Below are 41,827 nucleotides of genomic sequence, written 5' to 3'. Positions count from 1 at the left end.
CAACGGGCGCCTCGAACACCTCCGCGGCTCGGCCCTGGGCTTCCGCAACCTGACTCACTACATCACACGGTCACTGCTCGAAGCCGGCGGCTTCAGACCACTCCTACACCCTCGATTGCGATGAGCCCGTTAAATCCGAAAGAGCTTTCATCATTGTGCCACTTGCCGGGGCGGTGCTGATTGACCTCGTGGCGCTTCCCTGGATCGTTTGGTGTATGAACTGGGTCGCGTGAGGTTCGGAGCCCAGCCACATTGTTGGCTGGGCTCCGCAGCGCCTAGCGCTTCTTCATGAGCGTGCCGAAGACGCTGCGCACGACTTCCTTCACGGCGCTCTGAGCCGCGCGGGAGCCGAGGACCTCCTCGACGACCGACTTCTCGCGGCGCGACGACGTGCGAGTGGTCGTGGACTGGCGGTTCCGGGCCTTCTCGGCCGCGGCGCGCTCCTTCTCCTCGCGCGCCCGTTCCTTTTCCTCGCGCGCCCGTTCCTTCTCCTCCCTGGCGCGCTCCTTCTCGGCCGCCTCACGCTCCTCCTCGGCGCGCTCGGCCTCGGCCGCGGCGTTCATCTTCGCGGTCAGGATCTCGTGCGCCGACTCCGGGTCGACCGCCGTGCCATACTTCGCGAGCAACGGCGAGGCGTTGACCGTCGACTCGATCTGCGCGGCAGGGGTCGGGTCCATCGAGCCCTGCGGTGCGCGCATCCGGGTCCAGGCGACGGGGGAGGGCGCGCCCTTTTCGTTCATGACGGTGACGATCGCCTCTCCGGTCGCGAGCTGTGTGAGCACCTGCTCCAGGTCGTATCCCGAGTTCGGGTAGGTGCGCACCGTCGCCCGCAGCGACTTCGCATCGTTCGGCGTGTGCGCGCGCAACTGGTGTTGCACGCGTGAGCCGAGCTGCGCGAGCACGTCGTCGGGCACATCCTTCGGCGTCTGCGTGACGAAGAAGATGCCGACCCCCTTCGAACGGATGAGCCGCACCGTCTGCACGATCTGCGAGACGAACTCCTTCGACGCATCCGCGAAGAGCAGGTGCGCCTCGTCGAAGAAGAACACGAGCTTCGGTTTGTCGAGGTCGCCGACCTCTGGCAGCGCCGAGAACAGGTCGGCAAGCAGCCACATGAGGAACGTCGAGAAGAGTTGCGGCTGCTGCGCGACGCCGGGCAGCTCGAGCAGCGAGACGATGCCGCGACCATCCGCGGCGGTGCGGAGGAACTCGGCTGTGTCGATCTCGGGTTCGCCGAAGAACACATCGGCGCCGTTTGCCGCAAAGTTCGTGAGCTCGCGCAGAATCACGCCCGCGGTCTGCTTCGAGACGCCGCCAATGCCCTCGAGCTCGCTCTTGCCGAGGTCGGAGGTGAGGTACTGCAGTAGCGAGCGCACGTCGTCGAGGTTGACGAGGGGCAGGCCCTGCTGGTCGGCGAAGTGGAAGACGAGCCCGAGGCTCGACTCCTGCGTTTCGTTGAGGCCAAGCACCTTCGCGAGCATGAGCGGGCCGAAGCTCGAGACCGTGGCGCGGATCGGCACACCGGTGCCGCGACCGCCGAGGCTGTAGAACTCGCTCGGGAACGCGGTGGGCTGCCAATCCTGCCCGATCGACTTCGTGCGGGCGAGCAGGCCGTCGCTGGCCGTACCCTCGGTTGCGACACCAGAGAGATCACCCTTGATGTCCGCCGCGAACACCGGCACACCTGCCGCCGAGAGCTGCTCAAGCATGACCTGCAGCGTCTTGGTCTTGCCGGTGCCAGTGGCGCCCGCCACGAGACCGTGGCGGTTGGTCATGGCGAGCGGGATGCGCACGGGCACGGCCGCATCAACCTCGCCGTTGACGAGCGCGCCAAGCTCAAGGGCGGGCGCGTCGAACGAGTAGCCCGAGCGAATCGCCTCGACGTCGCCCTCGGCGAGTGGCCCGCCGGCCGCGCCAGGCTTGGCGGCGGCGGGCTCCTTTTGTGCCTCAGGTTCGGGCGACTCGGCCGCTGCGTCCGGCGCTGGGGTTGTGGCCGGCTCGTCGGATGCGGCATCAGCCGTCTCGCCCGCGGACGGCTCAGCGGTTGCGGCCTCGGACGACTCTTCTGGTGCGGGCGCCGCCGCGTCGATGGCAGCGGACTCGGCGGCCTGCTTGGCGGCCGCCTCGGCGGCGGCAAGTTCGGCCTGGGCCTTTTCGACGGCCTCGCGGGCAGCTGCTACGGGATCAACGGAGTCATTCGACATGCGGACAGACTACGCACGCACGCGGCTCCGGTGGCTGAGACGGTCAAGCAGGTCGGCGTCGGCCGCGGCGCGCCGACGTGGCAGCGACAGGGCGACGGGAACGGTGACCGCGGCGGTCACGATGACGAGCAGCGCCCAGATCCAGAACGCGTCGTAGAAGAGCCAGGTGAGGCCAAGTAGGCGAGCACCCCAGGTCGCGACGACCCACCAGAGCAGGGCGGTGATGCCGCCGAGCGCGGGCAGGAGGGCGCTGCCAACCGCATCCTTCGGCTTCGCGAAGGAGTAGCTGATGAGCCCGATAACGATGCCGAAGATGCCGGCGAAGAAGACCTCCATCGCTATGCGACGAATCCGACGCGGCGCTGTGCCTCTTCACCGATCTCGACGAAGGCGATCTTCTCAGCGTTCACGAGGAACACGCGGTCGCGGTCGTCGGTGAAGCGCGCGATGCCGTTGTCACTCGCCACTGCGTCGGTGAGCGCCTGCTCAACTTCGGCCGCGGTCTGGTTGGTCTCGAACGCGAGTTCGCGGGGGGAGTGCAGAATGCCAATGCGCAGTTCCACGTCTATGCCTTTCGTTATGCCTCGTCGCCTGATCGATACGGCGTGTGGGCCTAGCCTACTTGCCGCTCTCACCACATCCGCTCGGCGTTCGCCGGTGGCGTGCAATCGGTACTTGGCGAGTCATGTCGGTGGATGCGGATAGCGTGGAGCGAACAGTCGGAAGGGGCAGAGATGCAGCAAAATGCACGCGAAGCGCAGGGGCTGGCAACGGCGCTCGATGAGAGCCAGCTCGGGGTACTCTCGGCGGCAGAGAATCAATCGCTCAGCGTGCTTGGTGCGCCGGGCTCTGGTCGCACCGCCACGTTGGTCGAACTCGTAGCACAGCGAGTCGAGGCCGGTCTTCGCCCCGACGAGGTGCTCGTGCTCGCGGCGAACCGCCGCAGCGCCGAGCTGTTGCGCGAGCGCCTACAGCGCCGCCTCGCTCGAGCAACCCGCGGGGCGACGCTCGGTCGTACCCCGGCCTCGATCGCGATGGAGATCATCGCCGACGCTCGGGTGCGCTCGGGCGGGCCGCGGCCGGTGCTGCTCACCGGCTCGGCACAGGACGACATCCTCTCGGAACTCATCGAGGGCTACCTCGACGGCACGATGGAACGGCTCGGCAAGCGGCTTCCGTGGCCCGAATGGTTCACCGCCGACACCATGGCGCTGGCGGGATTCCGGGGCGAACTGCGCGACCTGATCACCGCGCTCACCGAGCGGGGCATGAGCTCCGACGACCTCGCCGCGCTCGCGCTCGAACCGGGAACCGCTGTGCCCAGTGGGCAGCGTCACCGTGTGCTCTGGGCCGGGGCGGCCGGGCTCATTCGCGACTATGAGAACTCGCGCTTTGACCGCTCGATCTCGGGGGCCGACGAGCGCGAGGCGTTCGACACGGCGAGCGCGCTCATGCTCGCCACACAGTTGTTGTCTCGGCGCGCGCTCGGCCGAAGCGGCATCGACGTGTTCGACGGGGTGCGGCTTGTGTGTGTTGACGACGCGCAGGAACTCACCGAATCGGCCCGCGCGCTCGTCGCGCAGTTCGAGCGTCAGGGCGCCCGTGTCATCTCCTTCGGCGACCCCGATATCGCGACCGGCAGCTTTCACGCCGGTCACGCAGCATTCGCGGTCAACTGGCGCGACGAGGGCGACTCGGCGCCGGCCACCGTCACACTGCAGCAGCAGTATCGACACGACGAGGTGCTCCGCGGAGTTGTATCGCGCGCCGTGAATGGCCTGCCCCCGCTCGGGCCGAGCGAGCGACGACGATCGGGCCCCAAGGTCGATGGGGGCGAAGACGGCCGCGCGGAACACGCGGTGCTTGAGTCGGCGAACCACGAGACCGACCTCATTGCGGGCTACCTGCGGCACGCCCACCTCATTGACGGCGTGCCATGGAGCGACATGGCGGTGATCGCGCGCAACTCGACGCGACTCGAGGCCCTGAGCCGCGGGCTCGATCGGGCCGGCGTCGCGGCACAGGACTCCGCGCCAATTCCGGCCGCGAACGACGCGACCGTCCGGGCGATTCTCACGATGGCCGCGGGCATCGTGCGCGGTGAATTTACCGAGGCGGAGCTGTTCTCGATCCTCGCGTCGCCGCTGTATCGCGTCGACTCCCTCCTGATTCGTCGCCTGCGCCGAGCCTGTTACCTTGCCGACCTAGGTATCGGCGAGTCGGCCGGGTCGGGGCGAGGCGGCGGCGAGGTGCTGGCCAGCCACGTCAACGCTGTGCTTCGGGGCGGGGCGGATGCGTCGGCGCAGGCCGCGATCGACTCGCTCGCCGCTTCGGCGGCGGCTCACGCTGCCCGGTCGGTCACGAACCTACTCGAGTCGTTCGGGCGCATGCACACGGCCCACGCCGCGGGTGCGACGATCGACGCCGTGCTCTTCGAAGCCTGGACGGATGCGCGTCGAGAGCAGCGCTGGCGCGACACCGCGCTCGGTGTGGGTGAGGACGCGGTCGCGATGAATCGGCGGCTCGACGCCGTGGTGGCGCTGTTCGACCGCGCCAAGCGCGTGGTCGAGCGCGAACCCACGGTCTCGCTCGACGGGTTTCTCGCCGACTGGCAACGCGACTCGGTCGTCGACGACTCACTCGCGCGTCGCGGCGCGGTCGATGCCGTCACGCTGACGACGCCGGCCGGCGCCATAGGGCGCACCTGGCGCGTTGTCGTAGTGGCGAGCGTCAACGAGGGGGCCTGGCCGAATCTGCGAGTGCGCGACTCCCTTCTCGGTGCGGGTCGGCTCACCGAGGCACAAACCCCGGCCGAAACACCGACCCACCTCGACCGACGCGCCGTCGTGCTCGCGGACGAACAGCGGCTGCTTGCCGCGGCAGTTTCGAGGACAACCGAGCGGCTCCTGCTCACCGCGGTGCGCGACGACGAGAACGCACCCTCGCAATTTGTGTATCGCCTCGACCTGCCTGAACTCGCGCCCGACTTCGCCTTCACCGGCATCGAGGGGCTCGAGTACGCGCACCTCAGCCTTGACCAGCTCGCGGCCCGCCTCCGTCGCGAGGCAGCCCGCTGCGCACCGGTGGCGCGCGCCGAGCGCGTCGCGGCGCTCGCCCAACTGGCCCGGCACGGCGTCGAGGCGGCCGATCCGGCGAACTGGTTCGGCATCCATGGTCGCTCCTCGACCGCGCCACTCGTCACGCCCGACGATCACACGCTGCAGTTAACCCTGTACCCGTCGGGCATTCAGTCGTTCAAGGAGTGTTCCGTGAACTGGTTCGTCGACCAACACGCGGGCGGCGCCTCGAATCTCGCCATGTCGCTCGGCACGATCCTCCACAGCGCCGCCGAGCACGAGGCCGACTTCGCGACCATCGAGTCCATGGTCGAGTTCGCGCTGCAGCAACTCGATCAGCTCGAGTTCGATGCACCTTGGCTGCGCACCTCCAACCGGCAGATCGTCCGCGACGCGACCATCTCGCTGTGGGACTACCTCAAGCGTGAGGGTGTCACACCGCTTGCGGGTGAGCGCGCGATGCTACTCGAACTCGATCAGGCTGCCCGCGACGACCACGGCGTCGATGTCGACGTGCAGGTGCGGGGACGAATCGACCGCATCGAAGAGCATCGCGACAGCGGCATCCGCATCGTCGATTTCAAGACCGGCACGAGCGCGCAGACGAAGGCCGACGAGAACGACCAGCTACGCGCCTACCAGGTCGCTGCGCTGCGGGGCGGCATTAGTGAGTTTGAGCTCGGAGGTATTGCACTTGAGGGCGCGGCACTCGTGTATCCCAGGGTTCCCAGCGGCCGGGGGGCGGCGAAGGTGCCGTGGAAGGTCGTGCTGCAGGAGCGACCGAGCGAGACGGACGTCGACGCGGCGATCGACGAGTTCGTGACCGTTGCCATTCAGCAGGCCGCGTACCAGCTCGACGGCGACGAGCCCGATGTGGCTGCTCCCGCGCAATATCTCTATGAACCCGAGGGGCACTGCCTGAGTGGCTCGCGCTCCTGCCTAATTCACGCCATCGGAGAGGTCACCGAATGAGTCCGATCACGTTCGAACAGCTCGCCGAGCTCACCACCAAGCCCGGCGCCACCGTCTACCCGATCACCGAAGAGCAGCGGCAGATCGTCGATTCGCCGCTCGCGCCGACGATCGTCACGGCAGGGGCGGGCAGCGGCAAGACCCACACGATGATGCTGCGCATCCTCTGGCTTGTCGCGAACCGCGGCGTCGCACCGTCCGAGGTGCTCGGGCTCACCTTCACCCGCAAGGCCGCCGGCGAGCTTCGCGAGCGCGTCGAGGCGGGGCTCGAACGGCTGCGGCTCGCCGGGCACATCGACGTCGACGAGTTCAACCTGCCGCAGGTGTCGACCTATAACTCGTACGCGAGCGACATCTACAAGCAGTACGCCCTGCTCGTGGGCCGTGAGCCCGATGCCCTGCTGCTTGACGAGCCGAGCGCGTTTTCGCTGATGCGCTCGGTGGTGCTCGCCTCCGAAGATGCCGGGCTCGAAGGCCTCGGCACGACTTCGGTCGGCTCGGTCGCAGCCAGCGCGCTGAAGATCGCACGCGCAATGCGCGAGAACGGTCGCACCGCGGCAGAGGTGGCGGACTATGCGGCCGAGGTCGCGACGCGCGCCGACGAGATCGAAGGGCGCTCCGCGAAACCCTTCACCCAAGCGTTGCGCACCACGAACCTCCAGCTTGAGCGTCTCGACCAGCTCGCCATCTATGCCCGTCTCGCAGAGGTGTACGAGGCCCGCAAGGTCGAACTCGGCGCGATCGAGTTCACCGACCAGGTGGCCTACGCCGCGCAGATCATTGCCCTCGATCCGGCGATCGCCGAAGAAGTGCGGGGCGCAACACGCCAGGTGATCCTCGACGAATACCAAGACACCTCGGTCGGCCAGACACGGCTCTTCGCCGAGTTGTTCGGTCGGCAGGCGGTCATGGCGGTCGGCGACCCCAAGCAGTCGATCTACGCCTGGCGGGGCGCAAGTGCGGCAAACATGAAGCGCTTCGCGGCCGACTTTGCGAACGGCAGCGAATACCACCAGTTCACGCTGACGACCTCGTGGCGTAACGACCGCGAGATCCTGCGGGTGGCGAACACGATCGCTGCGCCGCTGCCGGCAACCGAACGGGGCGAAGAACTCAAGGCTGCGGCGTCGGCGGGCGAAGGCGAGGTGCACGTTCGGCACTTCCTCACTGAACCCGACGAGGCCAAGCACGTCGCCCAATGGTTCGCGAGCAAACTCGAACAGGTCCCGGACGCGACCGGCGCGGTGCTGGTGCGCGCCCGCAGCAGCATGGCCGCCTACGCGCAGGCACTCCACGACGCGGGCGTGCCACACCAGGTGATTGGCCTCGGCGGCCTCGTGCGCACCCCCGAGGTGGTCGACCTCACTTCGCTGCTGCGTGCCGCCGCCGACGAGTACGCGGGCTCAGAACTACTGCGCCTGCTTCTCGGCGCCCGCTTCGAGCTCGGCCTCGCCGACGTACACCAGCTCAGCGAGCTCGCCGGGGCACTCACGCGCCTCGGCGCCGACGGCCGCAAGCTGGACGAGAAGCGCAGTCGCGCCGTGCGCGACGACATCCGTGACACCGAGTCGGGCACCTCACTCGCCGAGGCACTCGAGTTCGTTCGCACCGCGACCTCCGAAACCGTACGCCGATTTGTTCCCGAGCTGACCGAGGAGGGCGAGCGTCGACTCCGCGACGCCGGCACGCTCATCAGCCGGGTGCGTGGTGCCATGGACCTCCCGCTCGTCGACTGGGTGACTACGACGATCTCGTTGTCACGGCTTCGCGTCGAAACCGCGGCGAATCCCCGCAACGCGGTTGCCGTAGCGAACCTTGACGCCTTTGTCGACGCCGTCGTGCGATACGCCTCGGCGGTGCCCGAGGCCGACGTGCACGAGTTCCTCGACTGGCTCGAACTCACGTTCCGCGACGACCAGCTCGCCGAGTACGCGCCCGCCCCACCGAAGGAGGGAATCGTGCAGCTCACGACGATTCACTCGGCGAAGGGCCTCGAGTGGGACTACGTCGCACTCGGCAACCTTGCGAAGGGCAAGTTGCCGGGGCCGCAGGGAGCAAATCAGCTCGTCGGCAGCGGACAACTGCCGAACGCGCTCCGCGAAGACCGAGCAGACCTGCCCTACCTGCCACTGAGCAAGATCGAAACGGGCGAAGACCTGAAAGAGCAGTTCAAGGCCGTGCTCATGCACGATCGCGACGGGGCGGGCAACGAACGCGAGCGGTCGTTCGTCACACAGAAGTTCCTCCAGCTGATTCGCGAGGACCGCCGGCTCGCCTACGTTGCCATGACGCGGGCGAAGCACGGCTTGCTGCTGACGAGTGCGCGCTGGAAGCCGGGACTGAAGAACTCGTCGACCCCGTCGATGTTCCAACTCGAGCTACGAGACCCGCTGCCGCTCGAACACACGCAGTTCGATGCGCCCTGGGCCCGCGTCGACGACCAGCCCGTGGTCTTCACCCTTGCGCAACTCGACGCAGAAAAGGATGACGATCTCAAAGCCATCAAAGACGCGCTGTCGACGAACCCCCTCGAGGGCGACGCCCTGCCGCAGGCGTGGCCGCCCGCCCCGATGGCACGCGACGACCTTGCAACCACCGCCGAAATCGCGAACCAAGTCGGTGCTGCGGCCGAGTCCGCCACGGTCGAGTCGCCGTACGATGAGCTCATTCAGCTCCTCGTCGCCGAACGTGAACAGGCGAACACGCCACCCGAGCTGCGCCTTCCGGCGCGGTTTGGCGCGTCCCTCCTGCACGACCTGTTCGATGACCCGTCGACGATCGCCCGCAACGCGGCGCGGCCAATGCCGAGCCGTCCGTATCGGGCCACGCTCGTCGGCAACCTCTTCCACAGCTGGGTTGAAAGCCTCTATGAGGACGTCGCTGGCGGGGGAGCCGCACTCGAGGGCGCCGATCTCCACGATGCCGACTTCACCTCCGCAAGTCTGACGCAGCTCGACGACGACGATCGGCAGCGGCTTGAACAGTTGCAGTCGACGTTCCTCGCGAGCCGGTTCACGGCCGGCGGCCGCCGCCCGAGCGCGGTTGAGCTCCCGGTCGACGCGCCGCTCGGCGAGTTCACGGTCGTCAACAAGATCGATGCGGTCTACCGCGATGCCGACGGCACGATCGAAATCGTCGACTGGAAGACAGGACGCGCCCCGCGTACCGCGGAGGAACGCCGTGGGCGCGAGTACCAGCTCATGAGCTACGCCCACGCCTACGCGGCAAGCTTCGACGAGCCGATCGAGCGCATCCGGGCGACGCTCTATTACGTGACCGACGATCTCGAGATCAGCGTGACCGAACTCCTCAGCGTCGACGAGCTCGTCGCGCTCCTCCGCGAAGCGCAGGGGAGGGTTGCCCAGAAGAGCTAGAGCTCGTCGCGCTCCGACGAGGTCGACGGCGCTTCCCCGGCCGGGAGGTCGTCGTCGAACTCGTCGCCGAGATCCTCGGGCGCGCTCTCGGTCTCAGCACGACGCCGTTGGAACTGCTGGGCCCGAGAGCGGTCGCCCGCATCCGCGAGTAACCGCTGCACCTCTTCGAGGTCGAGCACCGGCAGCGTGGCGTGCCGCAGCTCCGATTCGTCGAGGCTGCGCACGCGCGTGACGAGGCCGTCGAGCAGCTGCTCGGCGTCGGCGACCACCTCGGGGTTGCGGTGTTCGACGCCGAAGAGCAGCCAGCGCGCGAGCTCAAGCTCGGCGTAAAGCAGAGCCCGCTGGCGGAGCTGTCGGTCGACCGAGGCGCCACGCGCATCCGTGTATTCGTCGAGCAGGGCTCGCATCACCGCACCGTCGAGCGTCTGCACCCAGCGGATGTCCGCAGCCGGGTCGCCGATGCGAAGGTCGCTCCAGCCGAGCACGCCCGAGACCGTTGCACCGGTGACCAAGAACGACGAGCGCTCGAGTGAACCGTGGATCACGCTCGGCGAAAACTCCCACAGCTGGGGATCGTCGACGGCGCTGCCCCAGCGGTCGGCGAGGGCTCCAGGAAGGCGACCCGTCGCATCCGACCGGCGGATGAGCGTCTCGGTCGACTCGCGCACATCGGCGGCCGACCACTGCTGCAGGCCGGCGTCGACGAGCGTCTGCTTCGGTAGCCCGTGGATCGCCGCGATGGCGCGCCCGATCTCGGGCACGAGCTCTGAGTCAAAGTCCAGCGGGGTGCGGTCGGCCGGCGAGCCCTTCACGAACGAGTACACCGCGAACGGCGGCTCGCTGCGAAGCCCGCCACCGAGCTGGCGAGGCACGTCAAAGGGCAGCCGGGCTCGCACGCCAGGCGTCAGTGCGACCAGTGCCGCGCTGCGGCTGCGCAATTCCTGGGCCGCCGACGGCGAGGCCGCGCGACGGACGAGCAGATTGCCGTGGTCGCGGGTGCGCAGCAGCGCGGAGTCGTAGTCGTGGGTGTCGTCGTAGCCCCAGTCTGCTGCTTCGGTGACGCAGAGATTCTCGATGGCCGCAGTCGCGAGGCCGGCAAGCTGGAGGAACTGACCACTCATAGCCGAAAGCCTAGGGGGAGGGGATCCAGGAGCCGCGTTGCCACACCGACCTAGGATGGGCTGCATCATGAACGAGTTTGTCGATCGCCTTGCCCTGTCCCGCGCAGCCCACGATCGTGACGACGCCCATCGCAGCGACGCGACTCTGCTCGAGCACCCGGATGTACGCATCCTCGTTCAGCGCCGGGACGCGACCCTCGTCGGTGAAACCGAACAAGGTCGCGCGCTGCGACTCGATCTTCGCCCCGTCGACCAGCTCGGCGGCGTCGAGCAACTGCGTGAGGGACCCGCGATGATCTATCTCGGCAAGCTCACGCAGCCGCGCGAGAACCCGGGTGGGCGCGTCGACGAAGTCGGCACCCCGATCTTTGCTGCGGCCATCTCCGACTTCGAGGCGGGCGAGCTTGAGCCCGACAGCGAGCGGTGGGCGGACCTCCGTGAGCGCGGCGCCGGGTTCGACGACCTCGACACGGGCCTCGCGGCGCAGGCGCTCGCCATGCGCAACTTCCACTCCGCCCACGCGTTCTCGCCGTCGACCGGTGCGCGCGCCGTTTCCGAACACAACGGTTGGGTGCTGCGCGGCGAGGAGGGCGGCGACCCGACCTTTCCGCGCACTGACGCGGCCATCATCGTCGGCGTCATCGACCAGAACGACCGCATCCTGCTCGGCGCAAACGTGAACTGGACCCCGAAACGGTACTCGGTGCTCGCGGGATTCGTCGAACCGGGCGAATCGCTTGAGCACGCCGTGATTCGCGAGGCGGCCGAGGAATCCGGTGCGCGCGTCCGCAACCCGCGCTATCTCGGCTCGCAGCCCTGGCCGTTCCCTGCGAGCCTCATGCTCGGCTTCCTCGCCGAGCTCGACCCGAGCCAGGACCCTGCCGAGGTCGTCGGCGACGGCGTCGAAATCGCCGAGGTTCGCTGGTTCACGCGCGAGGAAATCGTCGAGCACGTCGACCAACTGCCCGGCCGAATCTCTATCGCCCGCGCGATCATCGAGGAGTGGTATGGCGGACCGATCGGCTGATTCAGCCGGCGCCAGCCTGCTCGCCGATCTCAACCCCGCCCAGCGCGAAGCCGCCCTCGCGGTCGTCGGCCCGGTCTGCATTCTCGCCGGGCCGGGCACCGGCAAGACCCACACCATCACTCGGCGAATCGCGTACGGCGTGCGCACCGGCGTCTACGCGCCAGATCGCGTGCTCGCGCTCACATTCACGAACCGCGCTGCGGGGCAGCTTCGCGGCCGACTCGGCACGCTTGGCGCCTCGGCCGTGCAGGCGCGCACCTTCCACTCGGCCGCGCTGCGCCAACTCAGTTTCTTCTGGCCGCAGGCCGTGGGCGGCAGCTTCCCAGGCATCGTCTCGAGCAAATCGCCCATCATTTCGGAGGCGGCCGACCGCGCCGGCGTGCGGCTCAGCCCGCAGCTGCTGCGCAAGGTCGCCGAACAGCTCGAATGGCGCAAGGTGTCGGAGCGCACGCTCGACCAATTCGGCGAAGACCTCGCGACTGGCCGGCGCGCCAACGAGACCGGTCTGCCGGCCGAACAACTCCACGACCTCGCCGTGCAGTACGAGCGCGCGAAGGAGTCGCGGCACCAGCTTGACTTCGAGGATGTGCTGCTCGCCACCGCGGGCATGCTCGAGAGCGAGCCGTGGATCACGTCGCAGGTGCGGTCGCAGTACCGCTTCTTCGTCGTCGACGAGTACCAGGACATCTCGCCGCTGCAGCACAAGCTGCTGCGACTTTGGCTCGGTAATCGCCGCGAACTCTGCGTCGTGGGCGACCCCGCCCAGACGATCTACTCGTTCGCGGGCGCGAACGCCAATTACCTCACCGGGTTCGCGAGCGAGTTTGCCGACGCGCGGGTGATTCGGGTCGACGGTTCGTACCGTTCGACGCCGCCGATCGTCGCCGCCGCAAATGAACTCGCGAAGCACATCTCGCACGCGATTCAGCTCGACCCGCTGCGGGCACACACCGGCAAGTTTCCGCAGCCCGATGTTCGGTCGTACGACAGTGATGAGGCCGAGGCGGCCGGTGTGGCCCGGAGCATCCGCCAAGATCTCGAAGCGGGGCGTGCGCCCGGCGACGTCGCGATTCTGGTGCGGACGAACGCTCAGGTCGGCGTGCTCGAGCGGGCGCTCGAGGTGGCCGGTGTGCCGTTCCGGCTCGCGGGCGGCATGCCATTCTTCCGCAGGCCGGAGGTTCGGGCCGTGCTTGCGGGGCTGCACGCGGCGGTCGTTGCCGATCAAGACGGTGGGCCGCTCTTTCAGACCGTGAGCAACGTGCTTCGCTCGCGCGGCTGGCAGCAACAGCGACCGGCCGAACCAGGTCCACTCCGCGAGGCCTGGGGTGCGATGGATGCGATCATGCAGTTTGCTGACCGCGCGGAGGCTGGCACGACGCTCGCGGAATTTAGCGCCGAGCTCGAGAACCGCGCCGCGCACCAGTTCGAGCTCCCGATCGACGCCGTGACGATCTCGACGATGCACGCGGCCAAGGGCCTTGAGTGGGATCACGTCTATGTCGTCGGCCTGCGCGAGGGCCTCCTCCCGACCTCGGCCGCCGCGAACGAGCCCGAGCTGGTCAACGAGGAGCGTCGCCTCTTCTACGTTGCCCTCACGCGAGCCCGAGATCAACTGCACCTTTCGCACGCGCTGGTACAGTCGCCAACACGGTTTCTCCCGGAGCTTGGCAACCGCATCCGGGCTGGAACTCCACGTCTGCACCATCCCGACGCAGACCGGTAAGGCGTTCGCGGCGAAACGTGAGGCCCTCGCCGGGGGCCGGCTGCACGCCGGCGAGGAACGGCTCAACGCTTTGCGCCCCGACTACCGCTGCGAGCCACTCGAGTTCGAGCGGCGGATGCGCGGGCGGCAAGTCATGCAGCTGCGTCGCCGTCGCGATCCACATGTCGTCTTCGGCGGCGTTGCGGAGGTCGTCACACCGCAGGCACGGGGTTCGGCCCGGCAACACGAAGGGGCCGAGCAGGATGCCTTCGTCGTCTCGCGCGATGACGAGGTGCGCGAGATCGTCGGCCATGAGCGGCAAGTAGCGTCGGGGCGAGAGTACTCGCTCGGTCACCTCGACCACGAGGTCGGTGTCGGCTGCCGGGCGGGCTTCGGCCGCCGCAAACACCACGTGGTGCCCGCGCCGCGCGAACTCGGCCGCGACGCTTCGGGCGAACGACACTGACGAGGACGGGGTGCGCACCAGCACGCGGGCGCGCCGCGCACTCTGCTCTGCGACGGGGGAGCACACCGACAACAGCGCATCAACCAGGAGCTCGTCGGCGCGCTTGCGGTCGGGGTGCGTTGCGGCGATGCGCTCGAGGTACTCCCGCTCCGCGCCGTTGCGGAGCTCAGAGATGAGGTCGTGGGTGAGCTGCGTGTCGGCCACCGTGACCGCGCGCACCACCCCGCCCACGCGCACCCGGTCGTTGCCGACCCAGGTCACGGGGGTGTCTGCGGCGAGTCGATATTGCACTCTCGCATCATTGCGAAAAAGCGCCGGCGCCCGTGGAGTTATCCACAGGCGCCGGCGCGGGTCGGTGCCCTACTTGGCGTCGTCGTCGCTCAGATCGCCACCGGCGGGCGCGTCGCCAAACGAACCCGGGTCGCCGAGCAGGCGCGCGAGGTCATTGTCGAGCTCATCCGGCTCGGCGTCGCCACCCTGCAGCCGCTCGACGAGGGCGAACGGGTCGTCGATGTCCTCCGCGCCGGGCAGCGCGTCGCGGTGGTCCCAGAGCGCGTCGCGCTCGGCCGCGCCGAGTTTCTCCGTAACGAGTCGCCACATGCTCATCGCCTCACGCAAGCGGCGCGGGCGCAGCTCGAGGCCGACGAGCGAGCCGAACGCGTGCTCGGCCGGCGAGCCGGTGGCGCGGCGCCGCCGCACCATCTCGCTGAGCGCGCCGGCGTTCGGCAGGCGACTCGTCGCGTCCTCGGTCACCACGTCGACCCAACCCTCGATGAGGGCGAGGACCGTCTCGAGTCGCTCGAGCGCCTGGTCTTGTTCGGGGGTGCGGGGCGGAATCAGCTGGCCCGACTTGAGCACGAGCTGGATCTCCTCGGGGTTCGACACGTCGAGCTCGCGGATGGTCTCCTCGATGCGATCGGTGTCGATGCGGATGCCGCGGGCGAACTCCGTGATTGACGACACGAGGTGCAGCCGGAGCCAGCGGGCGTGCGCGAAGAGCTGGGCGTGCGCGAGCTCGCGCAGCGCAAAGTAGATGAGCACCTCGTCGCGGTCGAGCTCGAGATCGGTCGACCACTCCTGCAGGTTCTGCGGCACGAGGGCGGCCTTGTGGTCGGGCAACACCGGCATGCCGATGTCGCCGCCCGACAGCACCTCCTTCGCGAGCTGGCCGAGCACCTGGCCGAGCTGCATCGCGAACATCGACTGCCCGAGCGAACGAACGATCGGGCCCGAGCGTGCGACCATGTCCTTCATCTCTTCCGGCGCCTGCTCGGCAAGCACCTCGACGAGCGCGTTCGAGATGCTCGTCGCGACCGGGTTCGTCAATTCGGCCCAGCCGTCGAGGGTGAGTTCGAGCCACTCGTACCGCGTGATGGTCTGCGGGATGCCCGAGAACGCGCCGAAGGAGTCGCCCATCGCGTCGCCGAGCCACAGGCCAGCGACCTGGAAGGCGCGGTCGTACGCGCGCGCATCCTCGTCGTCGACCTCTTCGTTCGGCGTCGCGGTACGGCGGGCGGCGTCGCGGACAAGATCCCAGTCGACGCCGTCGGTCGGGTTCTGCATCGCCTGCTGCAACTGCATCAGCATGTGCGCGAGTGCCTGGGGGTCGGCGGGCAAGCCCGCAGCGCCGGCGAGCTTGTCGGAGTCGATCCCGCCGCCGCCGAGCATCTGCTCGAGCATCCGTCGCATTTCCTCTTCGGGCGAGCGGTTGTCGTCCTCGTTGTTCTGGGGGCCATTGCTATTCGGCATCGGCTTCGTTCCTCTCAGGGGTTCGCTCTAGAGTAGCCAGGGTGCCCCTGGTGGAGCCGGGGAAACCGGCTCCGTTCACCGAGGGCGATCAGCCATCACGGGAAAGCTCATTCATGACCGCAAGCCACCAGCATCCCGAAGCCGCTTTGCCCGACGGGATCGGTGACGAGAAACCGGCGCGTCGGCGCTGGAGTCGGGAGCGGTTCGGTCGTTGGTGCCTCATTCTTGGGGTCGTGGCGTTGGTGATCCTGGCGGTTTCACCCGCGCCCTATGTCATTCGCCAGCCCGGCCCCGCGTTCAACGCGCTCGGGCAGGAAGAGAACGACGATGGCACGCAGCAGGACGTCATTCAGATCTCCGGCGCCGAGACGCACGACACCGGCGACGGCTCGCTCTACGTCATGACGGTGAACATCGTCGGCAACCCGCAGTCGCAGCCGAACTGGCTGCAGGTGCTCGGGGCCTGGATGACGCCGGGGAAGGATGTCCTGCCCGTCGAGGCCTATTACCCCGAGGGCACGACCGTCGACCAGCGCAACGAAGAATCGGCGCTGATGATGACGCAGGCTCAGGACACCGCCATCGCGGCGGCCCTCACGGAGCTCGGCTACGACGTCACCGAACAGATGAGCGTGGCGTCGGTCGGTGAGGATGCGGCCGCCGCCGGCGAGCTCGAGGTGGGCGACGTCATCGTCACCATCGACGGCAAGCCGATCACGAATACCGAAGAACTCAGCGCGCTGACGCTCACCGAGGAACCCACCGAGGTCGTGTTCACGCGAGACGGCAAGGAACACCGCGTCGAGATCACGCCGAAGCTCACCGAGACCGACAACGGAGAGGTGCCGTTGCTCGGTGTTCAGTTGCAGTACGAGTACGAATTCCCGATCGACGTCTCGATCGACCTTGGCGACGTCGGTGGACCGAGCGCGGGCATGATGTTTGCGCTTGCCACCTACGACAAGCTGACCGAGGGTGACCTCACCGGCGGCGACCAGGTGACCGGCACCGGCACGATGTCGGACGACGGCACCGTGGGCGCGATCGGCGGCATCCGGCAGAAGATGTATGAGGCGGTGTCGCTTGGAGCGGACTACTTTATTGCGCCCGAGGCGAACTGTGCTGAGGTGCTCGACGGCGGCATTCCCGGTGACATGACCGTCTATGCCGTTGGAAACCTTGACGAGGCGCTCGACATCATCGAAGCGAACGCCGCCGACGAGTCGACCGACGGCCTGCGCTCGTGCCAGGATGCGGTGGATGCGGGCGTCCCGCAGTCGTAGCGAGCCGCTAGGATAGGCGAGATAACGCCGCGGGCTCGCGACGATTTGCTCGTGCCAGCGGTGTCGACAGCGACAACGACGGGACCTCAGTGAGCGCAACGGCAGCACCACGTCCATCCGCAAGTAGTTCAGGGGACGGTGGTCAGCGCGGCCCCGGGGCGCGTCGCTTCGGACCGCTCATCACGACGATTGCCATCGTCGTCGCGCTTATCATCGTGTTCTTCTGGTTCTCGGGCATCTACGCCGACGTCCTCTGGTACCAGCAGCTCGGGTTCGAGCAGGTGCTCTTCACGCAGTGGCTCGCTACCGGCGCGATGTTCTTGATCGGCCTCATCGGTCTGGCGGTGCCGAGCTATGCGATGCTGCAGCTCGCGTACCGCACGCGGCCGACCTACGCGAAGCTCTCGCAACAGCTGGGGGAGTACCAGCGCGCACTCGAGCCCGTGCGTCGCATCGTCTTTATCGTGATTCCGATCTTCCTTGGCGTGCTCGGCGGTCTCTCTGTCGCGGGCAGCTGGCAGAGCGTGCTGGCGTTCTTCAACTCGACGCCGTTCGGCGTTGCTGACCCGCAGTTCGGTCACGACGTCAGCTTCTACGTCTTCCAGCTGCCGTTCTGGCGCGGCGTCGTCACGTTCATCAGTTCGACACTGCTCGTCTGCCTCGTCCTGACCGTGGCGGTGAGCTACCTCTACGGCGGCATCCATATCTCCGGCCGCGAGGTTGTCATCTCGAAGGCCTCGCGCATCCAGATCGCCATCGTTGCGGCGCTCTTCGTCGCGACGCAGGGCGTGTCGTTCTGGTTCGACCGCTACAACTCGCTCACCGAGTCGAACGGTCGGTGGACGGGTGCGCTCTACACCGATGTGCACGCGCGCGTGCCCGGTCTCGCCATCCTCGCGGGCGTCGCGGTCATCGTCGCGCTGCTGTTCATCTTTGCCGCCATTGCCGGCCGCTGGACGCTCCCGGCAATGGGTGTCGCGGGCCTCGTTATTGTCGGCCTCGTCGTCGGCATGGTCTACCCGTGGTTCGTGCAGAACCTGCAGGTCGGCCCGAACGAGCAGTCACTCGAGTCCGAGTACATCGACCGCAACATCACGGCCACGCGCGACGCCTACGACGTGGCGGACGTGCAGGAGGTCGACTACGCCGGCGTCACGACGGCCGAGCCCGGCCAGTTGCGTGAGGACGCCGAGACCACGGCGAACATCCGCATCATGGACCCCGCCTTGATCAGCCAAACCTTCGCGCAGTTCGAACAGGAACGCGCGTACTACCAGTTCCCGAGCACGCTCGACGTCGACCGCTACGACATTGAGGACCAGACGCAGGACGCCGTCATGGCGCTGCGCGAGATCAACGTCGACGGTCTCGGTGCCGACGCCCAGTCATGGGTGAACCAGGCCATCGTCTACACCCATGGTTACGGTCTCGTGGCCGCCTACGGTTCGCAGCGCGGCCCCGACGGTCAGCCCCTGTTCTTCGAGGCGGGCATGCCGCAGGAGGGCGCGCTCGACGAGTTTGAGCCCCGCGTGTACTTCGGTGAGAACTCGCCCGAGTACTCGATTGTTGGCGCGCCGGAGGGTTCCGACCCGGTCGAGTTCGACCATGTGTCGGGTGCCGATGGTGCCTCGCAGAGCTACTACACCTTCACCGGTGAGGGCGGCCCGTCGCTTGGCAACATCTTCAACCGCCTCGTGTACGCCATCAAGTTCCAGTCCGAGCAGATCCTGCTCTCAGACGCGATCAACGAGAACTCGCAGATCCTCTACGACCGTGACCCCACGCAGCGCGTCCAGGCCGCGGCGCCGTACCTGACGATCGACGGCGACCCGTACGCCTCAGTGGTCGACGGCGAGCTCGTGTGGATCGTCGACGGGTACACGACGAGCGATGCGTACCCGTACTCGACGCAGACCTCGATCGAGGCGGCCGCGACCGACTCGAACACGCCCGCCACGGCCGGCCCGAATGAGGCAGTGAACTACATCCGCAACTCGGTGAAGGCAACCGTGAACGCGTACGACGGGTCGGTCACGCTCTACGCTTGGGACACCGAGGACCCGATCCTCCAGACCTGGCAGAAGATCTTCCCGAACACCCTCCACTCTGTGAGCGAGATGTCGGGTGACCTGCTGAGCCACGTGCGCTACCCGCAGGACCTCTTCAAGGTGCAGCGAGCGATGCTTTCGACCTACCACGTGACGAACGCGGGTGAGTACTACAACCAGACGAACGCCTGGCAGGTGCCGGTTGACCCGACGTCGTCGGCGGATGCGCAACTGCGTCAGCCGCCCTACTACTTGACCATGCAGATGCCGGGCCAGGAGCCGGCGTTCTCGATTTACTCGACGTACATCCCGATGGTGTCGAGCGGTTCAACTTCTCGAAACGTCTTGACGGGCTATCTCTCGGCCAATGCGAATGCGGGGTCGAGCGACGGCGAGGTTTCCGACGATTACGGCACGCTCACACTGTTGAAGATTCAGAATGACTCGGTGAATGGCCCGGGTCAGGTGCAGAACATCTTCAACTCGAACGAGACGGTCGCGAACCAGCTGAACCTGCTTGAGCGAGGTGGCCAGACCCAGGTGCTGCGAGGCAACCTGCTGACGCTACCCGTCGGCGAGGGCTTCCTGTACGTGCAGCCGGTCTACGTGCAGTCGACCGGTGAGACAAGCTACCCGCTCATGCGGCGCGTACTCGTTGCCTTCGGCGACGAGATCGCGTTCGAGGACACCCTGGATGCCGCGCTCGACGAACTCTTCGCCGGTGATGCTGGCGCGGATGCGGGTGACCAGAACGCCGACGAGGTGCCCGAGGACCCGAATGTCATCGTGCCCGACACTGGCGGTGACAACTCGCAGGAAGTTCCCGATGACACCAGCGGAACGGACTCGACGACCGAACCGACGGTGACGCCCGAACCCACGTCGACGCCCGACGCGACGCAGGACGGCGGCACGGGCGGCTCGAGCGGTAGCGCGCAGGAAGACCTCGACCAGGCCTTGGCGGACGCCTCTGCGGCCCTTCAGGATCGCACGGACGCGTACGCCGACAACGACCTCGTGGCGGCGGCCGAGGCGGATGCGCGGATGACCGAGGCGCTCGAGCGCGCGCAGGAGGCGCAGGTCCGCATCAACAACGGCGAATAGCCTCAGCTCGGATTGTCAGCCTCGCGGCGTGCCCACTACGGGGTGCGCCGCGAGGCGCTTTTCCGGGGTACGCGCGCCGAATCTCGGGTGAAGCGGACGTGAACTGGACAACAACGAAAACATCCGGTAATGTTTTCTCTTGTGCCGCGGGGTGGAGCAGTTCGGTAGCTCGCCGGGCTCATAACCCGGAGGTCGTAGGTTCAAATCCTGCCCCCGCAACCAATTCCGCAGAAGCGGCACGAACGCCCTGGCTCTCATGAGCCGGGGCGTTCCGCGTTTTCCGCAGCGGCGTGTCGTCGTCCACCTCGCCGGTGAGGTAGGCGACAGACGTATCGAGCAAATCTGAGAGCTGAACCAGTTCCTCCAGCGTCCATGACGCGTGGCCGTTCAACTTGCGTGACGTTGCTGTCGTGCCTAAATGGAGCCCTTCGGCTAGCGCCTTCTTGGTGAGTTTGGCGCGGAAGAGCCGGGCGTGGATGCGTGCGTTCGTGTCATCGCGAACATCTGTTGAAGCGCGGTCGATTCTTTCACTATTGGTGCTCATGTGCGTGATCCTACCAAGTCGTACGCGAATGCGTATGGTAGAAACATACGCGAAAGCGTACGAGCGTACGGCAAATAGTGTGTGAGGAGACGAGCATGAACGTAAGGGAAGACCTAACAATCCGCGAAGCGGCTGCGTTGGCCGGCTTGACACCCGAGACGCTGCGGGTGTGGGTGCGGGGTGGCCGAGTGAAGGCGCACAAGGCAATCAATGGGCAGTGGCGAATCCCTCGAGCCGAGATTGAACGCGCCTTGGGTTATGAGTCCGAGCCGCAAGAGCCCGAGGCGCGGCGGGCATAGCCCTCGTGGCGAACCTGGGGGAGTAGCGATGACACGACCGGTGCGTAAGGGGTTAGGGGCGGTACTCGAGGGGGAGCTTCCGCCAGATGCCGTAAACCTCGTCGATGTACAGGACGGCGATGTCGTCGTAGCGGCCCCGTCCAATCCCGCCCGCACAGTGCATCCAGCTCCTTGGCCGCAGGAAGTGCGAGCTGAGGATGTGCGCCTCGACCCAGTACGCGGGTGCATCCACGCCCTGTCGGATCAGGCCGGCAGTTCCCCGCGGTCCTACATAGCTAATGCGGCCCAGGTTGATGAGCGCGGTGCCGTCGTCGAGGTCGTAGACCGGCACGATCTGCAGCGCTCTTACGAACCCGAACATGCCCGCAGGTTAACAACGCAACTTGGAGGTGCCCGGTAATGGCATCAGCTCGAAACTTCGTCACGCCGCGGTGGCTCACGGTCGTCGCTGCGATCCTCGTCGCGGGGATCGCATTCCTTGCCTTCGCCATCAGTTTCGCCGCATTAAGCGACCTCGCGGCACGTTCCGGTATCCCGCGCGAGATCGCGTGGGCGTGGCCCCTCATCGTGGACGGTTCGATCGTCACGGCGATGCTCGTCATTTTTGCGTGGCGTGGTCAGGGTCGCCAGCAGACAACGTGGCCGTGGATCACGTTGGCCTTCTTCGCGATCGTGTCGATCGTCGGTAACGGTGTTCATACCGTGGCGGTCCTCGATGTGCGTCAAGGCGTGAGCGTCGAGTTCGCCATCTTGGTAGGCGCGCTCCCGCCAATTGGATTGCTGCTGTCAAGCGAGATGCTCGTGCGGCTGCTCGCAGGACGTACGCCGGCGCTGGAACCGGACACCATGACGCGGGAGCCCGAACCCGAACCTGAGCCGCGACAGCCGCTCCCAGCCGATGACACGACACCGGCCCCTGTCACGCGCCCTACTACGTCCACGCCAGCAGGCTCGCCCGCGACACAACCGGTAGCACCACACCGTGAGCCGGCCTTCGTGGCGACAGCTGCGTCAGCGGTCGTGTCACAGGCCGACGACCCGCCCGCGGGGCGAAGTGATTCGGGCATGACACGTCTCAATGACGACGTGACAGGGCCTGGTGACACGAGCGTGACAGCCCAGGTACTCACTGGTGACAAGGGCCATGACACGACGCCCGAGTCACCGGCCATTGGGGCCACCGAGGGAGAGCTCAAGGCTGAAGGTGCGGTGCGCGACGACATTGCCGATGACACCGTCGGCACGGCTGACGATGGCACGACAACGAGCGAAGATACCTCCACGACAAGCGCGCCACGCCTGCGCGCCATCGAGTCGGTGCCAGACGAACCTGCCTCGCAAGTCGAGTGGATCGTGACACGCGCGCGAGCCGGCCGTGACACCTCAAAGGAAACCCTCGCTGACCTCCTCGCGGAAGCCGGCCACGACGTGTCAATGCGAACGGTCCAGCGACGGCTCGCGGAGGCGCGCAAACGTGAGCCGGTCGCGTTCGACGAGTCGGCAACAGAACCGAGCAGAACGGTGGTGACACGATGAGCGACACATCGCAGGAGTTCATCCGACAACGCACAACGCTCGACCGCGACTTCTCAATGGTCGCGAGCGCGTGGCTCAATGACACGCGTGTGAGCGAGGGAGCGCTGTTGGTCTATCTGTGGATCAGGCAACACGCGCCGGGGTTCGCGGTGAGCCGGTCGGCCATCATGAAGGGCCGCAACATGCGCAAGGACGCGCTCACGAGCGCGATCAACGAACTCATCGAGCACGGGTACCTCCGCAAGATCGAAGGCCGTTGGCCCGCGGGCACGGTCACGGCCACCGGCCGGAAGATCGGCGGCGCAAAGCGTATCCAGTACGAGGTGCTCGAACCGAGCCTGGCGGCTCTCGCACCGGTCGTTGACGACAACCCGATCATGCCCGCCGCGACGTCCATGCCGGTTGCAGAAGTGAAGCCATCGCGCGATCCGCAGCAGGATGCGGAAGTTGACGACCAAGGCGGAAAATCGGCCTTGGTCTATCCACAGGCAGCGGGGCAGAAAAACCAAGGCGGGAAATCCGCCTTGGGTTATCCACAGGTATCGGAAGACCAAGGCGGGAAATCCGCCTTGGTTGCGCCTGCGGGGGAAAACCAAGGCGGAAAACCAAGCATTGGTTTTCCGCCCCTTAACAAGACTAATAAAACAAAACAAGCATCATCATCATCAGTAGGTGACCAACAGACCGCGCGAGCGGTCGTTGCGACACAACCCGATGATGATGATGAAATTTCATCGAGTGGGGACGTGGTTGTCCCCGGGCGGCGGGTGTTCGGCGTCGACGTCGACGAGTTGCAGCGGCGGCTCGGGCCGCTGGCGAAGGGCGTGGATCTCGAGCTGGCGATCGTCACGGTGCTTGGCCGGGCGTCGACGCCGCCGGTGCACCCGGTCGCGTTCGTGGCGAGCGCGGTCACTGCGAATCCCGGGGAGTTCCCGGCGGGCCCGGCTCGGCACCTGGAGCCGGTGGAGCGTGGTTCGGGCGAGGCGGGGTCGGCGCCGGGGTCGTCGGTCGCGGTGCTCCGTGATGCGGTGACCCGGCAGTGCCAGCGCATCGGGCATCAGTGGCGCGCCACCGCCGATGGCGGGATGGCGTGTGTTCGTTGCGGCGTCGACGCCGAGGAGCACGCCGCGGAGCACGCGGCGACCTGCTGCGCCGCGGCCGATGGCCACGACACGACGGGTAGCGACCGGTGCCGCTGGTGCGGGTTCGACACTGCCGCGGACACCGCGGCCCGGGTCGTCGCAGCGCAGGCGCATTGCGCCAGCGATGGCCACGCCTGGAACGCGCCGTTGACCGGTCTGCCGCCGGCCGGAGTCGCGGGGTTCCGCAACGGCGATCGCACGTGTGGCTCGGGCTGCGGCGCCGTCGAGCGCGACGGGGTGCCCGGGCACATGGTGGGTGCGGGAGTGGGCCGCACCTGGCAAGCGAGCGGCGAGCCGAGCGCGCTGCAGGATCGAACGGGTGCGGTGGGATGAGCGAGCAGCTGCGGGCCGAGGTGACCGGCACGGCGATTATGGCCGCTGTCCAGTCTCGGCGTGCATGGGCAGCAGGCCGGGTGCGAGCGCATCAGGTCGATGACGTGCTGCAGCTCGCGGCGACCGAGGCATGGCAAAAGCGCGGGACGTACGACCCGGCACGGGGGCCGCTGCAGGCCTGGGCACGCGGGTTCGTGCGCATCGCCGTGCAGCGAGTCATCCATGGCGACGGCCGCCACGAGCAGGGCCGTATCGCCGACGACGTCGGTGAGCCACACATCGCCGACCGTGTGCGCCTCGACTCGGACGATGTGCTCGATCGCCTCGTCGGGCGGCACAGCGCGGCAGTCGTCCTTCAGGCGCTCCACGCGGCCGTCTCTGAGACCGAATGGCAAGTCATGCTCGAGGTGACCATCGGCGACCTCACTACGCGCCAAGCTGCACAGCTGCACCACCTCTCGGAGCGTCGCGTTCAAGAAATCCACGCGACCGTCACCGACCTCGCCCACGTCATCGTCACTGCGACCCATCGAGCGGAGCAGCTGTCGGGTACCGCGATCACGCCACAGGAAATGGCGAGCGAAATTCTTTCGTGTTTGCCCGCGGATTTTCGCCCGTGGCACGGAGTCATTACGAAGCTGCTCACCGGCAACCCCCTCACCCGAAGCGAGGTTGCCGCTGAGCTGGGCCTCACGAAGAAGACCGTCTCGAATCGCTACCCAGCCGTGCGCCGCTTGGCGTCGGTGGCCGCCGAGACACTGGCGGCACATCGACCAACGACCTGAGAAAGGACACCACCTCATGAAGTGGTTCGACCGACTCAAAACCTGGATCAGCACCCTCTCCACCCGCCAGCTCCTCACCGCCGTCGCGATCTCGCTGGTCATCACCGTGGCGCTGGGCTGGCTGATACTCCGCCCACAAACGTCGGAAACCGTGGCCCCAGTCTCCACGCCCGACGCGGCCTCGAGCGCTGCACCGAGCGTGACCCCTGGCAGCGGTGACATCATCCGGCCGATCGTGACCGACGATCCGCGCGAGTACGCGAGCACGCTCATCCAGTCACTGTGCACCTGGGACGCCGCAACCACGACGCGGACCGAACTCGAAGACAACGCGGCAGCGTGGACCGATCCTGCCGGTGGCGAGCGACCCTACCCGTTCCTGCGGAACAACTCGCCACAGGCACTCCAAAAGGACTGGCAGGCGATCAAGCAGCAGGCAATCCTCCGCCTCGATGACTGCTTCGTGCCAACGGAGAGCACCTGGTGGAGCTACGAGCAGAATGGCATGGTACAAGCCGCGACCGTGATCGAGACGAAGCTCAACGACGAGCACGAGATGTGGGGCACCTCGCAACTCGACGACGACGACCTCGAGATCACCGACATCAACACTGGCGAGCGCTACGACCGGAACATCGTCACCGTCGTCGTTGAAGTGCGTCAGCGGCCCGCGGCTGCGGAAACCGATCCGGAGCTGGCCGACGAAGTCGACACCGCGCCAAACTCCGGCATCCGCACGGTCAGCTTCTCCCTGTCGGTGATCTGTCACGGCCCGACCGATGCTGACCCGCCTGAGCCGATCTGCCAGTGGCAGGGCGGCACGTTCAAAGACTACGAATGACCACTCCAACCCCGCAGTACACCCTCCGTTGAAAGGACGCCCATGCTCACCGAACTCCTCACGCTCCCAATCCCCGACCTCCTCGCCGTCGGGCCGCTGCCAGCGGTGACGATTCCCGATGTCGACCCGGACATGGACTCCCCGTTTGCCGACGCGATGTGGCGGCTCGTAGCGATTGTCTTGGGTGTCGCGTTTGGTCTTGCGCTGTTGGCAACGGTGGTCGCCGTGGGCATGATGACGATCCGCTCACTCCCCGCGAACGTGCGCGAGACCGGGGCATCCGCTCTGGGCTGGTGCATCGGCGCAATGGTGATCCTCGGCTCGCTCACCGGCCTGGCGGCGTGGGCGGTCAACTTCCAGATCTTCTAACCCGCACCGCGAGCCGAAGGGGACAGGGTCATGGACGGCGTACTACTGGCCGCGGACGATAAGTACGAGGCCGGCTGCGGCCTCGGCGACGTCGGCTGCATCATGGACGAAGCGATCGTGCGCTTCTTCATGGACATGATGCAGTGGATTATCGACGTGCTCACGTGGGCACTCGACCTTGGCTCGGTCACGAGTGACTCGAGCTATTGGGATAATGCGGTGACCATAAGCGCGTTCTGGCTGGGGATCACCTCGGCGGCGGGCGTCATCCTCGTCGGCATCATCGCCGTCACCAAGGGTGCTGTGAAACAGCGCCGAGAAGAAATCATGCGCGGCGTGCTCGGCGTCGCATTCTCCGTCCCCGCCTGCCTCGTGTCCATCTGGATCGTCGGGACGGGCCTCGACATTGTCGATACCACCACGAAACCCATCCTCGAGCTCGCGCTCGGGGGCGAAGACATGTCGGTTGCGCTGTTTAACTTCCTCGTCCCCGTCAGCGGAGACGAGGTCCAGGCGTGGCAAGCCGGTGAGCTGAACGCACAAGAACAGGGTGAGGCCTACGCCGACGCGATGGCGGCGCAAGCGGCGCCGTCGCTGTTCCTGATCATCCTCGTGCTCGTGCTCCTTGCCGCGCTCGTGGTGATCGCGATCAACATCATTCGCAACATCATGCTGCAGATCCTCATCGCGGCCGCGCCCCTCGCGTTCGTGATGCTGCCCGTGGGCGTTGGCAAGGAGATCATTCTCTCCTGGGCAAAACTCACCGCGATGATTCTGCTGATGAAGCCACTTATGGTGATGTACGTCGCCATGATGCTCGGTGGGCTCTTGCGCTCGGGCGCGGGCTTCTGGGAGATGGAGGGCCTGCCCTACGCGATTGGCCTGGTCATGGTCATCATCGTGCCCTTTGCCGTGTTCGCGATGTTCAACTTCTTCGGCCTCGACAACGACGCAGGCGGCCGAGAAACCCTCGGCGCCGGCGGCCGACTTGGTGGTCGAGGCATGAACATCGTTCGCGGCGGTGGTGGTGGCCGTGGCGGCGGTCGCGGCGCCCGAGCAGGTGCTGGGAGCACCAACGCCGGGAGCAGCGGCACCAGCTCTGGTGGCGGGAGCAGCCTCGCAGCCCGAGGCCGGCACGACGCCAGCTCACCGGCGTCGTCGACCTCACGGACGACGACTGGCAAGCCCACGCCGTCGGTCACCCCACCAGCCGGGAAAGGCGGCCTCGACAAGCGCGCGGCTGCCAACTCGACCACAACGACCTCACCGACGAAAGAAAGCTAGGAGCCGGTAATGAGCACTTCCGATGGACCGCTGCACCTCGCGCTGCCCCGTCTGGTGAACCAGGGCATCTGGGGCAGCCTCTACTTAACCAACATCCTCACCATCGCAGTCGCCGGCGCGATCGCGTTGATCCCGATGACGCGGTCCGATGCCGGTCTCGTCTGGCTCGCGGCGTCATCGCCGCTGTGGGGACCAATCGCGGTGACGGGATTCATCACCGTTCGAGGCACCCCCGGGCCGATCATTGTGTGGCGCGAAGCCGTCTTTCGGTGGCGAAAGCTGCGCGGGCAAACGAGCTATCGGCACCGGCCCGACGCGGAAGCGTCGCGCGCTCTGGCGCGCGACGGCTATCTCACGCTCCCCGGCCGACTCCAGAACGTGCGACTGCTCAGCGGGATGGACGGCGCCGCCGTCTTGCACGACACCGCGAAGCGGACCGTGACGGTGATCGCGGAGGTCGCCGCCGAGGGGTTTCTCGCCGCCTCCGCGCGCCGACAGGATGACAAGGTGCAGGGTCTCGCGGCGATCCACCGCTCGTGGACGCTGCGCAAAGGCATCAAGCGGTTCACGCAAACCGAACGCACCCTCACCGGCTCGTCCTATGCGGCAGAGCGTGTTGCTCGACGCGCGGCGACGACCTGGCCTGGTGCGGCACCGGAGGTACACGAGTCGCTCTGGCAGTCATTCAAGATCGCCGAGCCTGAGCTGCGGGAGCATCGCACGCAGATGGCGTGGACCTTTGACCTGGGGGAACTACAGGAACAGATTCGCGCCGCCGGTGGCGGGGAAGCCGGCCTCGGCCGAGTCCTCGAGGGAGAAATGACGGCACTGCGCCACGCCGTGCTCGAGGCAGGATTCACGAACCTGCGCTGGCTCACGCCCGGCGAGGTGCGTGGACTCGCGCGCATGCAGCTCGATCCCGCCATGACCACGCTCCTGCAGGCCCGGGAGGCCGAGGGACGTGGTGAGGTCGCGCCGGGCGGCGAAGCCGTCATGGCACTCGACGAGGAACGCTCGTACGTCCTCACCGATTCCGGGGTGCACCGCACCGTATGGATTGTGCAGTGGCCGCAGTTCCTCGTACGGCCCGGCGTGCTGGACCGGGTGATTTCCGGGTCAACACCGGAGGGCGATCCGATCCGCCACACGCTCGCGATTGTCGAGGCACCGGTGCCGATCGGGAAGGCGATGTCGCGCATCCGGGACCAGAAAAAGGCCTGGGAAGCCCGCGACCGCACCCGGCTAAAGCGTGGACAGATCACCTCGGAAGCAGAAAAGCACGAGTGGGAGTTGCTCATCGAACAAGAGCAGCGGCTGGTCGCGGGGCAGGGGGAATTCGAAGTCGCCGCCTACCTCACGCTCTCCGCTACCTCGCTCGAGGAACTCGATCGGGCGTCGTCCGCGATGCACACGCACCTGTCCAACGCCGGCCTGGAAGCACACACACTCTATAGCCAGCAGGCGGAAGCCCTGATGATGACCGCGATCCCAAACGGGGAAGGACTCGGCTAATGGCGCAGAAACATCGCCGGCACGTCGTCAGCTACCTCGACCAGCGCGCCGACAAACGCACCCGACGAGACCATCATCGTGCCGTGCAACAGCAGCTGCGGCGACCGTCCGCGCTACCGGACACGACGGCGTCGCTGACGACGTCGAACTTGCCATCGGCGCCGCGCGCGCACCGTGATGGTCCGACCGTGGCCTCGCCGGCGGCGGGCGGGTTCAGGTCAATCACCCCCATCCGACAGCTCGCGCACCGGTTCTCATCCGTAGAAGCGGCGGGCCTGTACCCGTACGTCACCGGAGCCCGACCGATCGAGCCGTTGGGGGTGCCCCTGGGCATCGACCGAGAGACCGAAAACCTTTGGTGTTTCGACCCGTGGCAGTGGTACGAGCGCGGGCTGATTCCCTCGACGGGCATGTTGATCATGGGCGGTTACCGGCAAGGGAAGTCGTTCTTCTTGAAGCGGTTCGTACAGAACCTCGTCTCCGTCGGCTACCAGGCGATCAACACGTCGGACTCCAAAGGCGAGCACAAAGCCCTCGCCCACGCCCTCGGCGGCACCGTGTTCGAGGTGGGTGCGCCGGGCTCGAACCTGCGCATCAACGGACTCGACGCGGGTACGAAGCCGGACTCGATGCCGCAAGATGTGTGGGACATCAACGTCAACCAGCGCCGTAGTGCGCTGCTGCAGCAGATTGTGTCGATCCTGCTCGGCAAAAGTGACGAGCTGCGCGCCTCGGAACGCTCCGTGATCCAGTGGGCCCTCGACACCGCTGACCACGAGACGAGCGGCGAGCCGACGATTCGTCGGGTGTACCACCTGCTCGGCCAGATCGTTACCGGCGATCGCAAGCCGGAGGAACTCGGCGATGTCCGCGACGAAGCGAAGCAGCTCTGGCATACGCTGCGGCGCCTCGTCGACGGGGATCTCGCGGGCATGTTTGAGGACACCTCAACTGCAACCCTCGACGCAAACAGCCCGTACATCGTGTTCGACACCTACTCGATGTCGCTGCGCGGCGAGACCGCGCTGGCAATCACCCAGGCGATCACCCAGTCCTGGGTCCAGTCCATCCTGCAGGACAAAGAATCTGGCCGGAAATGGATCGTGGCCCGCGAAGAGGGGTGGCGGGACATGTCATCCGTGGCCGCGCTCGAGTCACAACGGCTCCAGCAGAAGCTCGCGGGCGAGTTCGGCATTTGCCAGCTCCTTGTTGTCCACGAGGGCGGCGACTTCGAGGCCGTTGGTGCCGAGGGATCGAAAGAACGCACCCTCGCCGAGGAACTCGCGAAGGGCTTCGCCGTGAAGATCTCGTTCGCGCAGGAGCGTGGGCAGCTCGCGGCGTCCGCGCGCGCGGTCGGACTCACGGAATCGCAGGCGGAGCTGATTGGCACGCTGGCGAAGGGGCAGTGTGTGGTCTCGATCGGGGAGCGTGCGACGCTTGTGGACACGATGCCGATCTCGACGCCGTGGGAGAAACGAATCTTCAACACGGATCAGGCGATGCACACGCGTGAGCAAGAAGAGGGAATCCGAGAGGCGGGGGAAGAGGTGCCTAGCGATTTCGGCGTTGACCTGGTCGCGGTGGACGATCCGACCGACGAGGCCCAGCCGAGCGAGCTGCCTGGTGTGCCGGAGGACACCGAATCAGAGGACGAGTCAGCGCGGCCGCGCAAGCGGCGACGGCCACGCATGAGTCGGAAGCAGCGCATCGCCCTGTTGGCCGGTGCCGCGGTCGTCGCGGTCGCCGGAGTCGCCGTTTTCCCGATCAGCGCTGCGGTGAGCACCGCGAACGATGACGCAGTTGCGGCGGAGTTCGTGAGTGGTCTGACCTCGTGGGCGAGTGTGTGGTCGCCGGATCGGCTCACGACCGCGAACGGCTTTACCGACCCCGCGGACGTGCTCGCGCAGACGGGGTCGTTTCTGGCGCTGACCTCGTCGACGTCGCAGGCGTTCACCGCCGCGTGCGACACGGTGCCGGCCTCGGCGACCGCGGTCGCTGAACTCGAGGCGGCCGCGGCCCCTGATCTGCGCGCGTCGACCGGGCAGACGTCCTCGGCGGCACTGCAGGAGCTGGTGGCACAACAGGACACGTTCGCGACGTTGCGCGCCGACAGCAGCACGGTCGTGCAGCAGCTGCGTGAGAACGTCGACCAGGCCACGGCGTTGTGCGAACGCGTGCCGGTGTTCGCGCAGGCACGCGAGACGTTCGTGACGGACGCCGCGACAGCGATGGACGCCGCGCGGGTGATCACGAAAGGTGAGCGCGTCGACACGGGTGAAGGCGTCGCGTTCACCTGCGAGGACGATGCCGGCTGCATCGACCTGTTCACGCCCGACCACCGAGCCCGCTACGCGACCGCGCTGGAGGTGTACGAGACCTACTTCACCTCACTCGCGGCCGCGTACCGCGACGGCTGCCCCGCCAGTGCCCTCGAGGCAGTGTGCGCGACGGCCGCGACCGGGTACAGCGAGGCGGCGCAGGCATGGGCCGACGCGGTCGAACACCTGCGCACGACTGCGCCAACCGTGCAACCGGGCTCGGCGCTGTACCCCGACCTCGCGGGCCTGATCGAGACCGCGAATACCGCAATGAGCAGCGCAGACGAGGACGTCCTGGCTGCGTGGCAGGAGCTCGACCCCGAGGTCAGCACGCTCGAGGACACCGGCGCGAGTCCCGCTGCGTTGGCGAGTGTGGAGCGTGGCGACGACCATCAGGCACGCGTTGACGATGTGGTCGAGGTGCGCTGCACGATTACTCAGGAAGGCTGCTAATGCGCGGACTGCAAGGACCCTCACCATTTGCGACCCTGATTCTCTGGGTCGCGCTCAGTGGTGGCGCGGTCGCGGCGCTGAGCTGGGTGGTTGTCGCGCTCGTGGCCGGCATCGCCTGTCACAGTGTCCCAGACGGCCTGTGGGGCGGGTTCAGCGCCCTCATCACGGGCGACGGCGCGCTCGATGCGGCCGCGTGTGGCGGCACGACACCAGTATGGGCCGCCCGGATCGGCGTGCTCGTCGTCGCCGTCGCGATTGTGGTCGCCGCAGTGTGGACGATCACCGCGTGGGCACGCTATCGCCGCAGCGAAAAGTGGCTCGCGCGTGACCTGGGCCGTCGTGACGGCCTCGCGTCCCGCCGGGAGGTGCAGCAGCACCTCGGCGCCAAAGCACGTCTGAAAAGCGCTGGCACCGTCCGCCCGACGTTGACGTCGCCCACACCGGAAGACGTGGGCGTGAAGATCGGGGAGAGCCACGGTGTGCCGGTGTACTTGTCGACCGAGGACTCCGTGGTCGTCGAGGGTGCGCCCCGCTCGGGCAAGGGCTACCGGCTGTTGATTTCCGCGATCATCGACTGGCCAGGCCCGCTCATCACGACCTCCACTCGCAACGACAACCTCGCCGCGACCATGGCCATGCGCGAGCAAGTCGGACAGGTCACCGTATTTGACCCGCAGGGGCTCACCGGCATCGACCACTCGATGCGCATCAGCCCGATCACCGGCTGCCAGGACCCGCTCGTCGCGCAACAGCGTGCAAGCGCGATCATGGGCGGCACCGCGCTCGGCTCGTCGACGACGAACAGCGAGTGGGCACAGGAAGCCGAAAAGATCGTCGCGCAGCTCCTCCTCGCCGCTGCAGTGTCGGGCAAGGACGTGACCGCGCTGCGCGACTGGGGTGCCGCGGCGGCACTGGCACGGCCAGCGGTCGAGGTTTTGCGGTCGGACGGGCCCGCGGGCTGGGCAGACACCCTCGAGGCCACGCTCGACGCCGACCCGAAGCTGCTGCAGTCGAAGTGGATGGGTGTGGAGACGGCGCTCGCCCCGCTGCGGATGCCGTCGATCGCGCGCACGATGATCCCGACAAAGCACGATCCGCTATTCGACCCGGACGAGTTCCTCGCTGGCCGGAACACGCTGTATCTCGTGGGCACCCGCTCGGGCGCTGGCGCATCCGGTGGTTTCCTGGGTGCCGTGCTCGATGACATCGTCGAGCGCGCGCGTCGCAAAGCGCTCACGCTGCCAGGCTCGCGACTGGACCCGCCGCTGGGGCTCATTCTGGACGAGCTGGCGAACATGTTCTCATGGCGTGCGCTACCGACGGTGTTGTCGGATGGTGGTGGTATCGGCATTTGGACGCTGGTTGTGCTCCAGGCACTCTCGCAGGCGGAGACCGCGTGGTCGCCTGCGGAGGCGGAAACGATCTGGTCGTCATCGATTGCCAAGGTGCTCCTTGGCGGCGCTTCGAACATCGACCACCTCCGCGACGTCGAAGGGCTCCTCGGCACCAGGAAAGTCCGGCAGACCTCTCGCACGTCGGGCTCCGGGATGTCGACGAGCTTCAACGACTCATTTGAGCGCCTGCCGGTCGTGAGCGCTGACGAACTGCGGCGACTTCCCACGGGCATGGGCATCCTCGCGTACAAGAACCGACGCGGCGTGCTGCATGACATGCCGGGCTGGACCGAGCGCGCCGACGTCGGCGAGATCTCGGCGGGGAAAAAGCGCACCGAAGCGCAACAGGCCGCGGCGTTTGCACGACTTGCCGAGGCGGCTCGGGGAAACTCGACCGAATGAGCAATGGTCGTAAACCCTCCCCAGCCGCTGCGGGCTACCGCAGCGGCTACCTCCGCTCGCGCGCGTGGTTCGCGCGACGAGCACGGTACTTTCAAGACCCGGCCCGGCTGTGCTGCGAGGTGTGCCGCCGCGAGGTGACAACTCCGCGCGAGCTCGAACTCCACCACGTCAGCTATCGAGGTGTGCGCCAGCGGCCCGACGGCTCGTGGGAGGCGCATGAGGCCGACAGCGACCTCGTGGCGATGCACCCGGTCTGTCACGAAGCGGTGCATCGCATCCTCGACCAAGATGCGATGCTGCGCGGGCTCGTGTCGCGCCAGGACGCGACCGAGCGCGCGATCCGGATTGTGCGTCGCCAGCTCGAGCGAGCGCTCGGGATCACGATCGATACGGGGGACGGAGACGCAACATGATCGCCGATGAGGGCTTGCAAGACTGGCTGAGCGATTTCGCGATGCCCGCAGATCTCGAAGACGACGCGCGACCGGACCTGGATCCGGACCTCGAGGGTGCGGACACGGTCGACTTCGGCGATCGAAGCCAACTCGACGAGCTGCTGCCACCAGCCGGCGCGATCCGGTGGGAAGAACTCACCGGTGAAGAGCGGGCGACGACGTGGGAACGTCTGCGCGTGTTTGTGGAGTGGTGGACGGACCGGTACGGCATCTCGACGAAGACGCTCCCGTCGTGCTGGTTCCGACACCCAGCGATCGTTGAAGAACTCACCGCACTGATGAGCGCACGGACTGCCTCCTTCAGCGATGAGGATCAGGGCCTCGGCCCCATCGGGTGGCATGAACGAGCTGCCCTCGTGCGGCAACGCATCGAAACGACGCACTACCGGGGTGAATGCGGCACAGGCCATATTGCCGCAACTCCACGCCCCGATCTCTACGAGACCGACTGGCGTTCATGGATCAAGGAGGAAACACGAGACGCAGCTGCGCCGATCGACGGGGACGCAGAATTGCGATAGGGGACTGCATCGATCTCGCTATCTGGTGGACCGCGGACTTCAGGCACTGTGGCGCGGGTATTTCGTATGGAGTATCTATGACAGCTAAATTGTATGCAAATGGCACAATCTCGGGCTTCGGCGCGACTGTTGGCTAGACGGCTAGTCCGCGGGTTTTAGATTCCAAAAGCGAAAACATGTGGAGGGGTCTGCTGCACGGATAGGTGAGCCTGTACTTGTCGCTCTGCCTCTTCGGTCAAGGGGGTGACATCATGAGCCCCGGTAAGAGAGAGGAAAAGTCGGATGACATCGAACTCGAAGACGACGCCAGCGGAGCGTGTTTTCGTGGCCATCCTGGGCGCAGCAGCCGCAATGTGGGGAGGGACTCACTTGCTGTCCCGCCGACGTGCCCGTTGGCGGCCCGGGGCGGGAGTGGTTTTGCAACACGGACCGCTCAGCATTCGAACATTCGGGACCGGTGACGCAGTGGTGGTCTTGCTGCCCGGCATCGCAGCAAGCGGATCGTTCTACGGTGCCGCTTTCGATCGGCTCGGCGATATCGCGACCGTCGTCGTGATCGATCCGCTCGGGTTCGGTCACTCGATGGTTGAACCCGACAGTGAAGCTCTATTCGGAATTTCCGATCATCAGAACGCGATCATCGACGTGTTGTCCTCTTCCTGCTTCGCATCTCGCCCCGTGACTCTGGTTGGCCACTCGATGGGCGCCTCCCTCGCGATCATCACCGCCGCCGGCGCCGCCGACATCGCGGTCACCGTTGCGGGGGTGATCGCCTTCGACGCCCCGCTGTTCGTGTCAGAGCAAGAAGCTCGGCAACGAGTCGCGGGAATGGGCTGGTTCGAGACTCTGCTGGCCGCGGGCCCAATCGCCCATCTGGTTTGCTCATGGATGTGCCGCCATCGACTCTTTGCCTCCTATGTTGCCGTCGCTTTGAATCCATCGCTGCCCGTGCCCGTCGCCCGAGACGGTGTCAGGCACACGTGGCTTTCGTACACCGGCGCCTTGAACTCGATCGTGATGTCAGATGACTGGCTGCCCGCACTGGACACCCTCGGTCAGCGCAACATAGCCGTCCTTCTGGTCAACGGCATAGATGACCCCGTGCCGGCGCCCGGTCGGGCCGATCGACTCGCGTGCTCCTATCCGAACCTCACGGCCTTGACTCATAAGGGTGGACACCAGCTCCCGCTGAGTGATCCTGACTGGTGCGCCGAGACCGTGGCGCGGGCTATCAACGGCGACCCATCCTGAAGATCAAGCGCCCCGAGTGCTCGGCCACCGCAAGATGCCCAATCACACGGGAATGCGAACGTCAGGCCTTGAGTTAGATACCCCTTGGGGGTATCGTGTATGTATGAACGGGTACACCGACAACAAGGCTGATCTGCGTAAGGGGTTGAGTCGCGTCGAGGGTCAGGTGCGAGGGATCGCACGGATGGTCGACGAAGACAAGTACTGCATCGACATCCTCACGCAAGTTTCTGCGGCGACGAGAGCGCTGGAAACGGTGGCGTTGTCACTGCTGGGCGATCATCTGAGTCATTGCGTTGCCGAGGCCAGCGCTGAGGGCGGCGAGGTTGCGGCGGAGAAGGTCCGCGAGGCCAACGAAGCGATCGCCCGCCTGGTCCGTTCATAACCGCCACGTCTGTCTACTTGAAGGAGCACACGATGACTGATCGCATTGAACTCGGACTGAAGGATGCAGGCGCTGGGTGCGCGTGCTGCGCTGTCCCAACGAACACCGAGGCATCCGCGCCCGCCGCCGCTTTGTCCGCGTCCTCAGAAGAGGTCTTGGTTGCGGGGATGACGTGCTCGCACTGCGTGTCAAGCGTCAGTGAGGAGCTGACGGCTGTGGCCGGTGTCGAGTCCGTCGACGTCGACCTGAACGCTGGCGGCATCTCCCGCGTGACCATCCACAGCGCAGCCCCGGTCGACCCCGCTGCCGTGAAGGCCGCGGTTGAAGAGGCCGGGTATACCCTCGCGACCAGCCAAGCCTGAGTCGCTATCCGTCTGCACCCGGCTCCCCCGGGCGCATCCGAGCAAGGAGTTCCGATGAGCCAGCACGACGAACACGCCCATCACGCCGCGCACGAGAACCACGGCAGCGCGCCGACGACCCAGCATGAGCACGCGGCGATGAGCCACGATCACGGCGCTCCTCAAGAACATGGCGAACATGGTGGGCACGGCAGTCATGGTGGTCACGGCGGACATGGTGGCCACGGTGATCATGTGGGCCAGTTCCGGCGGTTGTTCTGGATCATGCTGATCCTCGCGGTCCCGGTTGTCGGGTTCTCGATGATGTTCTCGATGCTGCTCGGATACCCACTGCCAGACACCGCCTGGGTCGGGTGGATCTCCCCGGTTCTCGGAACCGTCATGTATGTGTGGGGCGGTGCCCCGTTCCTCACCGGCGCGGTGAGTGAGCTTCGCGCCCGTAAGCCCGGGATGATGCTGCTGATCGCCCTCGCGATCACGGTGGCGTTCCTCGCGTCATGGGGTGCGAGTCTGGGCCTGTTGCACCACGAGTTGGATTTCTGGTGGGAGCTGGCCCTGCTGATCGTGATCATGCTGCTTGGTCACTGGATCGAGATGCGCTCTCTCGCGCAGACCACCTCGGCACTGGATTCCCTCGCCGCTCTGCTGCCCGATGAGGCGGAGAAGGTAGAGGGCGACACGACAACCACTGTCGCGCCTGCTGACTTGCTGGTGGGGGATGTCGTGGTGGTGCGCCCCGGCGGGCGGGTCCCCGCGGACGGGCGGATCGTGCAGGGCTCGGCGAGCATGGACGAGTCGATGATCACTGGCGAGTCCCGGCCGGTGCGCCGTAGCGACGGCGATCAGGTGATCGCCGGCACGGTCGCGACCGATTCTGGTGTGCGGGTGGAGATCACTGCGATCGGTGAGGACACTGCTCTGGCGGGGATTCAGAAGCTAGTTACCGAGGCGCAGAGTTCGTCGTCGCGGGCGCAACGGCTCGCGGATAAGGCGGCGGGGTGGTTGTTCTGGTTCGCGCTCGGCGCTGCCGCGATCACCGCGATCGTGTGGACGGTCGTCGGCCAGCCCGACGCCGCGGTGATCCGCACGATCACCGTGCTCGTAATCGCCTGCCCGCACGCTCTCGGCTTGGCGATCCCACTGGTTGTGTCGATCGCGACGGAGCGCGCCGCCCGTGGGGGTGTGCTGATCAAGGATCGTCTCGCGCTGGAGAGCATGCGTACCGTCGACACGGTCCTGTTCGACAAGACCGGCACCCTCACTAAGGGCACCCCCGCCGTTACCGCGATCGACCCCGTCTCCGGCACCGATTCCGACCAGTTGCTGGCGTGGGCTGCGGCCGCGGAAGCGGACTCCGAGCACCCCCTCGCCCGCGCGATCGTGAACGCGGCCAAGGAGAAGAACCTCACCGTTCCCGCGTCCTCTGACTTCGAGTCGTCCCCGGCTGTCGGAGTTCGTGCGCGTGTCGATGGACACGTTGTGCAAGTCGGTGGACCGTACATGCTCGAGCAGGAGAACGCCCACGAGCTGCCGGTTGCCGACGAGTGGCGCAATGAGGGTGCGATCATCCTCCACGTCCTCGTCGACGGCAAGGTTGCGGGCGCTCTACGCCTGGCAGACGAGATCCGCTCCGAGTCGCGTCACGCAGTCGAGGCCCTCCATGAGCGCGGTGTGCAGGTGGTCATGATCACCGGTGATGCCGATGCGGTCGCCGCCTCCGTGGCGGGCGAGCTGGGCATCGATCGTTACTTCGCCGGGGTGCGACCGGAGGACAAGGCCTCGAAGGTCAAAGAGCTGCAAGGCGAAGGCCGGAAGGTCGCGATGGTCGGAGACGGTGTGAACGATGCGCCTGCGCTCGCGCAGGCGGATGTCGGTATCGCCATCGGTGCGGGAACGGATGTCGCGATCGCCTCCGCCGGCGTCATCCTCGCCAGCGACGACCCCCGGTCGGTGCTCTCGGTGATCGAACTGTCCCGAGCCAGCTACCGGAAGATGAAGCAGAACCTCTGGTGGGCCGCCGGCTACAACCTCCTCTCCGTCCCGCTCGCAGCAGGCGTACTCGCCCCCATCGGTTTCGTGCTCCCGATGTCCGTGGGTGCCGTGCTGATGTCGTTGTCGACCATCGTCGTCGCGCTCAACGCGCAGCTGCTGCGCCGGCTGGACCTGCGCCCCGACGCAGTGGCCAGCAAGTAGCAAGAAACAGTCGGGACGACGGACGTAGGCTGATAGGAACGGGAGGTGAGTATGTCGCTGATCAACGTCGCACAACAGGTGCGGGGACCGCGCACGCTCACTCACACCGTCTTGGCCGTCATCGCGGTCGCCGTGGGCATCATCGTCGGCCTGCTGGCGATGCACTCCTTCAACTCGCACGCGACAACTGCCGGCCACCACGACACCGTCGCTGTCAGCACTCAAGCCGGAGCGTCCGACCATCATCGCGATGCGTCCGCTTCCGCCGTCTTGCCGGACTCACCTCAAGTGGACGCGGGATGCGCGACGTGCGGGGGCACGGACTCGATGACGTGGATGGCGTGCGTCCTCGCGCCCCTGGTCGCCACAATCCTGCTCGGACGGATCGGGCTCGGCTGGCGGCACTCGACACTGATCGAAATGCTCACGGCCGCGACGACGCGCTGGCCCGCCCGCGCTCACGCCCTCCCGCCACCCCCCTCTCTCACGGTCCTCTGCATCAGGCGCACGTGATGGCGCGCTAGCCCGCTCTGCGGGCACGCACCCCTGGCACCGGCAGTAGCCGGGCCTCATCACCGACCCTTGGAGAACACTCATGAAGATTCGACCCGCGGCGATCGCCGCACTCACCCTCACAGCTCTGCTCGCTCTCACCGGCTGCGCCGGAAACACCGGTTCCGGCGACGGCATGGAAGGCATGGACCACGGCGGAAGCTCGTCCGCACCCGCCGACACAGTAGACGCCAATGACGCCGACATCATGTTCGCCAGCATGATGAAAGAGCACCACGCACAGGCCATCGAGATGTCCGACGTCCTCCTCAGCAAGGACGGCGTCGATGAGCGCGTCGTCGCTCTCGCGGAAGAGATCAAGGCCGCACAGGAGCCCGAGATCCAGAAGATGGACCAATGGCTCGAGGACTGGGATGCGGACATGGGCAACATGGGTGGCATGGATCATGGCGACGGCATGATGTCCGAGGACGACATGCAGGCCCTCGAAGGCGCCACCGGTCCCGATGCTGGCGCTCTGTTCCTCGAGCAGATGATCCAGCACCACGAGGGCGCTGTCGACATGGCACAGGAAGAAGTCGACAACGGTCAGAACAGCGACGCCGTCGCACTCGCTGAGACGATCATCGACGCGCAAACCGAAGAAATCGCCACCATGAAGGAGATCCTCGCAACTCTCTGATCCCTGTGGGTGGGGTGCGGGACTCCCGCACCCCACCCAATAATCTGTTGCGCACACCATCATGCGAACCCTCAAGACGTCCATGCTGCCCACCTTCCGAACGCGACGCCGTGCGGCACTCACGGTCGCGACAACGATCTCGGCCAGCATCGTGCTGGCCGGGTGCACCGCACCCGCCGAGCCCACCACCATCAGCCACGTTCACGCGATCGTGCCCAACCCCGCAGAGGACGGGTACCTCCTGGGCGCCCATGACGGGATCTACACGGCCACATCCGATGGCGAGGTCGGCTCCCGAATCGAGACCACCGACTTCGACGCGATGGGCCTCATCACCGTCGGTGACGCTCTCCTCGCGTCCGGGCATCCCGGACCGACCACGCCCCCAGAACTCGGCTCCCCCAACCTCGGAATCATCCGGAGCGACGACAGCGCCAGATCTTGGACGCCCGTCTCGTTCACTGGCGAGAAAGACTTCCACGTCCTTGCCGCCGGGAAGAACGACACCCTCTACGGGATCGCCTCGGACTCCGCGGAGCTCCTCCGCACCGACGATCTCGGTGAGACCTGGTCGCCGGTCGGAGAAATCCTGGCGTTCAGCCTCGTCCTCGACAACGCGGGACAACTGATCGCTGCCACCCCAGACGGGCTGCAAATCAGCACTGATGAGGGCGCCACCTTCGCGCCCCTGAACGACGCACCTGCGCTCTACCTCCTCGCCGTATCGCCTGACGGCAAACAGCTGGTCGGTGTCGGCCGCGGCGGGCAGATCTGGGGCAGTACAGGATCCAACGCCGAGTGGGTTCCCGCCGGCGTCACCAATGGCTCCGCACAAGCGCTCGCGACCACAAACGACGGCGCAATACTGGTCTTCGACGACAGTGGGTTGACCGCGATAGACAACTAGACGCGACGGAGATTTCTCCAAGAGAACGGCGCTCACTACCCCAGGTCCGCCGAAAGTGCCCGCCGTTAGGAGGTTTCGACAAGCCATAGCGGCGGGCCTTCGAGCGCCGACCAACCATGTCTGTGGCTTCGTTCGCTTGGTGGCGGGGTTTTTGCAGCGCTGCGTGGCGGTCTTGTTGCCGCGATCACGCAGGACTGGCTGCAGGTAGGTGTCGCGGTCTGAACCGAGAGGGGTGCGCCCGGTCGGGGCCGTTTGGATCGCTGCCGCTACGTCAGAGTCCGAAGGCTCCGCCGCTGACGAGGATCACGATGCCGAGGCCGATGAGAACGATGGGGAAGAGGATGTGCTCCCAGCGTTCGAGCACTTCGGCGATCGGGGGGCGGGTGGCGACGAACTTTGCCAGGGCCACCAGGACCGCGACGAGCGCGAGGAAGATGATGCAGTAGGCGACTACTGCGAGAGGTTCCACGCTGAGGAAGACAGGGGTGTAGACGCCGATGTTGTCGCCGCCGTTGGCAAGGGTGACGCCTGCGACTGTCCACACGCCGACCTTCTTGCCGGCAACCTTGACCTCGTCGTCATCGTCGTCATTGAATCGGCCTGGGTTTCGTTCCGTTCTTGAAGCAAGGATGGAACACGATGAACCAGAAGTACTCTCCCGAGATGCGCGAGCGCGCGCTGCGGATGCTCGATGAGGCCAAGGCCTCCGGTGAGCACTCGAATCTGATGTCCGCCGTGCGGCATGTTGCGGGGCTCCTCGGCATGAGCGCGGAGACGCTGCGGGTGTGGCATCGCCGCCGCGAGGTCGACGCCGGCGCGAAGCCCGGTGTCCCGAGCGATGTCGCTGAGGAGAACAAGCGCCTGCGCCGCGAGGTGGCCGAGCTGCGAAAGGCGAATGAGATCCTCAAGGCTGCGAGCGTGTTTTTCGCGAAGGAGCTCGACCGGCCCTGACCGAGATGATCCGCTTCATCGACGAGTATCGAGAGCGGTTCGGGGTCGAGCTCATCTGCCGGACGCTGCGCCCGGCAGTGCAGGGATTCATCACGTCCCGCGGGTATCGCGCCGCGAAGACCCGCGTAGCCTCCGCCCGGTAGCTGCGCGACGAGCTGCTGGTGCCCGAGGTCGCCAGGCTGCATGCGGAGAACTACGGCGTCTACGGGCGGCGGAAGATGCATGCTCTCCTGAAACGGCAGGGGTGGGACATCGGCCGCGACCAGAC

The 41,827-nt window shown here is 66.6% G+C and carries 33 protein-coding genes, 1 tRNA gene and 1 pseudogene; 28 read left to right on the top strand and 7 right to left on the bottom strand.

The annotated features are described in order from the left end of the window. Positions 1–275 precede the first annotated feature (275 nt). The 3 genes from QM019_RS08260 to QM019_RS08250 are packed head-to-tail and all read right to left on the bottom strand — an operon-like array spanning position 276 to position 2,767. On the bottom strand, positions 276–2,204 hold the full coding sequence (locus QM019_RS08260; RefSeq protein ID WP_282826678.1) for a helicase HerA-like domain-containing protein: 1,929 nt from the start codon (positions 2,202–2,204) through the stop codon (positions 276–278). A 9-nt stretch (positions 2,205–2,213) separates the two neighbouring features. After that, a complete protein-coding gene (locus QM019_RS08255; protein WP_282826681.1) occupies positions 2,214–2,540 on the bottom strand; it encodes a hypothetical protein in 327 nt (108 codons plus the stop codon). Between the two features lie 2 nt (positions 2,541–2,542). Then, positions 2,543–2,767 carry a DUF3107 domain-containing protein gene (locus QM019_RS08250; protein ID WP_125106156.1) on the bottom strand — a complete coding sequence of 75 codons (225 nt, stop codon included), beginning with the start codon at positions 2,765–2,767 and terminating at the stop codon, positions 2,543–2,545. A 171-nt stretch (positions 2,768–2,938) separates the two neighbouring features. Here QM019_RS08250 and QM019_RS08245 point away from each other — a divergent pair, with 171 nt between their 5' ends. Both QM019_RS08245 and QM019_RS08240 read left to right on the top strand, forming a co-directional pair. Next, positions 2,939–6,253 (top strand): PD-(D/E)XK nuclease family protein, encoded by a 3,315-nt coding sequence (locus tag QM019_RS08245; RefSeq protein ID WP_282826684.1) that lies wholly within the window; start codon positions 2,939–2,941, stop codon positions 6,251–6,253. Then, positions 6,250–9,627, top strand: a complete 3,378-nt coding sequence (locus QM019_RS08240) for an ATP-dependent helicase (protein WP_282852582.1) — start codon at positions 6,250–6,252, stop codon at positions 9,625–9,627. The genes QM019_RS08245 and QM019_RS08240 overlap by 4 nt, the downstream gene beginning before the upstream one ends. Here the strand turns inward: QM019_RS08240 and QM019_RS08235 are convergent. Further along, entirely contained in the window at positions 9,624–10,748 is a 1,125-nt protein-coding gene (locus QM019_RS08235) for a phosphotransferase (RefSeq protein WP_282826689.1), read from the bottom strand. The two genes, QM019_RS08240 and QM019_RS08235, sit on opposite strands and share 4 nt — an antisense overlap. Before the next feature lie 67 nt (positions 10,749–10,815). On the opposite strand from QM019_RS08235, the gene nudC reads away from it, so the two are divergent. Together nudC and QM019_RS08225 are read left to right on the top strand one after the other, a co-directional pair. After that, a complete protein-coding gene (nudC, locus tag QM019_RS08230) occupies positions 10,816–11,775 on the top strand; it encodes an NAD(+) diphosphatase (protein WP_235988577.1) in 960 nt (319 codons plus the stop codon). Then, the gene (locus tag QM019_RS08225) at positions 11,756–13,498 is read left to right on the top strand and encodes an ATP-dependent helicase (protein WP_282826692.1); all 1,743 of its coding nucleotides are present in this window, start codon (positions 11,756–11,758) and stop codon (positions 13,496–13,498) included. The genes nudC and QM019_RS08225 overlap by 20 nt, the downstream gene beginning before the upstream one ends. 805 nt (positions 13,499–14,303) lie before the next feature. On the opposite strand, the gene QM019_RS08220 is transcribed toward QM019_RS08225, so the two are convergent. Beyond that, positions 14,304–15,692, bottom strand: a complete 1,389-nt coding sequence (locus QM019_RS08220) for a zinc-dependent metalloprotease (protein ID WP_282826695.1) — start codon at positions 15,690–15,692, stop codon at positions 14,304–14,306. Positions 15,693–15,805: 113 nt separating this feature from the next. Here QM019_RS08220 and QM019_RS08215 point away from each other — a divergent pair, with 113 nt between their 5' ends. The 4 genes from QM019_RS08215 to QM019_RS12930 all read left to right on the top strand — a co-directional run bounded on the left by QM019_RS08215 (position 15,806) and on the right by QM019_RS12930 (position 20,970). Beyond that, positions 15,806–16,975, top strand: coding sequence for a YlbL family protein (locus tag QM019_RS08215; RefSeq protein WP_282852581.1), 1,170 nt, complete (start codon positions 15,806–15,808; stop codon positions 16,973–16,975). Positions 16,976–17,064: 89 nt separating this feature from the next. Then, positions 17,065–20,127, top strand: a complete 3,063-nt coding sequence (locus QM019_RS08210; protein ID WP_282826699.1) for a UPF0182 family membrane protein — start codon at positions 17,065–17,067, stop codon at positions 20,125–20,127. 145 nt (positions 20,128–20,272) lie between these two features. Next, positions 20,273–20,349, top strand: a tRNA-Met gene (locus tag QM019_RS08205). 417 nt (positions 20,350–20,766) lie between these two features. Beyond that, positions 20,767–20,970: a helix-turn-helix domain-containing protein gene (locus tag QM019_RS12930; protein WP_428831915.1), complete on the top strand. Its 204-nt coding sequence runs from the start codon at positions 20,767–20,769 to the stop codon at positions 20,968–20,970. A gap of 52 nt (positions 20,971–21,022) precedes the next feature. On the opposite strand, the gene QM019_RS08200 is transcribed toward QM019_RS12930, so the two are convergent. Further along, complete coding sequence (locus tag QM019_RS08200; protein WP_282826701.1) at positions 21,023–21,331, bottom strand: hypothetical protein; 309 nt, start codon at positions 21,329–21,331, stop codon at positions 21,023–21,025. 38 nt (positions 21,332–21,369) lie between these two features. Here QM019_RS08200 and QM019_RS08195 point away from each other — a divergent pair, with 38 nt between their 5' ends. The 18 genes from QM019_RS08195 (at position 21,370) to QM019_RS08110 (ending at position 40,608) form a co-directional block, all read left to right on the top strand. Beyond that, positions 21,370–22,506 carry a DUF2637 domain-containing protein gene (locus tag QM019_RS08195; protein ID WP_282826703.1) on the top strand — a complete coding sequence of 379 codons (1,137 nt, stop codon included), beginning with the start codon at positions 21,370–21,372 and terminating at the stop codon, positions 22,504–22,506. Next, on the top strand, positions 22,503–23,981 hold the full coding sequence (locus QM019_RS08190) for a helix-turn-helix domain-containing protein (RefSeq protein ID WP_282826705.1): 1,479 nt from the start codon (positions 22,503–22,505) through the stop codon (positions 23,979–23,981). Before QM019_RS08195 ends, QM019_RS08190 begins: the two co-directional genes overlap by 4 nt. Continuing rightward, entirely contained in the window at positions 23,978–24,766 is a 789-nt protein-coding gene (locus QM019_RS08185) for an RNA polymerase sigma factor (protein WP_282826707.1), read from the top strand. Before QM019_RS08190 ends, QM019_RS08185 begins: the two co-directional genes overlap by 4 nt. A 16-nt stretch (positions 24,767–24,782) precedes the next feature. After that, the gene (locus tag QM019_RS08180) at positions 24,783–25,607 is read left to right on the top strand and encodes a hypothetical protein (RefSeq protein WP_282826709.1); all 825 of its coding nucleotides are present in this window, start codon (positions 24,783–24,785) and stop codon (positions 25,605–25,607) included. A 42-nt stretch (positions 25,608–25,649) separates the two neighbouring features. After that, positions 25,650–25,976 carry a hypothetical protein gene (locus QM019_RS08175; protein ID WP_282826711.1) on the top strand — a complete coding sequence of 109 codons (327 nt, stop codon included), beginning with the start codon at positions 25,650–25,652 and terminating at the stop codon, positions 25,974–25,976. A gap of 30 nt (positions 25,977–26,006) precedes the next feature. Continuing rightward, the gene (locus tag QM019_RS08170; protein ID WP_282826714.1) at positions 26,007–27,260 is read left to right on the top strand and encodes a hypothetical protein; all 1,254 of its coding nucleotides are present in this window, start codon (positions 26,007–26,009) and stop codon (positions 27,258–27,260) included. 54 nt (positions 27,261–27,314) lie between these two features. Then, the gene (locus QM019_RS08165; protein WP_282852580.1) at positions 27,315–28,772 is read left to right on the top strand and encodes an SCO6880 family protein; all 1,458 of its coding nucleotides are present in this window, start codon (positions 27,315–27,317) and stop codon (positions 28,770–28,772) included. Beyond that, entirely contained in the window at positions 28,772–31,543 is a 2,772-nt protein-coding gene (locus QM019_RS08160) for a hypothetical protein (RefSeq protein WP_282826718.1), read from the top strand. Before QM019_RS08165 ends, QM019_RS08160 begins: the two co-directional genes overlap by 1 nt. Further along, positions 31,543–33,339, top strand: coding sequence for a type IV secretory system conjugative DNA transfer family protein (locus QM019_RS08155; protein ID WP_282826720.1), 1,797 nt, complete (start codon positions 31,543–31,545; stop codon positions 33,337–33,339). Before QM019_RS08160 ends, QM019_RS08155 begins: the two co-directional genes overlap by 1 nt. Beyond that, entirely contained in the window at positions 33,336–33,752 is a 417-nt protein-coding gene (locus QM019_RS08150; RefSeq protein ID WP_282826722.1) for a hypothetical protein, read from the top strand. The genes QM019_RS08155 and QM019_RS08150 overlap by 4 nt, the downstream gene beginning before the upstream one ends. Continuing rightward, the gene (locus QM019_RS08145; RefSeq protein ID WP_282826724.1) at positions 33,749–34,315 is read left to right on the top strand and encodes a hypothetical protein; all 567 of its coding nucleotides are present in this window, start codon (positions 33,749–33,751) and stop codon (positions 34,313–34,315) included. The genes QM019_RS08150 and QM019_RS08145 overlap by 4 nt, the downstream gene beginning before the upstream one ends. 465 nt (positions 34,316–34,780) lie before the next feature. Further along, positions 34,781–35,566, top strand: coding sequence for an alpha/beta fold hydrolase (locus QM019_RS08140; RefSeq protein ID WP_282852579.1), 786 nt, complete (start codon positions 34,781–34,783; stop codon positions 35,564–35,566). Between the two features lie 103 nt (positions 35,567–35,669). Next, a complete protein-coding gene (locus QM019_RS08135) occupies positions 35,670–35,951 on the top strand; it encodes a metal-sensitive transcriptional regulator (protein WP_282852578.1) in 282 nt (93 codons plus the stop codon). A gap of 32 nt (positions 35,952–35,983) precedes the next feature. Next, on the top strand, positions 35,984–36,313 hold the full coding sequence (locus tag QM019_RS08130; RefSeq protein ID WP_193128566.1) for a cation transporter: 330 nt from the start codon (positions 35,984–35,986) through the stop codon (positions 36,311–36,313). Between the two features lie 54 nt (positions 36,314–36,367). After that, positions 36,368–38,506: a heavy metal translocating P-type ATPase gene (locus tag QM019_RS08125; protein WP_282852577.1), complete on the top strand. Its 2,139-nt coding sequence runs from the start codon at positions 36,368–36,370 to the stop codon at positions 38,504–38,506. Positions 38,507–38,557: 51 nt separating this feature from the next. After that, on the top strand, positions 38,558–39,019 hold the full coding sequence (locus tag QM019_RS08120) for a DUF6153 family protein (RefSeq protein ID WP_282852576.1): 462 nt from the start codon (positions 38,558–38,560) through the stop codon (positions 39,017–39,019). Between the two features lie 82 nt (positions 39,020–39,101). After that, positions 39,102–39,701, top strand: coding sequence for a DUF305 domain-containing protein (locus QM019_RS08115; protein ID WP_271986249.1), 600 nt, complete (start codon positions 39,102–39,104; stop codon positions 39,699–39,701). 82 nt (positions 39,702–39,783) lie between these two features. After that, positions 39,784–40,608 (top strand): F510_1955 family glycosylhydrolase, encoded by an 825-nt coding sequence (locus QM019_RS08110; RefSeq protein ID WP_282826738.1) that lies wholly within the window; start codon positions 39,784–39,786, stop codon positions 40,606–40,608. Positions 40,609–40,879: 271 nt separating this feature from the next. Here QM019_RS08110 and QM019_RS08105 read toward each other — a convergent pair. Further along, positions 40,880–41,200: pseudogene (locus QM019_RS08105) on the bottom strand (cadmium resistance transporter); the annotation flags it as partial. Between the two features lie 47 nt (positions 41,201–41,247). Between QM019_RS08105 and QM019_RS08100 the strand changes: the two are divergent. Next, the gene (locus QM019_RS08100; RefSeq protein ID WP_064914646.1) at positions 41,248–41,559 is read left to right on the top strand and encodes a transposase; all 312 of its coding nucleotides are present in this window, start codon (positions 41,248–41,250) and stop codon (positions 41,557–41,559) included. A gap of 161 nt (positions 41,560–41,720) precedes the next feature. Next, on the top strand, positions 41,721–41,827 hold a 107-nt coding region (locus QM019_RS12925; RefSeq protein ID WP_428831962.1), incomplete at its 3' end, for an IS3 family transposase.

This window comes from Gulosibacter sediminis (genome assembly GCF_030011715.1).
Taxonomy (GTDB): domain Bacteria; phylum Actinomycetota; class Actinomycetes; order Actinomycetales; family Microbacteriaceae; genus Gulosibacter; species Gulosibacter sediminis.
The sequence above is the reverse complement of the archived record's forward strand: the minus strand, read 5'-3'. Positions and strand labels throughout refer to the sequence as shown.

What these genes read in the sequence shown, in the direction of transcription:
- QM019_RS08260 (WP_282826678.1), bottom strand. Translation starts at nt 2,204, where the DNA reads ATGTCGAATGACTCCGTTGATCCCGTAGCAGCTGCCCGCGAGGCCGTC.
- QM019_RS08255 (WP_282826681.1), bottom strand. Translation starts at nt 2,540, where the DNA reads ATGGAGGTCTTCTTCGCCGGCATCTTCGGCATCGTTATCGGGCTCATC.
- QM019_RS08245 (WP_282826684.1), top strand. Translation starts at nt 2,939, where the DNA reads ATGCAGCAAAATGCACGCGAAGCGCAGGGGCTGGCAACGGCGCTCGAT.
- QM019_RS08240 (WP_282852582.1), top strand. Translation starts at nt 6,250, where the DNA reads ATGAGTCCGATCACGTTCGAACAGCTCGCCGAGCTCACCACCAAGCCC.
- QM019_RS08235 (WP_282826689.1), bottom strand. Translation starts at nt 10,748, where the DNA reads ATGAGTGGTCAGTTCCTCCAGCTTGCCGGCCTCGCGACTGCGGCCATC.
- nudC (WP_235988577.1), top strand. Translation starts at nt 10,816, where the DNA reads ATGAACGAGTTTGTCGATCGCCTTGCCCTGTCCCGCGCAGCCCACGAT.
- QM019_RS08225 (WP_282826692.1), top strand. Translation starts at nt 11,756, where the DNA reads ATGGCGGACCGATCGGCTGATTCAGCCGGCGCCAGCCTGCTCGCCGAT.
- QM019_RS08220 (WP_282826695.1), bottom strand. Translation starts at nt 15,692, where the DNA reads ATGCCGAATAGCAATGGCCCCCAGAACAACGAGGACGACAACCGCTCG.
- QM019_RS08215 (WP_282852581.1), top strand. Translation starts at nt 15,806, where the DNA reads ATGACCGCAAGCCACCAGCATCCCGAAGCCGCTTTGCCCGACGGGATC.
- QM019_RS12930 (WP_428831915.1), top strand. Translation starts at nt 20,767, where the DNA reads ATGAACGTAAGGGAAGACCTAACAATCCGCGAAGCGGCTGCGTTGGCC.
- QM019_RS08200 (WP_282826701.1), bottom strand. Translation starts at nt 21,331, where the DNA reads ATGTTCGGGTTCGTAAGAGCGCTGCAGATCGTGCCGGTCTACGACCTC.
- QM019_RS08195 (WP_282826703.1), top strand. Translation starts at nt 21,370, where the DNA reads ATGGCATCAGCTCGAAACTTCGTCACGCCGCGGTGGCTCACGGTCGTC.
- QM019_RS08190 (WP_282826705.1), top strand. Translation starts at nt 22,503, where the DNA reads ATGAGCGACACATCGCAGGAGTTCATCCGACAACGCACAACGCTCGAC.
- QM019_RS08185 (WP_282826707.1), top strand. Translation starts at nt 23,978, where the DNA reads ATGAGCGAGCAGCTGCGGGCCGAGGTGACCGGCACGGCGATTATGGCC.
- QM019_RS08180 (WP_282826709.1), top strand. Translation starts at nt 24,783, where the DNA reads ATGAAGTGGTTCGACCGACTCAAAACCTGGATCAGCACCCTCTCCACC.
- QM019_RS08175 (WP_282826711.1), top strand. Translation starts at nt 25,650, where the DNA reads ATGCTCACCGAACTCCTCACGCTCCCAATCCCCGACCTCCTCGCCGTC.
- QM019_RS08170 (WP_282826714.1), top strand. Translation starts at nt 26,007, where the DNA reads ATGGACGGCGTACTACTGGCCGCGGACGATAAGTACGAGGCCGGCTGC.
- QM019_RS08160 (WP_282826718.1), top strand. Translation starts at nt 28,772, where the DNA reads ATGGCGCAGAAACATCGCCGGCACGTCGTCAGCTACCTCGACCAGCGC.
- QM019_RS08155 (WP_282826720.1), top strand. Translation starts at nt 31,543, where the DNA reads ATGCGCGGACTGCAAGGACCCTCACCATTTGCGACCCTGATTCTCTGG.
- QM019_RS08150 (WP_282826722.1), top strand. Translation starts at nt 33,336, where the DNA reads ATGAGCAATGGTCGTAAACCCTCCCCAGCCGCTGCGGGCTACCGCAGC.
- QM019_RS08145 (WP_282826724.1), top strand. Translation starts at nt 33,749, where the DNA reads ATGATCGCCGATGAGGGCTTGCAAGACTGGCTGAGCGATTTCGCGATG.
- QM019_RS08135 (WP_282852578.1), top strand. Translation starts at nt 35,670, where the DNA reads ATGAACGGGTACACCGACAACAAGGCTGATCTGCGTAAGGGGTTGAGT.
- QM019_RS08130 (WP_193128566.1), top strand. Translation starts at nt 35,984, where the DNA reads ATGACTGATCGCATTGAACTCGGACTGAAGGATGCAGGCGCTGGGTGC.
- QM019_RS08125 (WP_282852577.1), top strand. Translation starts at nt 36,368, where the DNA reads ATGAGCCAGCACGACGAACACGCCCATCACGCCGCGCACGAGAACCAC.
- QM019_RS08120 (WP_282852576.1), top strand. Translation starts at nt 38,558, where the DNA reads ATGTCGCTGATCAACGTCGCACAACAGGTGCGGGGACCGCGCACGCTC.
- QM019_RS08115 (WP_271986249.1), top strand. Translation starts at nt 39,102, where the DNA reads ATGAAGATTCGACCCGCGGCGATCGCCGCACTCACCCTCACAGCTCTG.
- QM019_RS08110 (WP_282826738.1), top strand. Translation starts at nt 39,784, where the DNA reads ATGCTGCCCACCTTCCGAACGCGACGCCGTGCGGCACTCACGGTCGCG.
- QM019_RS08100 (WP_064914646.1), top strand. Translation starts at nt 41,248, where the DNA reads ATGAACCAGAAGTACTCTCCCGAGATGCGCGAGCGCGCGCTGCGGATG.